This is a genomic window from Spirillospora sp. NPDC048911, from assembly GCF_043198015.1.
GTDB lineage: Bacteria > Actinomycetota > Actinomycetes > Streptosporangiales > Streptosporangiaceae > Spirillospora.
In genome coordinates this window covers 1-56,910 of sequence record NZ_JBICUD010000007.1, presented here as the reverse complement: position 1 = coordinate 56,910, position 56,910 = coordinate 1, and the positions used below count along the sequence as shown (strand labels likewise).

Annotated in this window: 50 protein-coding genes, 2 tRNA genes and 1 rRNA gene (1 of these 53 only partly in view); 38 read left to right on the top strand and 15 right to left on the bottom strand. The window is 70.9% G+C overall.

Translation table 11 applies throughout. The features are described 5' to 3' along the window. The 5 genes from ACGFNU_RS29860 to ACGFNU_RS29840 all read left to right on the top strand — a co-directional run. Positions 1 to 2,439: the 3' portion of a valine--tRNA ligase gene (locus ACGFNU_RS29860; protein WP_392598918.1), read on the top strand. 177 nt of this gene lie to the left of the window's left edge; 2,439 of the gene's 2,616 nt are visible here — the last part of the coding sequence; its start codon lies beyond the left edge, outside the window; it ends in the stop codon at positions 2,437 to 2,439. A 141-nt stretch (positions 2,440 to 2,580) separates the two neighbouring features. Beyond that, positions 2,581 to 3,711 (top strand): hypothetical protein, encoded by a 1,131-nt coding sequence (locus ACGFNU_RS29855; RefSeq protein ID WP_392598916.1) that lies wholly within the window; start codon positions 2,581 to 2,583, stop codon positions 3,709 to 3,711. Positions 3,712 to 3,756: 45 nt separating this feature from the next. Continuing rightward, positions 3,757 to 4,434: an RNA polymerase sigma factor gene (locus ACGFNU_RS29850; protein WP_392598914.1), complete on the top strand. Its 678-nt coding sequence runs from the start codon at positions 3,757 to 3,759 to the stop codon at positions 4,432 to 4,434. After that, on the top strand, positions 4,407 to 4,628 hold the full coding sequence (locus ACGFNU_RS29845; protein WP_392598912.1) for a hypothetical protein: 222 nt from the start codon (positions 4,407 to 4,409) through the stop codon (positions 4,626 to 4,628). Before ACGFNU_RS29850 ends, ACGFNU_RS29845 begins: the two co-directional genes overlap by 28 nt. A 133-nt stretch (positions 4,629 to 4,761) precedes the next feature. Next, the gene (locus tag ACGFNU_RS29840; protein ID WP_392598910.1) at positions 4,762 to 5,247 is read left to right on the top strand and encodes a hypothetical protein; all 486 of its coding nucleotides are present in this window, start codon (positions 4,762 to 4,764) and stop codon (positions 5,245 to 5,247) included. Between the two features lie 87 nt (positions 5,248 to 5,334). Here ACGFNU_RS29840 and ACGFNU_RS29835 read toward each other — a convergent pair whose 3' ends face one another. Continuing rightward, positions 5,335 to 6,567: a hypothetical protein gene (locus ACGFNU_RS29835; protein WP_392598908.1), complete on the bottom strand. Its 1,233-nt coding sequence runs from the start codon at positions 6,565 to 6,567 to the stop codon at positions 5,335 to 5,337. A 167-nt stretch (positions 6,568 to 6,734) separates the two neighbouring features. Between ACGFNU_RS29835 and ACGFNU_RS29830 the strand changes: the two genes are divergently transcribed. From ACGFNU_RS29830 to ACGFNU_RS29775, 12 genes are all read left to right on the top strand, one after another. Further along, positions 6,735 to 8,105, top strand: coding sequence for a bifunctional folylpolyglutamate synthase/dihydrofolate synthase (locus ACGFNU_RS29830; protein ID WP_392599742.1), 1,371 nt, complete (start codon positions 6,735 to 6,737; stop codon positions 8,103 to 8,105). Next, entirely contained in the window at positions 8,102 to 8,428 is a 327-nt protein-coding gene (locus tag ACGFNU_RS29825) for a DUF4233 domain-containing protein (RefSeq protein WP_392598907.1), read from the top strand. Before ACGFNU_RS29830 ends, ACGFNU_RS29825 begins: the two co-directional genes overlap by 4 nt. A gap of 125 nt (positions 8,429 to 8,553) precedes the next feature. Next, positions 8,554 to 10,500: a hypothetical protein gene (locus ACGFNU_RS29820; RefSeq protein ID WP_392598906.1), complete on the top strand. Its 1,947-nt coding sequence runs from the start codon at positions 8,554 to 8,556 to the stop codon at positions 10,498 to 10,500. A 39-nt stretch (positions 10,501 to 10,539) separates the two neighbouring features. Continuing rightward, positions 10,540 to 10,950, top strand: coding sequence for a nucleoside-diphosphate kinase (gene ndk, locus ACGFNU_RS29815; RefSeq protein ID WP_392598904.1), 411 nt, complete (start codon positions 10,540 to 10,542; stop codon positions 10,948 to 10,950). Positions 10,951 to 11,309: 359 nt separating this feature from the next. Next, on the top strand, positions 11,310 to 12,344 hold the full coding sequence (locus tag ACGFNU_RS29810) for a rod shape-determining protein (RefSeq protein WP_392598902.1): 1,035 nt from the start codon (positions 11,310 to 11,312) through the stop codon (positions 12,342 to 12,344). A 43-nt stretch (positions 12,345 to 12,387) separates the two neighbouring features. Continuing rightward, a complete protein-coding gene (gene mreC, locus ACGFNU_RS29805; protein ID WP_392598900.1) occupies positions 12,388 to 13,425 on the top strand; it encodes a rod shape-determining protein MreC in 1,038 nt (345 codons plus the stop codon). Between the two features lies 1 nt (position 13,426). Continuing rightward, the gene (gene mreD / locus ACGFNU_RS29800) at positions 13,427 to 14,020 is read left to right on the top strand and encodes a rod shape-determining protein MreD (protein WP_392598898.1); all 594 of its coding nucleotides are present in this window, start codon (positions 13,427 to 13,429) and stop codon (positions 14,018 to 14,020) included. Further along, positions 14,017 to 16,095: a penicillin-binding protein 2 gene (gene mrdA, locus ACGFNU_RS29795; RefSeq protein WP_392598896.1), complete on the top strand. Its 2,079-nt coding sequence runs from the start codon at positions 14,017 to 14,019 to the stop codon at positions 16,093 to 16,095. Before mreD ends, mrdA begins: the two co-directional genes overlap by 4 nt. A gap of 97 nt (positions 16,096 to 16,192) precedes the next feature. Beyond that, positions 16,193 to 17,377 carry a rod shape-determining protein RodA gene (gene rodA, locus ACGFNU_RS29790; RefSeq protein WP_392598894.1) on the top strand — a complete coding sequence of 395 codons (1,185 nt, stop codon included), beginning with the start codon at positions 16,193 to 16,195 and terminating at the stop codon, positions 17,375 to 17,377. A 57-nt stretch (positions 17,378 to 17,434) separates the two neighbouring features. Further along, positions 17,435 to 19,357 carry a TIGR03960 family B12-binding radical SAM protein gene (locus ACGFNU_RS29785; protein ID WP_392598892.1) on the top strand — a complete coding sequence of 641 codons (1,923 nt, stop codon included), beginning with the start codon at positions 17,435 to 17,437 and terminating at the stop codon, positions 19,355 to 19,357. A 242-nt stretch (positions 19,358 to 19,599) separates the two neighbouring features. After that, the gene (locus ACGFNU_RS29780) at positions 19,600 to 20,460 is read left to right on the top strand and encodes a TIGR03936 family radical SAM-associated protein (protein ID WP_392598890.1); all 861 of its coding nucleotides are present in this window, start codon (positions 19,600 to 19,602) and stop codon (positions 20,458 to 20,460) included. 208 nt (positions 20,461 to 20,668) lie between these two features. Further along, positions 20,669 to 23,572: a ribonuclease E/G gene (locus ACGFNU_RS29775; RefSeq protein ID WP_392598888.1), complete on the top strand. Its 2,904-nt coding sequence runs from the start codon at positions 20,669 to 20,671 to the stop codon at positions 23,570 to 23,572. A gap of 170 nt (positions 23,573 to 23,742) precedes the next feature. Here ACGFNU_RS29775 and ACGFNU_RS29770 read toward each other — a convergent pair whose 3' ends face one another. After that, positions 23,743 to 24,810, bottom strand: a complete 1,068-nt coding sequence (locus ACGFNU_RS29770; protein WP_392598886.1) for an SDR family oxidoreductase — start codon at positions 24,808 to 24,810, stop codon at positions 23,743 to 23,745. 69 nt (positions 24,811 to 24,879) lie between these two features. Then, positions 24,880 to 25,452: a TetR/AcrR family transcriptional regulator gene (locus ACGFNU_RS29765; RefSeq protein WP_392598884.1), complete on the bottom strand. Its 573-nt coding sequence runs from the start codon at positions 25,450 to 25,452 to the stop codon at positions 24,880 to 24,882. 63 nt (positions 25,453 to 25,515) lie between these two features. On the opposite strand from ACGFNU_RS29765, the gene ACGFNU_RS29760 reads away from it, so the two are divergent. Beyond that, a complete protein-coding gene (locus ACGFNU_RS29760; protein ID WP_392598883.1) occupies positions 25,516 to 25,734 on the top strand; it encodes a hypothetical protein in 219 nt (72 codons plus the stop codon). A 45-nt stretch (positions 25,735 to 25,779) separates the two neighbouring features. Here ACGFNU_RS29760 and ACGFNU_RS29755 read toward each other — a convergent pair whose 3' ends face one another. Continuing rightward, positions 25,780 to 26,277, bottom strand: coding sequence for a MarR family winged helix-turn-helix transcriptional regulator (locus ACGFNU_RS29755; RefSeq protein ID WP_392598881.1), 498 nt, complete (start codon positions 26,275 to 26,277; stop codon positions 25,780 to 25,782). A 92-nt stretch (positions 26,278 to 26,369) separates the two neighbouring features. Here ACGFNU_RS29755 and ACGFNU_RS29750 point away from each other — a divergent pair, with 92 nt between their 5' ends. The 3 genes from ACGFNU_RS29750 (at position 26,370) to ACGFNU_RS29740 (ending at position 31,124) form a co-directional block, all read left to right on the top strand. Continuing rightward, on the top strand, positions 26,370 to 26,879 hold the full coding sequence (locus ACGFNU_RS29750; RefSeq protein ID WP_392598879.1) for a cupin domain-containing protein: 510 nt from the start codon (positions 26,370 to 26,372) through the stop codon (positions 26,877 to 26,879). Positions 26,880 to 26,971: 92 nt separating this feature from the next. Then, positions 26,972 to 30,352 (top strand): S8 family serine peptidase, encoded by a 3,381-nt coding sequence (locus ACGFNU_RS29745; protein ID WP_392598877.1) that lies wholly within the window; start codon positions 26,972 to 26,974, stop codon positions 30,350 to 30,352. A 364-nt stretch (positions 30,353 to 30,716) separates the two neighbouring features. Further along, entirely contained in the window at positions 30,717 to 31,124 is a 408-nt protein-coding gene (locus tag ACGFNU_RS29740; protein ID WP_392598876.1) for a DUF2809 domain-containing protein, read from the top strand. A gap of 53 nt (positions 31,125 to 31,177) precedes the next feature. On the opposite strand, the gene ACGFNU_RS29735 is transcribed toward ACGFNU_RS29740, so the two are convergent. Beyond that, entirely contained in the window at positions 31,178 to 31,573 is a 396-nt protein-coding gene (locus ACGFNU_RS29735) for a hypothetical protein (RefSeq protein WP_392599759.1), read from the bottom strand. Here ACGFNU_RS29735 and ACGFNU_RS29730 point away from each other — a divergent pair. Next, complete coding sequence (locus ACGFNU_RS29730; protein ID WP_392599741.1) at positions 31,539 to 31,865, top strand: Scr1 family TA system antitoxin-like transcriptional regulator; 327 nt, start codon at positions 31,539 to 31,541, stop codon at positions 31,863 to 31,865. The genes ACGFNU_RS29735 and ACGFNU_RS29730 overlap by 35 nt on opposite strands. 67 nt (positions 31,866 to 31,932) lie before the next feature. Here the strand turns inward: ACGFNU_RS29730 and ACGFNU_RS29725 are convergent, their stop codons facing one another. Beyond that, complete coding sequence (locus tag ACGFNU_RS29725; protein ID WP_392598874.1) at positions 31,933 to 33,195, bottom strand: NADH:flavin oxidoreductase/NADH oxidase family protein; 1,263 nt, start codon at positions 33,193 to 33,195, stop codon at positions 31,933 to 31,935. A gap of 179 nt (positions 33,196 to 33,374) precedes the next feature. Between ACGFNU_RS29725 and ACGFNU_RS29720 the strand changes: the two genes are divergently transcribed. Next, positions 33,375 to 33,893, top strand: a complete 519-nt coding sequence (locus ACGFNU_RS29720) for a hypothetical protein (RefSeq protein WP_392598872.1) — start codon at positions 33,375 to 33,377, stop codon at positions 33,891 to 33,893. Positions 33,894 to 33,979: 86 nt separating this feature from the next. Here the strand turns inward: ACGFNU_RS29720 and ACGFNU_RS29715 are convergent, their stop codons facing one another. Continuing rightward, positions 33,980 to 34,606 carry a TetR/AcrR family transcriptional regulator gene (locus tag ACGFNU_RS29715; protein WP_392598871.1) on the bottom strand — a complete coding sequence of 209 codons (627 nt, stop codon included), beginning with the start codon at positions 34,604 to 34,606 and terminating at the stop codon, positions 33,980 to 33,982. Between the two features lie 479 nt (positions 34,607 to 35,085). Between ACGFNU_RS29715 and rplU the strand changes: the two genes are divergently transcribed. From rplU to ACGFNU_RS29685, 6 genes are all read left to right on the top strand, one after another. Continuing rightward, positions 35,086 to 35,400 (top strand): 50S ribosomal protein L21, encoded by a 315-nt coding sequence (rplU, locus tag ACGFNU_RS29710; protein ID WP_392598869.1) that lies wholly within the window; start codon positions 35,086 to 35,088, stop codon positions 35,398 to 35,400. 14 nt (positions 35,401 to 35,414) lie between these two features. Beyond that, positions 35,415 to 35,672: a 50S ribosomal protein L27 gene (gene rpmA, locus ACGFNU_RS29705; RefSeq protein ID WP_208253116.1), complete on the top strand. Its 258-nt coding sequence runs from the start codon at positions 35,415 to 35,417 to the stop codon at positions 35,670 to 35,672. A gap of 84 nt (positions 35,673 to 35,756) precedes the next feature. After that, positions 35,757 to 37,151 carry a GTPase ObgE gene (gene obgE, locus ACGFNU_RS29700; protein WP_392598866.1) on the top strand — a complete coding sequence of 465 codons (1,395 nt, stop codon included), beginning with the start codon at positions 35,757 to 35,759 and terminating at the stop codon, positions 37,149 to 37,151. Between the two features lie 67 nt (positions 37,152 to 37,218). Further along, positions 37,219 to 38,343 (top strand): glutamate 5-kinase, encoded by a 1,125-nt coding sequence (gene proB / locus ACGFNU_RS29695; protein WP_392598864.1) that lies wholly within the window; start codon positions 37,219 to 37,221, stop codon positions 38,341 to 38,343. Between the two features lie 21 nt (positions 38,344 to 38,364). Next, a complete protein-coding gene (locus ACGFNU_RS29690) occupies positions 38,365 to 39,666 on the top strand; it encodes a glutamate-5-semialdehyde dehydrogenase (protein WP_392598862.1) in 1,302 nt (433 codons plus the stop codon). 94 nt (positions 39,667 to 39,760) lie between these two features. After that, positions 39,761 to 41,530 carry a TIGR03767 family metallophosphoesterase gene (locus ACGFNU_RS29685; protein WP_392598860.1) on the top strand — a complete coding sequence of 590 codons (1,770 nt, stop codon included), beginning with the start codon at positions 39,761 to 39,763 and terminating at the stop codon, positions 41,528 to 41,530. A 106-nt stretch (positions 41,531 to 41,636) separates the two neighbouring features. Here ACGFNU_RS29685 and ACGFNU_RS29680 read toward each other — a convergent pair whose 3' ends face one another. Continuing rightward, entirely contained in the window at positions 41,637 to 42,686 is a 1,050-nt protein-coding gene (locus ACGFNU_RS29680; protein WP_392598859.1) for a M48 family metallopeptidase, read from the bottom strand. 208 nt (positions 42,687 to 42,894) lie between these two features. On the opposite strand from ACGFNU_RS29680, the gene ACGFNU_RS29675 reads away from it, so the two are divergent. The 7 genes from ACGFNU_RS29675 to ACGFNU_RS29645 all read left to right on the top strand — a co-directional run bounded on the left by ACGFNU_RS29675 (position 42,895) and on the right by ACGFNU_RS29645 (position 47,140). Then, entirely contained in the window at positions 42,895 to 44,187 is a 1,293-nt protein-coding gene (locus tag ACGFNU_RS29675; protein WP_392598857.1) for a phenylacetate--CoA ligase family protein, read from the top strand. Positions 44,188 to 44,318: 131 nt separating this feature from the next. Continuing rightward, positions 44,319 to 44,921 carry a nicotinate-nucleotide adenylyltransferase gene (nadD, locus tag ACGFNU_RS29670; protein ID WP_392598855.1) on the top strand — a complete coding sequence of 201 codons (603 nt, stop codon included), beginning with the start codon at positions 44,319 to 44,321 and terminating at the stop codon, positions 44,919 to 44,921. A gap of 174 nt (positions 44,922 to 45,095) precedes the next feature. Continuing rightward, positions 45,096 to 45,509 carry a ribosome silencing factor gene (rsfS, locus tag ACGFNU_RS29665; protein WP_392598853.1) on the top strand — a complete coding sequence of 138 codons (414 nt, stop codon included), beginning with the start codon at positions 45,096 to 45,098 and terminating at the stop codon, positions 45,507 to 45,509. Then, entirely contained in the window at positions 45,502 to 46,161 is a 660-nt protein-coding gene (locus ACGFNU_RS29660) for a histidine phosphatase family protein (protein ID WP_392598851.1), read from the top strand. Before rsfS ends, ACGFNU_RS29660 begins: the two co-directional genes overlap by 8 nt. Positions 46,162 to 46,263: 102 nt before the next feature. Then, positions 46,264 to 46,336 (top strand) — tRNA-Ala (locus tag ACGFNU_RS29655). A gap of 477 nt (positions 46,337 to 46,813) precedes the next feature. Then, the gene (locus tag ACGFNU_RS29650) at positions 46,814 to 47,005 is read left to right on the top strand and encodes a hypothetical protein (protein WP_392598849.1); all 192 of its coding nucleotides are present in this window, start codon (positions 46,814 to 46,816) and stop codon (positions 47,003 to 47,005) included. A gap of 62 nt (positions 47,006 to 47,067) precedes the next feature. Then, positions 47,068 to 47,140, top strand: a tRNA-Ala gene (locus ACGFNU_RS29645). 38 nt (positions 47,141 to 47,178) lie between these two features. On the opposite strand, the gene ACGFNU_RS29640 is transcribed toward ACGFNU_RS29645, so the two are convergent. The 5 genes from ACGFNU_RS29640 to ACGFNU_RS29620 all read right to left on the bottom strand — a co-directional run bounded on the left by ACGFNU_RS29640 (position 47,179) and on the right by ACGFNU_RS29620 (position 50,503). Continuing rightward, the gene (locus ACGFNU_RS29640; protein WP_392598847.1) at positions 47,179 to 47,550 is read right to left on the bottom strand and encodes a VOC family protein; all 372 of its coding nucleotides are present in this window, start codon (positions 47,548 to 47,550) and stop codon (positions 47,179 to 47,181) included. 108 nt (positions 47,551 to 47,658) lie between these two features. After that, positions 47,659 to 48,708 (bottom strand): Vms1/Ankzf1 family peptidyl-tRNA hydrolase, encoded by a 1,050-nt coding sequence (locus tag ACGFNU_RS29635; RefSeq protein WP_392598845.1) that lies wholly within the window; start codon positions 48,706 to 48,708, stop codon positions 47,659 to 47,661. Positions 48,709 to 48,742: 34 nt separating this feature from the next. Continuing rightward, the gene (locus ACGFNU_RS29630) at positions 48,743 to 49,237 is read right to left on the bottom strand and encodes a DUF1360 domain-containing protein (RefSeq protein WP_392598843.1); all 495 of its coding nucleotides are present in this window, start codon (positions 49,235 to 49,237) and stop codon (positions 48,743 to 48,745) included. A 150-nt stretch (positions 49,238 to 49,387) separates the two neighbouring features. Then, entirely contained in the window at positions 49,388 to 49,645 is a 258-nt protein-coding gene (locus tag ACGFNU_RS29625; RefSeq protein WP_392598841.1) for a Rho termination factor, read from the bottom strand. 45 nt (positions 49,646 to 49,690) lie between these two features. Next, positions 49,691 to 50,503, bottom strand: coding sequence for an MBL fold metallo-hydrolase (locus ACGFNU_RS29620; RefSeq protein WP_392598839.1), 813 nt, complete (start codon positions 50,501 to 50,503; stop codon positions 49,691 to 49,693). A 45-nt stretch (positions 50,504 to 50,548) separates the two neighbouring features. Here ACGFNU_RS29620 and ACGFNU_RS29615 point away from each other — a divergent pair, with 45 nt between their 5' ends. Then, complete coding sequence (locus ACGFNU_RS29615) at positions 50,549 to 53,884, top strand: BTAD domain-containing putative transcriptional regulator (protein WP_392598837.1); 3,336 nt, start codon at positions 50,549 to 50,551, stop codon at positions 53,882 to 53,884. 42 nt (positions 53,885 to 53,926) lie between these two features. Here ACGFNU_RS29615 and ACGFNU_RS29610 read toward each other — a convergent pair whose 3' ends face one another. After that, the gene (locus ACGFNU_RS29610) at positions 53,927 to 54,724 is read right to left on the bottom strand and encodes an ABC transporter permease (protein WP_392598835.1); all 798 of its coding nucleotides are present in this window, start codon (positions 54,722 to 54,724) and stop codon (positions 53,927 to 53,929) included. Continuing rightward, complete coding sequence (locus tag ACGFNU_RS29605) at positions 54,721 to 55,701, bottom strand: ATP-binding cassette domain-containing protein (RefSeq protein ID WP_392598833.1); 981 nt, start codon at positions 55,699 to 55,701, stop codon at positions 54,721 to 54,723. The genes ACGFNU_RS29610 and ACGFNU_RS29605 overlap by 4 nt, the downstream gene beginning before the upstream one ends. Positions 55,702 to 56,617: 916 nt before the next feature. On the opposite strand from ACGFNU_RS29605, the gene ACGFNU_RS29600 reads away from it, so the two are divergent. Then, positions 56,618 to 56,910: ribosomal RNA gene (locus ACGFNU_RS29600) — 16S ribosomal RNA — on the top strand; the annotation flags it as partial.

The window sequence follows — 56,910 nt, the reverse complement described above, 5'->3', positions numbered from 1 at the left end:
CCCAACGTGACCGGTTCGCTCCACATGGGGCACGCCCTTGATCACTCGATCCAGGACACCTTGATCCGCCGGCGCCGCATGCAGGGGTACGAGACGGCCTGGATCCCGGGCATGGACCACGCGGGGATCGCCACGCAGAACGTCGTCGAGCGTGAGCTGGCCAAGGAGGGCAAGTCCCGGCACGACCTGGGCCGTGAGGCGTTCGTCGAGCGCGTCTGGCAGTGGAAGGCCGAGTCCGGCGGCCGCATCCTGGGCCAGATGAAGCGGCTCGGCGACAGCGTCGACTGGTCGCGCGAGGCGTTCACGATGGACGACGACCGCGCCCGCGCCGTCCGGACGATCTTCAAACGGCTGTTCGACGACGGCCTGATCTACCGCGCCGAGCGGATCATCAACTGGTGCCCGCGCTGCCTGACCGCCCTCTCGGACATCGAGGTGGAGCACGCCGACCGCGAGGGCGAGCTCGTCTCGATCCGCTATTCCGACGACATCGTGGTGGCGACGACCCGCGCCGAGACGATGCTCGGCGACACCGCCGTGGCCGTCCACCCCGAGGACGAGCGTTACAGGCACCTGGTCGGCACCGAGGTCGAGCTGCCGCTCACCGGCCGCCGCATCCCGATCGTGGCCGACGAGCACGTCGATCCCGCGTTCGGCACCGGCTGCGTCAAGGTCACCCCGGCGCACGACCCCAACGACTTCGAGATCGGCCGCCAGCACTCGCTGCCGTCGATCACGATCATGGACGAGCGCGGCGTCATCACCGCGCACGGCCCGTTCGAGGGGCTCGACCGCTTCGAGGCGCGCCCGGCGGTCGTCGCGGCGCTCCGCGAGGAGGGCCGGATCGTCAAGGAGGTCCGCCCGTACGAGCACGCGGTCGGCCACTGCCAGCGCTGCTCCACGGTCGTCGAGCCGCGCGTGTCGCTCCAGTGGTTCGTCAAGGTCGAGCCGCTGGCCAAGGCCGCCGGCGACGCCGTCCGCGACGGCCGCGTCGCGATCCACCCGCCGGAGATGGCCGCGCGCTACTTCGCCTGGGTCGACAACATGCACGACTGGTGCATCAGCCGCCAGCTGTGGTGGGGCCACCGCATCCCCGTCTGGTACGGGCCGGACGGCGAGACGCTCTGCGCGGGCCCCGATGAGGAGCCGCCCGCCGGCTGGACGCAGGACACCGACGTCCTCGACACGTGGTTCTCGTCGGCGCTCTGGCCGTTCTCCACGCTCGGCTGGCCGGACGAGACGCCCGACCTCAAGCGCTTCTACCCGACGTCCGTGCTGGTCACCGGCTACGACATCCTGTTCTTCTGGGTCGCCCGGATGATGATGTTCGGGTTGTACGCGATGGACGGCGTCGAGCCCTTCAAGACCATCGCCCTGCACGGCATGGTCCGCGACCAGCACGGCAAGAAAATGTCCAAATCGTTCGGCAATGTCGTCGACCCGCTCGACTGGATCGAGCGCTACGGCGCCGACGCCACCCGCTTCACCCTCCTGCGCGGCGCCAACCCGGGCGGAGACGTTCCGGTCGCCGAAGACTGGGCGCAGGGCTCGCGCAACTTCTGCAACAAGCTGTGGAACGCCACGCGTTTCGCCCTCCTGAACGGCGCCCACGTCCGCGGCCCGCTGCCCGCGCCCGCCGAGCTGACGACCGTCGACCGCTGGATCCTGTCGCGGCTCCAGACGGTCGTCGCCGAGGTGGACGACCAGCTGGAGCACTACGAGTTCGCCAAGGCCTGCGAGACGCTCTACCACTTCGCGTGGGACGAGGTCTGCGACTGGTACGTGGAGCTCTCCAAGGTCCAGTTCGACGACGAGCGGGCCGAGCCGACCCGCCGCGTCCTGGGCGAGGTGCTCGATACGCTCCTGCGCCTCCTCCACCCGGTGACCCCGTTCGTCACCGAGGAGCTGTGGACGTCGCTCACCGGCGCCGAGACCCTCGTCAGGGCCGCGTGGCCGATCGCCGACGACGACCTGCTCGACAAGGACGCCACCGAGGTCGTCGAGTCGCTCCAGCGGCTGGTCACAGAGGTCAGGCGGTTCCGCTCCGACCAGGGCCTCAAGCCCGGCCAGAAGGTCGCCACGGCGCTCGACTTCGGCGGTTCGCCGCTCGCGGGCCATGAGGAGGCCATCCGCTCGCTGGCGCGCCTCACCGCGCCGGGCGACGCCTTCGCCGCGACCGCGTCGCTCCCGGTCGAGGGCGTGACGGTCCAACTCGACACCGCGGGGGCCATCGACGTGGCCGCCGAACGCAAGCGCCTGGAGAAGGACCTGGCGGCCGCCCGCAAGGAGGTCGACCAGACCACCAAGAAGCTCGGGAACGAGGCGTTCATGGCCAAGGCCCCCGAGACCGTCGTGGCGAAGAACCGCGAGCGCCTCGCCCAGGCCGAGACCGACATCCAGCGCCTGGAGGCACAGCTGGCGGCGCTGCCCGCCGGCTGACGACATCGAGGCCCGTCCGGGCGTTGGGGCCCTTCCGTTGGCGTCATTTCGGCCACTCCGCCCGGAACGGGACAGGCGTACGCGCGCGCCAGGCTACGATCTCTGGGGTCGCTGCGCTTTGGTGGGATTGAGGGGGGTGTGATGGCGGATTCGGTCACCGAACCCGGCCTGCCGGATGCTCCGGAGGACATCGATCGTGATGATGACCTGGACGCTCCGCGGGTCCTGCCGCAGATGATCGATGACGTCGAGGGCCCCGACGTGCCGCCGGACCTCGAGCTCCTCCACGACGACATGCCGGACGACCTGCGCGACGAGTTTCCCGACGACCCGCGCGGCTTTGCCGATGACCCGCGCGGCGATTTCCGGGACGGCCTGCGCGACGACCTGCGGGACGAGCTGGGCGACGACGGTTACGACGGCGAGCCGTGGTGGATGTCGGCGCCCGACGTGCGCGCGGCCGAGGGGCCCGTCTCCGGGCCGCCCGGGACCCTGATGGACGGGGGACAAGTGTCCGGCCCGCTGCCGATCCTCCCCGTCCAGGCCCAGCCGCCCCGGCCCGATCAGCGCGCCGGGGACGCGCGGACGTCGGGCGGCTGGCAGGTCGTGCCCGACGGTCCGGTCGACGGGCCCGCGCCACCGCTGCCCGTGCCGTACCAGCCCAAGCAGGGCAAATCGGTCAAGAGTAGCGGCCGTGGCGGCCTGCTGATCGGCACCGTCCTGACCGCAGGGATCGGCCTGCTGGTCCTCGTCGCCGCGGGCGTCCTCTACGGCGGGCTCGACGACGGTGCCCCGGCCCCGCCCAAGCTGACGCGCGCCATCGTGATCGCGCCCGTCGCGGGCGGCCTGACCAAGAGCCCCGAGTCCGCCGCGATGACCGCCGCCTACCCGTTCATCCAGGCGGGTGTGCGCGGCGCCGGTGCCGAACGCCCGCGCAACGTCGCGGCTGTCTACGCCGGCACCCCGATGGCCCCGCAGAACGTCGTCTTCTACGGCGGTACGGGTGACCTCGGAGACCCCGACGCCTTCCTCAAGAAGTCCCGGCCCAACACCACCATCGCCACCGTCAAGGCCAACCCGGGCCGGGGCGGAGGTCAGGCTGTCTGTGGCACGTTCGCGGTCCTGAGCGACGTGCACGTCTACTGCGCCTGGGCGACCCGGGTCTCGTTCGGCGTCATCGCCGACAACGCGCCGACCGCGGCCCCCGACACCGCCGCCATGGCCGCGTTGATGGCCAGGATGCGCCCGGAACTGGAGAAGAAGGCCCCTTAAGACGGCCCTGGGGAACTCGCCTCCGGCAGCGGACACGGACAACATGTGACCCCTTTGCCGTCTGGACCACCACCCGATCCCCGCGAGCACCCGCGTCCGATCCCGGAGCCGCCCCCGCGCGTCCGATCCGGCGGTGGGCCGACGGACGCCGAGCTCTGGCGGCAGGCCGCCTCGGACGGCGGCGCGGAGGCGTTCGGAACCGTCTTCGACCGGCATGCCCGCGCCGTCTACAACCACTGTTTCCGGGGGACGGCCGACTGGGCCACGGCCGAGGACCTGACGTCGATCGTCTTTCTGGAAGCATGGCGGCGACGGGCCGACGTCCGGCTCGAACGGGACTCGGCTCTGCCCTGGTTGCTCGGCGTCGCCAACAACGTCGTGCGCAACCAGCACCGGGCCCGGAGGCGGCACCGGGCGGCGCTGGACCGGCTGCCACCGCCGCCCGCGGAACCGGATCACTCCGATGACGTCGCCGGGCGCCTGGACGACGAGAAGGCGATGCGGCGCGTGCTGGAGCTCGTCCACCGCCTTCCAAGGGCCGACCAGGACGTGCTCGCGCTGTGCGTCTGGGATGGGCTCAGCTACGCCGAGGCCGCCGTGGCCCTCGGCGTCGCCGTGGGCACCGTCCGATCGCGGCTGGCGCGGGCACGCGGGCGGCTCCGGGAACCCCGGCCGAGCGCGCTCAGGCGATCGCCGTGCGCAAGCTCCGCGACGATCTGGTGAAACGTCTGAACGCCAGGTGCATCCCCAAGGACGAGGCGATCCCCTTGATCGAGGGCCGTATCAAGGCCTACGGCCTCACCGGCTGGGGCGTGCGCGTGCCGCCGGACTTCGACCGGCACGGCCGTTGCACTTCGTTCGGCCTGGACGAGCCGCAGAAGAAGGTCTTCATCATCGGTATGTCTTCGGTGAACTGAGACCCACAGTGGTCAGGGCACTGCGTTCAGGCATTTTTCAGATTCCCTGCATGGATTTCTCAGGCTCGAAAGGCACGGTTCGAATGCGGCCATAAAGCCGCGAATGCCGATGCCGGTAAACGAACGGGGGACCATGAGCGAGGAGAAGAAGGTCGCACCTGGACCTGCGGAACCGCAGGCCCAGGCGCAGCCAAAGGCAATGGAGCAGCCGCCTGCTCAAGGGCAGGCCCAAGCCCAGACGCCGCAGGCACAGCCGATGCCGCAGGGGCCGCCGCCCCAGCAGCAGGCCGCCTCCGTGACCGCCGCCCCTGAGGCGGCCACGGGGACGGTTCGCAAGGACGGCAGGTTCGGCAAGTTCGCCCAGAACCGGGCGGTCCAGTTGGCCGGGGCCGGGCTGATCGGCATCTTCATCGGCGGCGGGGCCGTGGCCACGGGAGTCGCGGTCGCAGGTGACGATCATGACCGGTCCGGGTTCTCGCGCCAGTGGCAGGTTCCGGACAGGCAGCAGGGTGGTTTTCAGGGCGGTCCTCGGCGAGGCTTTGGCAACGGTGACGGCGTCGTCCCGCAATTCCCTGGGAGCCCGAACGGGACGCAGGGGGGCTCCGGATCCGGGTACTGAAGGGAGGTCATGGGGGCCCGCGCCATCCATGACCTCCCATGACCGCCATGGCCTCCCCACGGCGGCCAATGACGCTCAGCAGCGCGCCTAAGGCGTCGTGAAGAGGCGTTCGGTATCGGCGTCGACCAGATCGAGGATCTGGCCGATGAAGTAGACGGTTCCGAGGGCGACGACGCGGCGTCCCAGGTCGGCCAGGCGATCGGGGGAGAGTTCGGCGGCGTCGATCACGTCCCATTTCGGGGGGAGTGGCCGGGTGAAGCGCAGCCGTTCGTACGGCAGCCGCACGAACGTCACCGGCAGCGCGCCGAGCGAGGCCACGGCACCGTCCAGGTCTTTATGATCGGGCAGGCACAGCACGACGTGATCGATGCCACCCCACCGCCGCCGGGCCGTGTCGAGCGCCATGGACACACCGGCGCCATTGATCGCGCAGTCGGCCAGCACCTCGGTGTCCGCGCCCGGCAGCCGATGCCAGGAAAGGCGACCCGGCAGAACGACCGTCGACAGCACGGCCTTCAGCCGCTCCGCGTCCGGAAGAGCGAATCCCTCGCCCTCAAGCAGCCGCAACGCGGCGGCGCAGCCGACTTCGGCGGCCTTGATCCCCAGGCCTGACGGCAGCTGCTCTTGCGGGACGTCGGCGATCTCGACGTACTCCACCACCCCGCGCCCGCCCGTACGCGCCTCGACTGTCCGTTCCAGAGCCTCGGCGACGGCAGGATCCTGCCTGGCCGACACGACACGCCGGGTCTGCGGCGCAGCCACTCCGGCCTTCTCGACGGCGATGGCGGCGGGGGTGTCGCCGAGGACCCCGAGGTGCTCACCGAAGATCGGCGTGACCGCCACGACCTCCGGCTCGAACAGCGAGACCTCGTCGCCGCGGCCACCCATCCCCGCCTCCAGAACGAGGACGTCGGCACCGCGCTCCCGGGCCTGGACGACTCCTGACAGCGTGAAGAGACCCGTCGGCGCGAGATAGCCGTCGGTCTGCGCGGGCAGAGCGCCGATCGCCCGATCCAGCCGTTCGCTCAATGACGCGAACTCCGCCTCGCTGACGGCCTTCCCGTTCACACGGATGCGATCGCGGTTGCCGCGCAGGCCCGGGCTGGTGACCGTGCCGACGCGCAACCCCGCCGCGGCCAGGCAGGCGGACGCGTACGTCGCCGCCGTGCCCTTGCCCTTGGAGCCGACGACCACGAGTACCGGAACGTCCACCGGAAGGATCTTCAGCTCCGCCGCCAGGGCGCGGGCGCGGGTCAGGCTGCGGGTCTCACCGGCCTTCCGCGCCTGCCACTCGCGGAAGAACACCTCGTCGGCCGTCACCCCGCCATCGTTCCAGGCGCCCGAGCGGACGCCGCGGCCGGGCCGCCGACCCGCGACCGACCCGCGGACCCGCGGCAGTAGGCTGCAAAGGTCACTTTCCGCAGGCATGGAGCAACGTGAGCCAGGTAACCGAGCCGCTCGACTATCGCGGCGCCGTAAGCGAGATCATGAGCCGCGGGGTCGAGTGGGACATCGATCCGACCCTCGACCGGATCCGCGATCTGATCGACCTGCTGGGCGAGCCGCAGCGGTCGTACCCGGTCATCCACGTCGCGGGCACCAACGGCAAGACCAGCACCGCGCGGCTGATCGAGGCGCTGCTGCGCGAGCGCGGCCTGCGCACCGGCCTCTACACCAGCCCGGAGCTGACCACCCTCCGCGAGCGGATCGCGATCGACGGCGAGCCGATCTCCGAGGAACGCTTCGTGGAGACCTTGCAGGACGTGCTCCCGTACGTCGGCCTGATCGATGACAAGCACGGCGTCAAGCTGTCGTTCTTCGAGGTGCTGACCGCGATGGCGTACGCCGCGTTCGCCGACGCGCCGGTGGACGTCGCGGTGGTCGAGACCGGCATGGGCGGCGCCTGGGACGCGACCAACGTCGCCGACGGGACCGTGGCCGTGATCACGCCGATCGGCCTCGACCACACCCGCTATCTCGGCGACACGATCGAGGAGATCGCGGCCGAGAAGGCCGGGATCGTCAAGCCCGGCGCGATCGCGATCCTGGCCCAGCAGCCGGTGGCGGCGGCCGAGGTGCTGCTGCGCCGCATCGCCGAGGTGGGCGCGGTGGCGGCGCGCGAGGGCATCGAGTTCGGCGCGGTGCACCGCGACATCGCGTTCGGCGGCCAGCTGGTGCGCATCCAGGGCCTGCACGCCACCTACGACGAGATCTTCCTGCCGCTGTTCGGTGACCACCAGGCGAGCAACGCCGCGTGCGCGCTGGCCGCCGTGGAGGCGTTCGCCAGCGGCGCGCCGACCAGGGGAGAGGCCAACCTGGAGGCGACCACCAGGATCGCCGCCGGGGAGTCCTACACGGGCGGCGACGAGGGGCAGCTCGACCCGGCGCTGGTCCGCAGCGGCTTCGCCAAGTCGGGTTCGCCCGGCCGCCTGGAGGTCGTGCGCACCGGGCCGACGGTCCTGCTGGACGCGGCGCACAACCCGGCGGGCATGGAGGCGAGCGTCGCCACCGTGACCGAGGCGTTCGACTTCACCCGGCTCGTCGGGGTCTTCGCCGCGTTCGCCGACAAGGACGTCGCGGGGATGCTGGAGCAGCTCGAACCCGTCCTGGCCGAGCTTGTTGTGACGCGCAACTCCTCGGCCCGGTCCCTGCCGGCCGAAGAGCTGGCCGAGATCGCCGAGAGCATCTTCGGCGCCGACCGGGTGCACGTGTCCGCGCGCCTCGACGACGCCATCGACCAGGCGATCGGGCTGGCCGAGGAGACCGGTGAGTTCCAGGGCGCGGGCGTACTGATCACCGGCTCGGTCGTCACCGCCGGCGACGCCCGGACCCTCCTGCGGGTCGAGGGAACGAAATGAACGCCGCGCGGAGGTTGCTGGCCACGGTGCTGACCTGCGAGGCGATCGTGATCGCGCTCGCGATCCCGGTGGCGATCTCGGTGCTGGACGTGGACGGCGCCGTCGCGGGCGGGCTCTGCGGCGGGCTCGCGGTCGCCTGCCTCCTGCTGGCCGGGTCGCTGCGCTTCCCGTGGGCGGTCGCGGCGGGCAGCGGGCTCCAGGTCCTGATCATCGCCACCGGCTTCATGGTGCCGACCATGTTCTTCCTTGGTGCCCTTTTCGGGCTGCTTTGGGGAACGGCCATTTGGCTCGGACGCAAGGCGGATAATGCCCAAGCACGCTAAATTCGCGGGAACGGCGTCCCCACTCATCCGCCGAAATTCGCGATTCTAATTAATCGCGCAAATCCGACATCGCACCCTTTCTGGGAAAGTGCCTCGGTGGATGACGCCCTCGTGAAGGAGAAGGCGTGTCCCCCCACGACGATCCCGGTGAATTCCCGGCCGACGACCCCGCCGACCGCACCGTCACCCTCGACCTGCCCAACGGCTTCACCATCCCCGTCGAGGTCCCCGTCCGCGACACGGCGGCCCTCCCGGCGGCCCAGCCGGACGATCGATACCTCGACCACCCCATCGACGAGCCCATCGACCGCTACACCGACCAGCCCACTAGCGAGCGGACAGGCCAGCCCGCCGGGCAGTTCGCCGGTGAGTCTGTCGAGCCGCTTACCGACAGCCCGCTCGGCGGGCTGCTCGACCGGCCGGAAGGCCAGCCCGCCGCCGCACCAGACAAATCCGCCGCACCCACCGCGCCTGCCGGGTCCACCGCAGCTGCAGCACCCGCCGGATCCACCGCACCTGTCGGATCTGCCGGACCTGCCGCACCAGGCGCGTCCGGCGAGCCCGGCAAGCGCGGCCGGGTTCGGGAAGTGTTCGCGTCGACGGGCGCCCTTCTGCTGACGCTCACCGCGCTGCCCGCGATCGCGCTGGCGCTCCCCAACACCAGCCTGAACGTGCTGGTGCCCGCCCGTGACGCCCTCGGCCTCGCCGACGCTGGCCTGCCCAACCTGATCCGCGCCGCCGGGCTCACGCTGCCCGCGCTCCTGTTCGCCGTCCCGCTCGCGGCGGTGGCGGCTCGGCGGTTCTCGCCGCGCCTCGTCCTGCTGATCGGCCTGATGCTCCTGCTGGGCGGCCTCGGCGCGGCCCGGCTCGCCGCGACGGTTCCGATGGTCGCGGGCGGCCGCGTGGCGCAGGGCCTCGGCGCGGGCATCGCGCTGCCCGCCGTCCTCGTCCTGGTCTGGGAACGCCAGAACCGCGCCCTCGCGGCGATCTGGGCCGGCACGCTGGCCGCCGCGCTCATCGTCGCGATGCCGCTGGCACTCCGGGCGACCCCGCTTCCCGGCGGCGGTGCCCCGCCCGGTGACTGGCGCGTCGCGTTCGGCCCGTACCCGGGCGTCGCCGCCGCCGCGCTCGCCGCCGCCTTCCTCTGCGTCATCGCCGCGAGCCGCCGGCTGCCGGCGGCGCGGCGGTCCGAGCGCGGCCAGCTGCTGCTGCCCGCCATCCCCACCACCGGGTTCGCGTTCCTCGGCGTCGTCACCACCTACGGCTGGTCGCCGGGCGCGCAGCTCGTCGTGGGCGGCATCGCGATGATCGCGCTGCTCGGCCTCGCGATGGCGGGCGGCCATGACGCGACCATCGGCAGCCCGCTCGGCTGCGCGGTCGTGATGGTGACCACCGGCCTGATCAGCTACCCCCTCGCAGGGCCGATGGCCGGGCTGGCGAACGCGTCCGCAGCAATGAGGGACGCGACCAGCGATGTGACAGGCGTGACCGGCGACCCTCGCCTCTATCTCGTCCCGTTCGCCGCCGCCGCGGCCGCCGCACTGCTGGGAGCCCTCGGCACCGTGCGGATGTCCCGCGACACGGCGCGCGGCGCGGTGCTGTGCGGGCACGGCCTGGCCATCGTGGCGGTACTGGTATGCCTCGCCACGGACGTCACCTCCGATCCCTGGCTGCTGCTGGCGCCGCTCGTCCCCCTGGGCGCCGGGCTCGGCATGGCGCTCGCCGCCTCCCTCCGGGACGCCGGGGTGGGCGCGGCGCTGTTCGGCCTGACGCTGAGCTTCCCGGCGGTCCTGGTCGGCCAGCTCCTGGTGCTCTCCCTCCAGGCCGGCCAGATCCAGCGGCTGCGCCCGCAGACCGGCGAGCAGCAGCTGTACGGGCTCACCGCCGGGTTCCGCGTCTGGCTGATCGCCGCCGGTGTCCTGACGGTCGTCCTGGTCGCCGTCTGCCTCCGCGTCACCGCCGCACGCGACCGGGGACCGCGCGCCGAGGGCCGCCGCCGCGCACGCGGACGGCTGCGGGCGGGAGCCGCGGGCCACGTCCATGAGGACGAAAAGGAGCCCTCAGCCGGGTAACCTTCTCGCGTCATCCCACCTGTACGAGGAGATCTATCCGTGTCCGAGCGCACTCTTGTTCTGGTCAAGCCCGACGGCGTCCGCCGTGCCGTGGTCGGTGAGGTCATCTCCCGCATCGAGCGCAAGGGACTGAAGATCGTCGCGCTGGAGCTGCGCACGCTGTCCCGGGACACCGCCGAGGACCACTACGGCGAGCACCGCGAGCGCCCGTTCTTCGGCGAGCTGGTCGAGTTCATCACCGGCGGCCCGCTGGTCGCGATGGTGGTCGAGGGGCCGCGGGCCATCGAGTCCTTCCGCACGCTGGCCGGCGCCACCGACCCGGTCAAGGCCACGCCCGGCACCATCCGCGGCGACCACGCCCTGGAGATCGGCGAGAACATCGTGCACGGCTCCGACTCGCCCGAGTCCGCCGCGCGCGAGATCAAGCTGTTCTTCCCCGAGCTGGGCTGAACCTCCCGCGTCGCCCGCGGCCCGTCGACCGGCGAGCACCTCGCCGCCCGACGGGCCGCACGCCGCGCGGCGCGCCCACGCCACGACGCATCGCGGCGCGGCCATCGCACGGCGCGGCCATCGCACGGCGCGGCCATCGCGCGGGGCGGGTGGGCAAAGTGGGTGTAGGGCCGTGCCTGTAGGCGATATCGCGGGTCTGGGGCGGGCCGCGGGCATCGGGTTTTAATGAAAACTGACCTGGTAGGTCACTGATTTTTAGGTGAGACGCTCCGGTGGGGTGTCTGCCTCGCACCGCTTCAGCGCGTTACGATGGGTACGCCGCTCTGCACGCCCGCCAACATGAAGGGCTCCCTTTCTTCATGGGTAACAAGCTGTCTTTTCTTGGCCGTGACATGGCGGTCGATCTCGGTACCGCTAACACGTTGGTGTACGTGCGCGGGCGCGGCATCGTCCTGAACGAGCCCTCTGTGGTAGCGATCAACACCAACACCGGCAAGATCGTCGCGGTGGGCATCGAGGCGAAGCGCATGATCGGCCGCACTCCCGGCAACATCGTCGCCGTGCGTCCACTCAAGGACGGCGTCATCGCCGACTTCGACGTGACCGAACGCATGCTGCGCTATTTCATCCAGAAGGTGCACAAGCGGCGGCATTTCGCCAAGCCGCGCATCGTGGTCGCCGTGCCCAGCGGCATCACCGGGGTCGAGCAGCGCGCCGTCAAGGAGGCCGGCTACCAGGCCGGCGCCCGCCGGGTCTACATCATCGAGGAGCCCATGGCCGCCGCGATCGGCGCCGGGCTGCCCGTCTACGAGCCCACCGGCAACATGGTCGTCGACATCGGCGGCGGCACCACCGAGGTCGCCATCATCTCGCTCGGCGGCATCGTGACCAGCCAGTCCGTGCGTGTCGGTGGTGACGAACTCGACCAGGCCGTGATCTCGTTCTCCAAGAAGGAGTACTCCCTGATGCTCGGGGAGCGCACCGCGGAGGAGATCAAGATGGCGATCGGGTCCGCCTATCCCGGCGGCGAGGACGAACCGCACGCGGAGATCCGCGGCCGCGACCTGGTCAGCGGGCTGCCCAAGACGGTGGTGATCTCCGCCGAGGAGGTGCGCCGCGCGATCGAGGAGCCGGTCAACGCCATCGTCGACGCGGTCAAGACCACCCTCGACAAGTGCCCGCCCGAGCTGTCCGGCGACATCATGGACCGCGGGATCGCCCTCACCGGGGGCGGTGCCCTGCTCACCAACCTCGACGAGCGGCTGCGCGAGGAGACCGGCATGCCGATCCACCTCGTCGACAACCCGCTCGACTCGGTCGTCCTCGGCACCGGCAAGTGCGTCGAGGACTTCGAGTCGCTGCGGCAGGTGCTCGTCCCCGAGCCGCGACACTGACCGCCCAAGCCCCCTTCGCGCACGGAAAACGGGAGGTCAGTGGGTGAAGGACACCCGGCGGACCCGCACGGTCCTCGGCCTGCTCCTCATCGTGGCGCTCGCGCTGATCACGATCGACTACCGCGGCGGGGACGGCTCTCCGCTGCGCGGTCTGCGCGGTGTCGGCGCCACGGTGTTCGGCCCGGTGGAACGGGCGTCGGCGGCGGTGGTGCGGCCGATCGGCAACACCTTCGACGCGGTCACCGACGCGCCGGGCGAGCGGCGCCGCGCCGACCGGCTCGAACGTGAGAACCAGCGGCTCCGCGAGCAACTGCGCGCGAGCCGGCTCGACCAGGGCCGCGCCGCGCAGCTCGACCGGCTGCTGGGCTCGGCCGGCATGGGCGGCTACAAGATCGCGGCGGCGAAGGTGATCTCCGCCGGCCAGGGGTTCGAGGACACCGTCACCATCGACGTCGGCTCGCGCAGCGGCGTCCGCACGGAGATGACCGTGATGAGCGCCGACGGCCTGGTCGGACGCGTCGTCCGGGTGGGCCCGGCCACCGCCACCGTGCTGCTCGCCACCGACGTGACCTCGTCGGTCGGCAGCCGCCTCGAAGACTCGCAAGAGATCGGCATCGTGCAGGGCCGCGGCCGCCGCGGTCTCGGCGACGGGGGCGACACTCCGCTGCGTTTCCAGCTGCTCAACGCCAACGCCCCGATGCGGGTGGGCCAGCGGCTGGTGACGCTGGGGTCGCAGGCCGAGCGGCCGTACGTGCCGGGCGTGCCGATCGGCGTCATCGCACGGATCGACCAGCCGGTGGGGGGCCTCACCCGCACCGCCTACGTCCGGCCGTTCGTGCGGTTCACCAGCCTCGACGTGGTCGCCGTGGTGGTCGCCCCGCCCCGGACCGACCCGCGCGACGCGCTGCTGCCGCCCAAGCCCAAGCCGGCGCCGTCCGTCACACCGTCCGCGACGCCGAGCCGCAAGCCCGGCGACGACAAGCCGGGCGATCGCAGCAAGAAGCCCGAGGGCGACGGCAAGCCGGAGGGTGACGCCGAGCCGGACTCCAAGCCGACCACGAAGCCGTCATCGGGGGACTGATGTGCTGAACGCACCGGAGGCATCGCCGACAGGCCGCAATTTCCTGACCGCGGTCGTGATCGTCGTAGCGCTGATCCTGCAAGTGTCGGTGGCCAACCGGCTGCCGCTGCCCGGCGGCGTGACCCCCGACCTGGTGCTGCTGACCGTGGTGGCGCTGGCGCTGGTCAACGGCCCGCTCGCCGGCCTGGTCGCCGGGTTCTGCGCGGGCCTGGCCGCCGACATCATCCCGCCCGCCGACCACACGATCGGCCGGTACGCGCTGGCCTACTGCCTGATCGGCTACATCTGCGGCCAGGCCTCCGACGAGATGGACCGGCAGTCGCTCGTGCCGTTCTTCGCCGTCGCGGCGGGCGCGCTGGCCGCCACCGTGCTGTACGCGGGGACGGGGATGCTCCTCGGCGACCCGCGCGCGAGCTGGACGATCGTGCGGCGGGTCGTGCCGCTGCAGGTGCTCTACGACGTGATCGCGAGTCCGTTCGTGGTGTGGGCCGTGTTGCGCGTGACCCGCCGCTACGAACGCGGCGAACGCCCGTCCCGTGACCGTGCCGCGGCGACCGCCGCCCGCTACCGGAGCGGAGTGGGGTCGCGCCTGTGAACTCGAGGACCCATTTCCGGCTCGTCGTGCTGTACGTGCTCGTCGGGGCGATGCTCCTGGTCCTGATGGGACGGCTGTGGTCGATGCAGGTGCTCAGCGGCGCGCACTACCGTGAGGTCGCCGCCGAGAACCGCACGCGCGACATCGTGGTGCCCGCCGTCCGCGGCATGATCCTCGACGGCATGGGCCGGCCGCTGGTCCGCAACCGCACCGCGCTGGTCGTCTCGGTCGACCGCACCTCCCTCTCCCGCCAGAAGGACAAGGGCAGGGGCGTCCTCGCCCGGCTCGCCGCCACGCTCGGCACCACCACCGCCGAGCTGGAGAAGAAGATCCGGCTCTGCAGCCCGACGGTCAAGCGGCCGTGCTGGCCCGGTTCCCCCTACCAGCCGATCCCCGTCGAGGACCGGGTCGACCCCAAGCGCGCACTCCAGATCATGGAGCGGCAGGAGGAGTACCCCGGCGTGACGGCGGCGGTCCAGGCCGTCCGCGAGTATCCCGAGCCCGAGGGCGCCGGGGCCGCCCAGGCCCTCGGTTACCTCCAGCCGATCACGCAGGACGAGCTCGACAAGCGCAAGGGCCTCAAGGTCACCGGCTACAGCGGCGTCGACCTGATCGGCAGGGACGGCCTGGAGGCCGTCTACGACGGTGACCTGCGCGGCGTCCCCGGCTTCCGCAAGGTCCTGGTCGACAGCCAGGGCCGGGTGACGGGCACCGCCCAGGAGAAGGCGCCGGTCGCGGGCGGCAACCTGGTCACCAGCATCGACGCCAAGGTGCAGGAGGCGGCCGAGAAGGCGCTGGAGAACGGGGTCAAGGCCGCCCACAGCCGGGGGAACAAGGCCGACTCCGCCGCCGCGGTCGTGATGGACGTGCAGAACGGCCGCGTCGTGGCGCTGGCCAGCTACCCCACGTACAACCCGACGATCTGGACCGGCGGGATCTCCGAGGACGAGTACGAGGGGCTCCTCGGCAAGAAGAAGGGCGAGCCGCTGATCTCGCGGGCCACCCAGGGCCAGTTCGCCCCCGGCTCCACGTTCAAGATCGCCACACTCACCGGCGCGCTCTCCGACGGCTACGACCTGCACGGCACCTACGACTGCCCCGGCTCGTTCATGGTCGGCAGCCGCGCGTTCCGCAACTTCGAGGGCCAGGGCCACGGCAGCATGAACCTGCACCGCGCGCTGGTGGTCTCCTGCGACACGATCTTCTACAAGTTCGCGTACGAGGCGTGGCTCCGCGACGGCGCCATGAAGCCCAAGAAGAACCCGTCCGATCCGATGGTCAAGATGATCCGCAAGTGGGGCTTCGGCTCCCGCACCGGGATCGACGTGCCGGGGGAGGCAACGGGCCGGATCCCCGACCGGACATGGAAGCGCGACTACTGGAACGCCACCAAGAAGGCCGACTGCAAGGCGGCCAAGGAGGGCTATCCCGACCTCGAACGCAAGGACCCGTCACGCGCGGCCTACGTCAAGTCGATCGCCAAGGAGAACTGCCTCGAGGGTTTCGCCTGGCGGGCCGGCGACGCGGCCAACCTCGCCATCGGCCAGGGCGACATGCTGATCACGCCGTTGCAGCTGGCCAGGGCGTACGCGACGGTGGCCAACGGCGGGCGGATGGTCGTGCCGAGGATCGCGCAGGCGGTCGTGCGGCCGGACGGCTCGGTCGCGCGCCGCGTCGAGACGCCCAAGGCGCCGCGGCTCCCGGTCGATCCCAAGGTGCTCAAGTACATCCGCGACGCCCTGGCCGAGGTGCCCACGAAGGGCACCGCGCGAGGCGCGTTCACCGGCTTCGACTTCAAGAAGCTCGCGCTGGCGGGCAAGACCGGTACCGCCGAGGTCTACGGCAAGGACGACACCTCGTGGTTCGCGTCCTACGGCCCGGCCAAGAAGCCGCGCTTCGCGGTGGTCGTGATGTTCTCGCAGGGCGGTACCGGCGGCGGGCTCGCGGCACCGGCCGTCCGGGAGATCTGGGAGTCGATGTACGGCCTGGCCGGCAAGAAGCCCGCGCTCAAGGACGGCAAGCTCCCCGCCACCCTGCCCAAGCTGCGCTACGGCGGCATCGGAGCCCCCTCATGACCGGCGCCAGCATCGTGCTTGGCGGCACGGGAGCGACTGGCGGCGGCGTCGTGCCTGGCGGCGGCGTCGTGGCCGGCGGCGGTAGGGAGGTGGCGGTGTGATCGGGGGGATCAGTGGCGCCGGATCGGTCGGCGGCTACGGCGAGCGCGGTGTCTGGCAGCGGCGCCTGGCGGCGGTGCGCGGGCTCGACTGGACGCTGATCCTCGCCGTGGTGGCGCTCTCGGTGATGGGCGCGCTGCTGGTGCGGGCCGCCACGTTCCCCCTGCTGACCGAGCAGGGAAAGGACCCGGAGGGCTTCCTCAAGCGGCACATCCTCAACCTGGTCATCGGGTTCGTGCTGGGCGGCGTCGTGACCGTGCTCGACTACCGGCTGCTGCGCGCGTACGTGCCGATCCTCTACGGGCTGGCGTGCGTCGGGCTGGTGCTCGTGCTGACGCCGCTCGGCTCGACGATCAACGGCTCGCACTCGTGGATCGTGATCGGCGGCGGGTTCCAGCTCCAGCCGTCGGAGTTCGCCAAGGTCGGCCTGGTGGTGCTGCTCGCCATGATCCTCGGCGAGCCGCGCGACGGCGAGGTCGGCCCGGGGCGGCGCGACATCCTGCTGGCGCTGGGCCTGGCGGGGGTCCCGGCCGCCATGATCCTGGCGCAGCCCGACCTGGGCACGACCCTGGTCTTCGCCGCCGTGGTGCTCGGCATGCTGGCCATCTCGGGCGTGGGCAAGCGCTGGCTGATCGGGCTGGTCGGCGGCGCGGTCGCGATCGGCTTCACGGCGTGGTCCTCGGGCCTGCTCAAGCCCTACCAGCTCGCCCGTTTCACGGCGTTCCTCGATCCGTCGGCCGACCCGCGCGGCGCGGGCTACAACGCCCAGCAGGCCCGGATCGCCATCGGCTCGGGCGGCGTGACCGGCAAGGGGCTCTTCAACGGCGAGCAGACCGGTGGCCACTTCGTCCCCGAGCAGCAGACCGACTTCATCTTCACCGTGGCGGGGGAGGAGCTGGGGTTCATCGGGGCCGCGGCGATCATCATCCTGCTGAGCATCGTGCTGTGGCGCGGGCTGCGCATCGCCACGCAGGCCGCCGACTTCTTCGGCACCCTGGTCGCCACCGGCGTGGTCTGCTGGCTGGCGTTCCAGACGTTCGAGAACGTCGGCATGACGCTGGGCATCATGCCGATCACCGGGTTGCCGCTGCCGTTCGTCTCCTACGGCGGCTCGGCCACGTTCGCCAACATGATCGCGCTGGGCCTCCTCCAGGCCGTCCATGTCCGCCGCCGCTTCGATTGACCCGCTCGGGCCGGTACGCTGGTCCGATCCCGCAAAATCCTTCCTGGAGGACTCCCCATGCCTGTTGAGTCGATCTTCCCGCGCCTGGAGCCGGTGCTCCCACGCGTGCAGAAGCCGATTCAGTACGTCGGCGGTGAGCTCAACTCCCAGGTCAAGGACTGGGACGAGGCGCAGGTCCGCTGGGCCCTGATGTACCCCGACGCCTACGAGGTCGGGCTGCCCAACCAGGGCGTGCAGATCCTCTACGAGATCCTCAACGAGCGTGAGGGCGTCCTCGCCGAGCGCACCTACAGCGTCTGGCCGGACCTCGAGGCGATCATGCGGGAGCAGGACATCCCGCAGTTCACGGTCGACGCGCACCGGCCGGTCGCGGCGTTCGACGTCTTCGGCGTCTCGTTCTCCACCGAGCTCGGCTACACCAACATGCTGACCGCGCTCGATCTGGCGGGCATCCCGCTGGTGGCCGCCGACCGCGGCGACGAGCACCCGATCGTGCTGGCCGGCGGGCACGCCGCGTTCAACCCCGAGCCGATCGCCGACTTCCTCGACGCGGCGGTGCTCGGCGACGGCGAGGAGATCGCGCTGGCGATCACCGAGGTCGTCCGCGAGTGGAAGGCCGAGGGCTCGCCGGGCGGGCGCGACGAGCTGCTGATGCGGCTGGCGGCGTCCGGCGGCGTGTACGTGCCGAAGTTCTACGACGTGACCTACCTGCCGGACGGGCGCATCCAGCGCGTCGCGCCCAACCGGCCCGGCGTGCCGTGGCGGGTCGAGAAGCACACCGTCATGGACCTGGACGAGTGGCCCTACCCCAAGAAGCCCCTGGTCCCGCTGGCCGAGACCGTCCACGAACGGTTCAGCGTGGAGATCTTCCGCGGCTGCACGCGCGGCTGCCGGTTCTGCCAGGCCGGCATGATCACCCGGCCGGTGCGGGAACGGTCGATCACCACGATCGGCGCCATGGTCGACGAGGGCCTCAAGCAGAGCGGCTTCCAGGAGGTCGGCCTGCTCAGCCTGTCCAGCGCCGACCACAGCGAGATCGGCGAGGTCGCGAAAGACCTGGCCGACCGCTATGAGGGCACCAACACCTCGCTGTCGCTGCCGTCCACCCGGGTCGACGCGTTCAACATCACGCTGGCCAACGAGTTCTCGCGCGGCGGGCGCCGGTCCGGGCTGACGTTCGCGCCCGAGGGCGGCTCCGAGCGCATGCGCAAGGTGATCAACAAGATGGTCACCGAGGACGACCTGATCAGGACCGTGACCACCGCGTACGAGAACGGCTGGCGCCAGGTCAAGCTCTACTTCATGTGCGGGCTGCCCACCGAGGAGGACGCGGACGTCCTCGCCATCGCCGACATGGCCAAGCGCGTGATCAAGGCGGGCCGCGAGGCCACCGGCCGCCGCGACATCCGCTGCACGGTCTCCATCGGCGGCTTCGTGCCCAAGCCGCACACCCCGTTCCAGTGGGCCGCCCAGTGCGACCACGAGACCGTCGACCGGCGGCTCAAGGCACTCAAGGACGCCCTGCGCGGCGACAAGGAGTACGGCCGCGCCATCGGCCTGCGCTACCACGACGGCCAGCCCTCGATCGTCGAGGGCCTGCTGTCCCGCGGTGACCGCCGGGTCGGCCAGGTGATCCGCGCGGTCTGGGAGGACGGCGGCCGCTTCGACGGCTGGAGCGAGCACTTCTCGTTCGAGCGCTGGCTGGGAAGCGCCGACAAGGTCCTGGCCGGGCACGGCGTCGACGTCGACTGGTACACCACCCGCGAGCGCGACGAGGTCGAGGTGCTCCCGTGGGACCACCTCGACGCCGGTCTCGACCGCGAATGGCTCTGGCAGGACTGGCAGGACGCGGTCGACGAGACCGAGGTCGAGGACTGCCGCTGGACCCCCTGCTACGACTGCGGCGTCTGCCCCACCATGGGCACCGAGATCCAGATCGGCCCCACCGGCAAGCGCCTCCTCCCCCTCTCCGTCGTCTGACCGGGGGTCGTCCGACCCGCCTCATCCGGCGGGCGTCGTCCGGCCGGTGTCGGCCGATCGGGGTCGTCCGGCCAGGGAATCGAGGCTGTCGAGGCGTTCGCCACAACGAGTCATGCGCTGCCTGTAAGGGGATACGGGAGTTCCGGCGGAGGCGCCGGGCGCAACGGGGCCCCGGGCCCCGTACTCTATAGGGAGACGTTTTCGACTCGACGCGAGTAGGAAGGACGAGTGCCCTGGCTCCCATGCCGGAGGGCCCTGCGCCGGCCCCCGTGGTCCAGCGCCTGCGCGTTCGCTATGCCAAGCGCGGCAGGCTGCGGTTCACGAGCCATCGCGACATTTCCCGGGCCGTGGAACGCGCCGTGCGGCGTGCCGGGATTCCTGTCGCGTTCAGCGCGGGATTCACTCCGCACCCCAAGATCTCGTATGCGGGTGCGGCGGCGACAGGGGTGGCCAGTGAGGCCGAGTACCTCGAGATCGGGCTCATCGAGCCCCGCGACCCTGCGCGGGTAAGGGCCGATCTCGACGCCGCGCTGCCCGACGGTCTCGACATCGTGGATGTCGTGACGGTCCGGCCGGTGCGCACCGGCGACGCCCAGGCCAAGCCCGGCGCGCTGGCGGATCGGCTCGAGGCTTCCGAGTGGCGGATCCGGCTGGACGGTGTCGCCTCCGACGACGCCGCCGCGGCCGTGGCCGCCTTCTTGGCCGCCGCCGAGATCGAGGTGGAACGCCTCACGAAGAAGGGACGACGCCGTTTCGACGTCCGTGCCGCCGTGTCCGCTCTCGAGCTGGACCGGCGTGCCGAGGAGACGGCCGATGCCCCTTGTGCGATACTTCGAATGGTTGTTCGGCATACCACACCTGCCGTACGACCCGACGACATCCTCACCGGACTGCGCCAGGTCGCCGACCTCGCGCCGCCGTCACCGCCATTGGTGACCAGGCTGGCGCAGGGGCCCCTCGACGCGGGCACCGGTGGCCTCGCGGATCCGCTGGATTCCGACCGGGAGAACGACCAGCCGTCCGGCGATGATGCCGGAGCGGCGCCTGGGTCTGCTCTCCCGATCTCCGGCGAAGCCATGAGCGCGGGTGGCGTCAGCGCCTGATCGAACGGGCCGAAGCCGTGGCGCCGCCACGGAACCGGCCTTCAGGGACGATCGGCGCACCCCCGACGACTTTGTCGTCGCTGCCGGGCCACCGCCCGGACGCGACGGCGCCGACGACTGACGGAGTGTTCCCGTGCGGCGCACCGCACCGATCCGCCCGAGGCGGAACGGCCGGTCGCGCCCGGGAGCCTGACGGGAGATTGCCCGCATGCTTGATAACGAAGCCGATTCGGCGAACGCCGAAGGCACCGATAACGCGACCGACGCGACTAACGCGACGACCGGCGTGAAGACCACGAGGACGCGCCGCCGGGCGGCCAGCCGCCCGGCCGGTCCACCGCCCGAGATCGACGACACCCCGCCGCCGACCGCGACCACCGCGGCCGCGGCGGCGGCCGCCGCGTCGGAGACGCCGCCTCCGCCACCGGCCGCCGAGGCACCGGAGGAGGCCGCGTCCGGCGAGGCCGCGCCGGCCAGGAAGACCACCCGCACCCGGACGAGCCGCGCGAAGACCACCCGGTCCAAGGCCGCCGAGACACCCGCCGAGGCCTCCGCGGATCAGCCGGACGAGTCAGCCGGGCCGGGCCGAGCCGGCCGGGCAGCGAAAGCCTCAGCCGCTGGTTCCGCCGGGTCCACTGGCGCCGCCGGTTCCGGCGCCGCGACTGCTGACTCCGGCACCGCGGCCACCGACGCCGCAGCCGCTGACTCTGCTGCCTCCGCCGCCGACTCCGGCGCCCCGGTCAAGGCCACCCGGACGCGCACGCGCCGCAAGAGCGCCGCGGCCGCCGAGGCGACGGCCGTTCCCGCGATCCCCGCCGTTCCTCCCGTCCAGCCGGCGGACGAGGACGAGGACGAGGCCGCCGCCGGGGGAGTGCCCTCGGTGAGCTTCCAGCCGCCCATGGTCGTCTTCCAGGCGCCGGAGCCCGCCGCCGCGCCGACCAAGGCCAAGGCCAAGGCCAAGCCCAAGGACGAGCCGCCGAAGGACGCCGACCGCGACGCCGCCCAGGCCGAGGACGAGACCGACGAGGCCGCGTCCGAGCAGGACGAGGACGACGAGTCGGGCGACAAGCCGTCGCGCCGCCGCCGGCGCAGGGGCGGCCGCGGCCGTGGCCGCACCGGCAAGGAGGGCGAGGACGAGGGCGGTCCCGCCGACGAGGCCGAGACCGAGGACGCCGAGCCGGCCAAGAGCCCGAAGGCCTCCCGGTCCCGCAAGGCCCAGGAGACCAAGGACGAGCAGGCCGCCGAGAGCGACCAGGCCGACGACGGAGACGACTCCGACGAGGACGACGACTCGGCCGGCGGTTCGAGCCGCCGGCGTCGCCGCCGTCGCCGCCGTACCGGAACGTCCGACGCCGACGGCTCCGACGACCCGCCCAACACCGTCACCCACGTCCGCGCCGCGCGAAGCGCCGAGTCCCGCGCCGCCGAGGACGAGGTGCAGTCGGTCCGCGGTTCGACCCGCCTGGAGGCCAAGAAGCAGCGCCGCCGCGAGGGCCGCGAGCAGGGCCGCCGCCGCCCGCCGGTGATCACCGAGGCCGAGTTCCTGGCCCGCCGCGAGGCCGTCGAGCGCGTCATGGTCGTCCGCCAGGAGGGCGAGCGCACCCAGATCGCCGTTCTTGAGGACGACGTGCTCGTCGAGCACTACGTCAACCGCGCGACGCACCAGTCGTACGTGGGCAACGTCTACCTCGGCAAGGTCCAGAACGTGCTGCCCTCGATGGAGGCGGCGTTCGTCGACGTCGGCAAGGGCCGCAACGCCGTTCTGTACGCGGGCGAGGTCAACTGGGACGTCGCCGGCCTGGAGGGCCAGCCGCGCCGCATCGAGTCCGCGCTCAAGTCCGGCCAGTCCGTCCTGGTGCAGGTCACCAAGGACCCGCTCGGCCACAAGGGCGCCCGCCTGACCAGCCAGGTGTCCCTGCCGGGCCGCTACCTGGTCTACGTGCCCGACGGCTCGATGACCGGCATCAGCCGCAAGCTGCCCGACAAGGAGCGCAGCCGGCTCAAGTCGATCCTCAAGAAGGTCATGCCGGAGAACGCCGGTGTGATCGTCCGGACCGCCGCCGAGGGCGCGACCGAGGAAGAGCTCTCGCGCGACGTCTCGCGCCTGGCCGCCCAGTGGGACAACATCCAGAAGCAGGTCAAGACCGCTTCCGCGCCGTCCCTCCTCTACGGCGAGCCGGACCTGACCATCCGCGTCGTCCGCGACATCTTCAACGAGGACTTCACCAAGCTCGTCGTCTCCGGCGCCGACGCGTGGGACACGGTCGCCGACTACGTCCAGTACGTGGCGCCGCACCTGGCCGACCGCGTCGAGCGCTGGGAGGGCGACCAGGACGTCCTGGGCGCCTACCGCATCGACGAGCAGATCGCCAAGGCCCTCGACCGCAAGGTCTGGCTGCCGTCCGGCGGTTCCCTGGTCATCGACCGCACCGAGGCCATGACGGTCATCGACGTCAACACCGGCAAGTTCACCGGCCAGGGCGGCAACCTCGAGGAGACGGTCACCCGCAACAACCTCGAGGCCGCCGAAGAGATCGTCCGCCAGCTCCGGCTGCGCGACATCGGCGGCATCGTCGTGATCGACTTCATCGACATGGTCCTGGAGAGCAACCGCGACCTGGTCCTGCGCCGCATGGTCGAGTGCCTCTCGCGGGACCGTACCAAGCACCAGGTCGCCGAGGTCACGTCCCTCGGCCTGGTGCAGATGACCCGCAAGCGCGTCGGCCAGGGTCTCCTGGAGGCCTTCTCCGAGACCTGCGAGTCCTGCAACGGCCGCGGCATCCACGTTCACCTGACGCCTGTCGAGCCCAAGCCGGACGGCAAGGCCACCAAGGAGAGCGGCCGCCGCCGCAAGCGCAAGGGCGACGTCGAAAGGGCCGTCGAGGAGAAGCTCGCCAAGGCCGAGGAGCCCGCCGAAGAGGCCGCCGCCGACGCCGCCGAAGCCGCGGTCGAGGCCACCGAGACCGTCCCCGGCACCCTGGAGCCGGGCTCGGCCGAGGCCGACCTCAACGGCACCGCCCCCTCCGACGAGGAGGCCGCCGCGAGCAACGGCCGCCGCCGCAGCCGCACCCGCCGCCCGCGCGCCAAGGCCGAGACCACGACCGAAGACTGACGCACCACCCCGAGCGATGGCCTCGGCTGCCCAAAGCAGCCGAGGCCATCGCCATTCCACCCCACAAGGCACAGAACGCGAGTCGCTGAACACACGTACGGAAATGCGCTTGTGCGGCCTGCGGCCTGCGTGATGCGTGGCCGGCGGCCCCGTTCGGCCGACAGGCGAGATCACCTCGCGATGGTGTGGAAGCCGCCTTTCAGCGGTGGTTCGGCGTGGCCGAATCGTTCCGCGACGAGCCGGTCGGCCCAGCGGTGTAGTGCGTCCCGCACCGGCGGGTGGCTCAGACCGGCGGCGGCCGCCAACGTGTCGGCGGAGGACGTGTCGTAGCGATCCTCGGAGAGAAAGGTCAGCGTCTCCGGGTCGGCCCGGGTCACCGCGCGGGGGAGCCGCCGTACGAGGCCGAGCGGCAGGATCATGCGCGGCGCGCGGACGCCGAGGTGCTCGGCTAGGAGCGCGATCAGGTCGGGTAGGAGTGGAGTGGCGTCGTCCAGGAGCCAGTGCGCGCTGTAGGGCTCATGGTCATGCTCGGGGACGGCGGCCATGAAGCGGGCGAGATGGTCGACGGTGACGACGGGCACGAACGTCCGGCGGGTGCCTGCGAGCGCCGGGAGTTTTCCGTTCCACAGGCTTTCGACCATGTTCGCCAGGCCGATGTACTGTCCCGCTTCTCCGGTGAGCGAGTGCCCGATCACCGTGGCGGGGTTGACGATGGTCAGCGGAATCTTCTCTTGCGCGGCGATGAGCCGTACCGCCGAGTCTCCCTCGCGCTTTGACGCCTCGTACGCGCCATGGCGCCGGTAGAGGTCGGTCAGCGCGTCGGGGTGGGGGAGCGTGTCCGCGACGCGGTATCCGGACACGTGGATCAGCCGTCGCAGGCGCGGGCGTGTGGCAGCCCAGCGGACGACGTTCACGGCGCCGTCGACATTGGCTCGCCGGGCTTCGTCGCGGCCCATGCCGAAGCGGTACGCACCAGCGGCGTTGTAGACGTCCCGCACCGAACTCAGCCGGTCCTGATCCTCTGGATCGAAGCCGAGTCCCGGCCGGGTGATGTCGCCGGTGACGACGGTGAGCGCGCGTTCGTCGATGTCGTGGTCACGTAGCCATTTGCGCAGTTCGGCGCCCCCGGTCCGGACGGTCACGGCGACCGATCGTCCTTGGGCGAGCAATTCCGCCGTCAGCCACCGGCCGATGAGACCGGTCGCGCCGACGACCAGGGTGTCGGGTTCGTTGAGCATGAGCCTCTCCTATTAGACCGATCTACATATTTTGCCGATGGCTGTGGACGATCTCGGGCTCGCGTCGTATCAGGCGTTGAGCAGGATGACGGCGGTACGCCGTGCCCGTTCGATGGGCGTTCGGCTGCGCTGGGCGCGGGCCAGTACCAGCGCTCCCTCGATCAGCGACAGCAGGGACGAGGCCAGGTCGCCGGCCTCGTCGGGGGTGCGGCCGTCGGCGGCCAGCCGGTCGGCGAGCGCCCGCTGCCAGCCGGTATAGGCGTCCGCGCAGACCTTCTGCAGCGAGTCGTTGGTGGCCGCCACCTCCAGGGCGACCGTGGCGATCGGGCAGCCCTTGGTGTAACCGGCCTCCTCCATCCGGTCGGCGAGGGCGTCCATCACCGCCTCGATCAACTCCCTCGTGCCGGGAAGGGCGTCCGCGAGGCCGCGGATCAAGTCGTCGATCTCCTTGCCGGAGGCGGCCAGGGCCTCAGCGGCCAGCTGGTCCTTGCCGCCGGGGAAGTGGTGATACAGCGAGCCTCGCGGGGCCTTTCCGGCCTCGAGCACCTCGTTGAGCCCCACGCCGAAGTAGCCCCGCGCCTCGATCAGCGTGCGCGCCGCTGCGATCAGCCGAGCCCGTGTCTCATCACCCTTGACCGCCATACCGGCAAATTAGACCGATCTACATAATCTGTCCAATCGTGCTGGTCCGCTACGGTCGTACGTATGGCTGGAGACGACACCTCCCGGGCCGACGCTGAATTCAAGCTCGCCGCCACTCGCTACCAGGACGCCCGCCGGCAGGAGGAGGACGCCAGGGTCGCGCTCTTCGACGCCGCGGCCGAAGCCGTCCGTTCCGGCACGAGCGTCGAGGAGCTGGCCGCCGAGACGCCGTTCAGCGCCGCCGAGCTCCGCCGTCAGCTCCATGACCGGGGCGTTGACTGACCGGCCGCGTTCGTCGGAGGCGGTAACGCGACGGCCGGGACGTCCCTAGTCGCTCAGATCTCCGTAGGACTCGAGCAGGCGGCTCAGCATCGACGCGAGCTGCTGGTCCTCTCCATCGGCCAGTGCCTCCAGGAGGCGCGCCTCGTTCGCCAGATGGAGCGGCAGCACCCGGTCGATCACCTCCAGGCCGCGCGGGGTGAGCCGGATCTTCACCGAACGCCGGTCGCCCTCGTCGCGTACCCGGGTGACCAGGCCCTTGGCGTCCATCCGGTCGACCCGCAGGGTGATCGCCCCCGTGGTCACCAATGAGGCCTTGAGGAACGCGCCGGCGGTCAGCTCGTAGGGCTCGCCCGATCGCCGCAGCGTCGACAGCATGTCGAACTCCCCGGGTTCGAGGTCGTGCCGCGCCAGGAAGTCCTTGATCTCCTTGTCCCACAACCGGGAGATCCGCATGACCCGGGCCACCACGGCGAGCGGCGAGACGTCCACGTCGGGGCGTTGCCGCCGCCACTGCTCGATCACCTTTGACACCGCGTCGGCCATGGAACCCCCAATAGGTGAGCGCTCATCTACTTGACAGTCATATAAGTGATAATTATCTTAGCGCTCATCTTATCAGTGCTTGAGGAGTTGTCATGTCCTACCCAGATCCGCGCTACTTCGGAGAGAAAGGCGAGGTCAACGCGACCTTCCGGGCCGCCACCACCGAACCGGACTTCATCTCGACGCCGGTGACCTCGGCCGGCCCCACCGTCGGCCAGGGCACTGCGTACCACTACCTCTCCACCACGGTCTCCACGAACGGCGAGTACGGCTTGTACCGGGTGGAGATGGGCCCCGAGGTGGGCGGCCCGGCCACCCACTTCCACAAGGCGATGTCGGAGTCGTTCTTCATCCTGTCCGGCACCATGCGCCTCTTCGACGGCGAGCGCTGGGTCGACGCGACGTCCGGCGACTACCTGTACGTGCCGGTCGGCGGCCTGCACGCCTTCCGCAACGAGTCGGGAGAGCCCGCCTCGATGTTGATGTTGTTCGCCCCCGGCGCCCCGCGCGAAGAGTACTTCGAGGGCATCACCGGACTCGCCGGCATGACCGACGAGGAGCGAGCGGAGTTCTTCGTACGCCACGACAGCTTCTTCGTCTAGGAATCGAGGGGCGCAGGCAAGGCCCGTCCTGTGGGGCGGCTGGGGGAAAGTGATCCATCGCTCCGGGTGATACCGGAGCGAAAGGAGATCAAATGCCCCCCAGACATACCGCCCGCGCCGCACTCGGCGCGGGCCTCATCGGAGCTCTCGTCCTGCCGCTCGGCCCGGCCCTCCCGGCGGGCGCCGCCGCGGCCCCCGCCGCCGCGGCGCCCGCCTTCGCCGGGCCCGCGCGGACCGTGACGCTCCTTACCGGCGACGTGGTGACGGTCCGGCCGGTCAAGGGCCGCCTGCCGCTCGTGTCGGTCACTCCCGGCAACGGCCGGAAGAACCGGATGTTCAGCACGAGCATCCGCCCCGACGGACACGTGACGGTGCTGCCCGCCGACGTGACCGGGCTGGTCGGGAAGGTGATCGACCCCGCGCTGTTCGACGTCACCGGGCTGATCGAGCAGGGGTACGACGACGCGCGCAGCCGCGAGCTGCCGCTGATCGTCCAACGCTCGGGAACGGCCCGCGCCAAGGCCGCCCTCGGCGGGAACCTGCGGGAGACCCGGGCCCTGCCGAGCATCGGCGCGGTCGCCGTCCGCCAGCCGCGGGCCAAGGCGCCCGACCTGGGCAACGCGCTCGCCGGGCTCCGCACGTCCCCCCGCGCGCCGACCACCGGCGTCAAGCACATCTGGCTCGACCGCAAGCTCAAGGCCACCGGCCTCCCCGCCGGTGCCCGCCCGGCGACGGCCGCCCGGCCCGGCAGTGCGCGGGCGGCGGCGAAGCTCGACCGCAACCTGACGCAGGTCGGGGCACCGCGGGCATGGGGCGCCGGGGCCACCGGGCGCGGAACCAAGGTCGCCGTGCTCGACACGGGGGTGGACGCGAACCATCCGGATCTCAAGGGACGCGTCGCCGAGACGGCGAACTTCAGCGAGTCGCCCGACACGGTGGACCGGTTCGGGCACGGCACGCACGTCGCCGCGACGATCGCCGGCACCGGCGCCGCGGCCAAGGGCGAGCGCAAGGGCGTCGCCCCGGACGCCGAGCTGCTGATCGGCAAGGTCCTCGACGACGAGGGCAACGGAACGGACTCGGGCGTGCTCGCGGGCATGGAGTGGGCCGCCGCGCGCGCCAAGGTCGTCAACATGAGCCTCGGCGGGGACCCGTCCGACGGCACCGACCCGCTGGCCGAGGCCCTCGACGGCCTGACCCAGAAGCACGGCACGCTGTTCGTCGTGGCGGCGGGCAACGATGGGGCGATCTCCTCGGTCGCCACCCCGGCGACGGCCGACGAGGCCCTCGCGGTCGGCGCCGTCGACGGATCCGACAAGCTCGCCGAGTTCTCCAGCCGCGGCCCGCGCACGGGCCGGTACGCCGCCAAGCCCGAGATCGTCGCGCCCGGCGTCGACATCGTCGCCGCCCGCGCCGAGGGCACCAGGATGGGCAAGGCGCTCGACGCCGAGTACACGTCCTCCTCGGGCACGTCCATGGCGGCGCCGCACGTCGCGGGCGCCGCGGCGCTCGTCCTGCAGAAGCACCCGGACTGGACGCCGCAGCAGATCAAGGCGGCGCTCGTCGGCTCCGCCGACCCGGCCACCGGCGGCGACGCGTTCGAGCGGGGTTCCGGCCGCCTCAGCGCGAGCACGGCGGTGACCGCGCCGGTCGTCGCGGCCATGGCCGCACCGCACCTGGGAACGTCCGCGTACCCCGCGCACCCGGCGCTGTCCGGCAAGATCGGCTGGAGGTCCACGGCGGGCGCGGTCTCGCTCGATCTGTCGGTCAAGGTCACCGATCGCGAGGGCACGACCATCTCCGGCGTGGCGTCCCTGCCCGCGAAGGTGGACGTCCCGGCGGGCGGCAGCAACCATGTCGCGCTGGACGTCACGCCGCCCAAGGCCCCGGGCCTCTACACGGCGGAGGTGACGGCCAAGGGCGCGGGCACGACCGTCCGCACGCCCGTCACGTTCTACGTCGAGCCGCCGAGTCACACCCTCACCATCGTGGCCAAGCCCCTCCCGAACTCGCCCGAGGGGAAGACCACGGCGCAAGCCGAGATCATCAACCTCGCCGACACCGCGATCTACAGCGACTGGACCGAGGTCAGCACCGAGGGGACGACCCAGGTGCGCGTGCCCGCGGGCCGCTACGGCGTGCTCGGCAAGGTGTACGACACGGACGGCAACAGCGAGGTCATGCGCGGCGCCATCGCCGGGACTCCCGAGGTGCTCGTCGACCGGGACCTCACGGTCACCCTGGACGGATCCGCGGCGAAGCCCGTCAAGGCGAGCGTGCAAGGTGTGGAGACCAATGGGAGCACGAAGTCGGCAGCCCTCGTCCGGTCGCTCCGGCAGGGCTCCTGGGCCACTTTGCTCTACAACGGCCTGGCGGAGGGCGATTCGGTGTACGTCCAGCCGATGGGCGGTGTCCAGACCGGCGGCCTCAAGGCGTACGGCGGCCACCGGCTGACCGCGCCCGGGAAGGTGTACGACCTGATCGAGTCCTTCCCGACCGGCAACCCCACGACCGTCATCACCCCGGCCGACCGGTCGCGGATGGCCCAGGTGGAGCAGCGGTTCGCCGCGTTCGACGGCGACACCTCGGTGCCCATGCGCGAACGGCGCACCGGAACCACGCCCGAGGGCCTGCAGCTGGCCGACTCGTCCAGCGAGGTGCCGGCCGGATCCACCCGGACCGACTACCTGCTGGCGCCGGCAGGCACGCTCTGGTTCGGCTATGGAGCTCCCGGCACGATCGAGTGGGCCGACCTCCCACCGGCCTCCGAGTTCAAGCCGGGCAGCAAGACGACCTTCACCTGGGGCCGCCAGCCGCTGCGGCCGGGCCCCGCCAACCAGCCGAACCTCACCGGCAACATGTGCCACCCCGCGCCGACGGCCCGCACGCGGGGCGAGATGACGATCGGGCTCGTCGACGTGCAGGCGCGTCCGGACGGCTGGGACTGCATCCTCGACGGCGTCAAGGGCCAGCACATGGTGCTCAGCGCGGACGGCAAGAAGATCGGCGAATACTCCGGCGACAGCCACGACCGTCCCGCCCGCTTCGCTGTTTCCCCCAGCGCGGCGAAGTACGAGCTGACCTACGAGAACGACGCGTCCGACGTCCTGCCCGTCTCAGTGCGGACCTCCACGAAGTGGACGTTCCGTTCGGCGGCGCCGTCGGGCCAGGAGAGCGCGCCCCTGCCGCTGGTGACCGTGGACTATGACCTGGCGCTCGACCTGCTGGGCAAGCCCACGGGCAAGCCCGCCACGTTCGCCGTCCCGGCGGGCAAGAGCCTGAAGCTGTGGACGTCCCTGGACGACGGTAAGACCTGGCAGCCCGCGCAGGTCACCTCCTTGGGCTCCGGCCGCTTCAGCGCGCCCCTGCCCAAGATGACCTCCGGCCAGGGCATCTCCCTCCGCGTCCACGCCACGGACGCCAAGGGCAACGCCATCGACCAGGACATCATCCGCGCCTACAGAATCCGCTGACGAAAGGGCCCCGCGCGATCACCCGTGTCGCGCGGGGGCTCGGCGAGCCCAAAAGCAAAGCCCTCACTACGCTCGGACAGCCTCAGAGGGGCTCGCGCCCCAAACCCCAGGCCGGGGGGAACCCCCAGACCCCCACCCCCTCAGCGGTACACCCCCTCAACCCCGGAGCTCGCCAGATAGTGAAAATGCGTGCGGTCACACGAGCGCACCCGTACTCGCGCTTTGATCACGACGAGCCCATCCCGGACCGCACTCGCACTGTGCGATTAACAGGCCAGCTCAAGGCTCACTCTGCCGGAGTCCCCCCGGCACTCGCTGCGACCCGTCCATGCTCAGCGGAGCAACTGTCACTTATGATTGCGCGATGTCGCTCACGGCGCGCTGGATTCGGCTGCTGATGGTGGGGTTGGCAGTCGGCTTTGCAGGCGCGGCCTTCGCAATCCGCGCCGCGATGGACGGACCCATCGAACAGTACTCAGGCGCTGCATTTTCCGGTGCCATCGTCTACACGATAGTGGTCTTCATAAGGCCGTCGATCTCCGCGCTGTCGGCTGGCAGCATCACGGTCGCATACTGCTGGTTCATCGAGTTCGCACAGCTCACCCCCGTGCCCGCGGCGCTCTCCCAACGCAGCCGGCTCGCGCGCCAGCTGCTGGGCGCCCAGTTCGACCTCGTCGATGTCGCCTGGTATCCCGTCGGTGTCATCCTGCTGGTCGCCGCGCATCGGATCCTCCGCGCCCGCACAGGCCCCGCACCCGTTCTCACGTCATGACCATGAACGGTGATGGAGAACGGGCGACCCCGCGGGCCGACGATCCGAGGTCCTCATCCAGGGCCGCGCGACGCCTGCTCGATCTCGGACATCTGCCGCTCCAGCTCCGCCTCGGTGCGGGCCTTGAGCATGTGACCGCCTCCGCCGATCCAGACTGGATAGGCGATGAAGCGCGTCTCGTAGACCGACCAGATCACCATCCACCGCCCCCGGTGCTTCAGCCGTAGATCTTCTGCCCGCTCTTGTGGAGTTTGAAGAACATTGTCGTTATTGCCGTTGTTGTATCGCCTATCAAAACTCATCGCGCCCGCCCTTTGTTGCTTCTTCGTCCTTTCCTCATCTGCTGACAGCGTGCGCTTTCGCGGGCTGGCTTGGCTACGCGAGCCGGGCAAACTAAACAATGCTGGAGCGAAGATGCAGATGCGGCCAGGGTTTGTCACCGTCCGCATCGTTCCTCGCGAGGTCGGTGCCCACGCCGGTCGGGACGGCTCCTTCAAGATCATGACCGCGAACGGTTCCGATGTCGTCTACGCCGCCGCGCACGGTGGTGGACGCCTTGTCCAGGACTCAACCGAGATAGCCTCGTATCGGGTGTGGTTCGACCTCATCGGGGATGTGGCACTCCCCAAGGCCATCGGTGTCCGGGACTCCAAGGCCGTCGACGCCGGACAGCTGTCCCTGTCGGCTGGGAGCTTCGCTGATCTTGTCGCCCGCGTGAAGCGGGACGAGTTGACCCTCTGATCGACGGCTCTTGAAGATCGTCGACCGCGGCGGTCGGTCCTTGCCTGCGGATTCTCTTTCGAGGGTGTCAGCTTCGCTTGGGGCGTAGTGCGCTGGGGCCTGTACGGATCACCGAGCTGAGGGTTCGCCACCACGGGCGAGCGGGGTCGGGGTCGAGCCCTGCCGCCATGCGGTGGAGCTGATCGGCGTGCCACAGCAGGTTCAGCGCGCTGTCCACCGGCCGGAGGTCGGTGAGGCGTCCGAGCAGGCCGCGGGCGCCGACACGGATGTCCGGGGCGTCCAGCCGTTCCTGGCCGCGTTCGAGGAGGGCTCTGGGGGCGTCCGGGGTGATGCAGGCGGGGCGTCCGATGCCGACGATGTCGCAGTCCTGAGCGGCGAGGGCCTGTTCCATCGCGGTGCGGGTGCGGAAGCCCCCGGTGACGGCGATCGGCACCTGGCCGGCGATGTCACGGACGGTCCGGGCGTAGTCCAGGAAGTAGGCCTCGCGTGCGCGGGTGGACTCGGCCAGCACGCCCATCATGGCCGGAGCCTCGTAGGAGCCGCCGCTGATCTCGATGAGGTCGATGCCCTCGGCGATCAGGGCACGGACGACCTCGCGGGACTCCTCCTCGGTGAACCCGCCGCGCTGGAAGTCGGCGGAGTTGAGCTTGATGCCGACGGAGAATCCGGGGCCGACGTTCGCGCGGATGGTGCGCAGGATTTCGACCACGAAGGCGCGGCGGCGTTCGGGATCGCCGCCCCAGGCGTCGTCGCGCCGGTTGGACGCGGGGGACAGGAACTGGGTGACGAGGTAGCCGTGCGCCCCGTGGATCTGTACTCCGTCGAATCCGGCGGCCTCGACGACGGCGGCGGCGCCGCCGAACCGCGTGACGATCTCGCGGATCTCCTGGTCGGTGAGAGCGCGGGGTCTGGCGGCGCCGGGGACGCGGGCGGCGATCGCGCTGGGCGCGACCGGACGGTGCCGTCCGGTGCGCTGGTTGGCCTGGCGGCCCGGGTGGTTGAGCTGCACCCAGATCGGCCCGCCGCGTTCGTGGTAGATCTCGGCCCACCGGGCCAGTGCGGCCAGGTGGCGGTCGTCTTCGACGATGACCTGGCCGGGCTCGCTCAGGTGCCGGTGATCGACCATGACGTTCCCGGTGATCAGCAGGCCGTATCCGCCGCCGCCCCATCTGCGGTAGAGGTTGGCGAGGCGGGTGCCGGGGGCGCCACCGGACTCGGCGAGGCCCTCGCTCAACGCCGACTTCAGCATCCGGTTGGGCAGGGTCGGTCCCGAGCGCAACGACAGGGGAGAGCCCAGGCGTCCGCCGCGGCCGGTCGGGGCGAGAGTCATGGCTTTCTCCTTGCGGCCGGTGCCGCTGCGCCGGCCTGCGTCCGGTCGTGGCGCAGCCCGGCTCCACGGCATCGATTCGGCCTTGGCATCACTTGACATCGTCAAGTGATGCTTGATGATGTCAAGTAGCAGGCAAGGTTGTGACACTGTCAAGTCGGACGATCCACGAGAGGTTGCCGATGAAGATCCTCAAGCGGGGCGCCATCCCGGCCGTGGTCGCACTGGCGGCCTTCGCCGGGCCGACGCCCGCCGCGTCCCCGTCGGTCTCGCCGCCCGCTCGCCACAGCACATTCGAGGGCACCGGCAGCTTCACGGGCGACTCCATCGTCGGACCATCCACCTGCACCCTGTCGCATGTGACCGCGAAGGCACATCGCACGAGGCATGGAGCGAAAGTACGGGTCCGGGGGTTCGACGCCTCTTGTGCCGGCGTTATCACGTCAGCGAGATACGCCCCGCCGATCCACTTCCAGATCAAGAGGGGCGCGGTGACCGGCACGATCTCGATCGTGATCACCAACGCCCTCGGCGGGGAGTGCCGCTACCGGGGGCCGGTGACCGGGGCGATCGCCAACGGCGCCGACACGCTGTCGGCGGCGGGCACCGTGACCTTGAGAAAGACCCTGAAGGCCCCGTGCGCACCGGATTCGAAAGCGACCCTGAAGCTCACCTTCCCGGGCGCCGGCTTCAGTTGGTGATCCAACCGGCTCGGGCCCGGCGGCCACGACAGCGGACACGACAAGGGCGGCGCTCCCAGGAGCGTCGCCCCTGCCGTCACGCCTGGTCAGTCGACCGCCTCGGCGGCGAGCGCGTTGTTGAGCGTCTCGGTCACCAGCCGGGCCGCGGCCTCGACGCCGCCGAGGCCGGGAAAGAAGGTGTCCAGGGTGCCGTCGCGCCAGAGCATCACGGCACCGTGAACAGCCGACCAGCACGTCAGCGCCAGCGCGGTCGCCGAGTGGTTCTTGCCCCAGCCCGTCGCACGAGCGTCGTTGATCTCGTCGAGGAGGATCCCGAACGCGCTCGCGCGCGCCTCGGTGAGATCCGGATCGTCGGCATTGAGCAACTCGGGCCGGTACATCACCACGAACAGTGCGGGGTGCTGCTTGGCGAAGGCCATGTAGCCGATGCCGAGCGTGGCGACGCGCTCGGCGGGCGTCGCGTCGTCGGGAATTCGCCGGCGCGCCGTGCGCATCCGCCTCGCCAGTGTGCGGAAGCCCTTCGCCGCCAGTGCCGTGAACAACCCGCGGCGGTCGCCGAAGTGATGTCCGGGAGCCTGGTGCGAGACGCCGACTCGCCGGGCGATCGCACGCATGCCGACGGGACCGATGCCGTGCTCGTCGATCGCCTGCTCGGCGGCGCGCAGGAGCGCCGCGCGCAGATCCGTCCGGGACGTGGTCGATGAGGCCGGCATGGCGCCTGATTGTCTCGCCGCCGACCGCCGGCGGCAACCACCCTCGTCGGGCTCGGCCGCCAGAACCGGCGCACGACGCGTCGCGTCGGCGCATCGCCCGTTCGCTCGACGACCCCATGATCGAAGAAGACCGGATCCGCGACCACCCGCGTAGGGGCGACGTGCGGCCGGAGTCCCGGTTGGGTGTGTCCGAGCGCTAGTCAGGGCCTTGCTCTTGGGGCTTGGTTGGCTTTGGGGTCTGGGGATCCGGTATTCTTGGCAGTCGGCGCGTGTGAGCGCGCCGTTTGACTTGCCATCGAGGCCCCGGCGGGCATCACTCGGTGAGCATCTCTCGCTGTGGCGAGAATCAAAGCAGAGAGCGCCGAGACTTCGGCGTGCCGCTCTTGGCGCCGGCCGGGGGTAGGCCCTCATCCGGGGGCTGGTAGACCACGCGCGAGGCCGGGTCGGACCGGAAGCGCGCGCAGACGAAGGGTTTCGCGGTGTACGCGATTGTCCGCGCAGGCGGCAGGCAGGAAAAGGTGGCCGTCGACGACGTGCTCACCGTCGACAAGCTGACCGGTGACGTCGGTTCCACGGTCAAGCTCCAGGCTTTGCTCTACGTCGACGGCGACAACGTCGTGACCAAGCCCGCCGACCTGGCCAAGGTCGAGGTGACCGCCGAGATCCTCGGCGCGGTCAAGGGCCCGAAGATCAACATCATGCACTACCGGAACAAGACCGGGTACAAGCGGCGGATGGGTCACCGTCAGCCGTACACCGAGGTCAAGATCACCGGTATCAAGGCTGCGAAGTAAAGGAGGCGTAGGAGATGGCACACAAGAAGGGTGCATCGTCCAGCCGTAACGGTCGCGACTCCAATGCCCAGCGCCTTGGTGTCAAGCGGTTCGGCGGCCAGGCCGTCAACGCCGGCGAGATCATCGTTCGCCAGCGGGGCACGCACTTCCACCCCGGTCTCAACGTGGGCCGCGGTGGCGACGACACGCTGTTCGCGCTGGTCGCGGGCAAGGTCGAGTTCGGCCGCTACCGTGGCCGCAACGCGGTGAGCATCGTCCCGCCGGCGGAGTAATCCGCCTGAGAGAGACGTTTGCAGAGGGGCGGACCGGTCTGGTCCGCCCCTTTGTTTTTTGGTTGAGGCTATTTGGAGGAAACCGTGGCAGCAGGAGCACAGGGCGCCCAGTTCGTGGACCGGGTGGTGCTGCATGTCGCCGCGGGCAACGGGGGCAATGGCTGCGCGTCGGTCCACCGGGAGAAGTTCAAGCCGCTGGGCGGGCCAGACGGGGCCAACGGGGGACGCGGCGGCGATGTGACACTGGTCGTGGATTCCAATGCCGCGAGCCTGCTGGAGTATCACCGGCGTCCGCACCGCAAGGCGGCGAACGGCAGGCCCGGGCAGGGCGGTCACCGGACGGGGGCCAACGGCGACGACGTCGTCCTGCCGGTGCCCGACGGGACCGTGGTGAAGGGCCCCGACGGGGAGATCCTGGCCGACCTGGTCGGCGAGGGCACCCGATTCGTGATCGCCAAGGGCGGCGCGGGCGGGCTGGGCAATGCGGCGCTGGCTTCGGCCAAGCGCAAGGCCCCCGGGTTCGCGCTGCTGGGCGAGCCCGGTGACGAGACCGATGTCGTGCTGGAGCTCAAGAGCGTCGCGGACGTGGCGCTGGTGGGCTTTCCGAGCGCGGGCAAGTCGTCGCTCATCGCGGCCCTGTCGGCGGCCAAGCCCAAGATCGCCGACTATCCGTTCACGACCTTGATCCCTAACTTGGGTGTGGTCAGCGCGGGTGAGACGACCTTCACGGTCGCCGATGTGCCTGGGCTGATCGAGGGTGCCAGCGAGGGCAAGGGCCTCGGGCTGGAGTTCCTGCGGCACATCGAGCGATCGTCCACGCTCGCCCACGTCCTCGACTGCGCGACGCTGGAGCCGGGCCGTGACCCGATCAGCGACTTCGAGGTCATCGAGCAGGAGCTCCAGGCCTACGACCAGGTGCTGGGCGACCGGCCGCTGTCGGATCGGCCGCGCATCGTGGTCCTCAACAAGATCGACGTGCCGGACGCGCGGGAGCTCGCCGAGATGGTGCGGCCCGAGTTCGAGAAGCGCGGCCTGCGGGTCTTCGAGGTCTCGGCCGCCGCCCACGAGGGCCTGCGCGAGCTCTCGTTCGCCATGGCCGAGATGGTTCAGGACTACCGGGCCTCGCTGCCCACGCCCGAGCCGACGCGGCTGGTCATCCGGCCCAAGGAACTCGGCGGCGCGGACTTCGAGATCAAGAGCACCGGCGACAACACCTACCTGATCACCGGCGCGAAGCCGGTCCGCTGGCTGCGGCAGACCGACTTCACCAACGAGGAGGCCGTGGGTTACCTCGCCGACCGGCTGGCCAGGCTCGGTGTCGAGGCGGCGCTCGCGGAGGCGGGCGCGGAGCCGGGCGCCACCGTCCTCATCGGCACCCATGAAGAGTCGATCGTCTTCGACTGGGAGCCCGAGATCGCCGCGGGCGACGCCGCGCCCGGTCCGCGCGGCACCGACCGGCGGCTGGACGGGCTCCGCTAGACGGCCAAGCCGCAGGCAGACCGGTGAGCACCGGGTCCCGGTGCCGCCTCACCCCCCGAGGGAGAGCATGAACGCGCGAAAGTCGATCGCCACCGCCCGGCGCATCGTGGTGAAGGCGGGTTCCTCGTCGCTCACCACCGCGCAGGGCACGATCGACGCCGACCGCATCGACGCGCTGGTGGACGTGCTGGCCGCGCGCCGCGCCGCCGGCACCGAGATCGTCTTCGTCTCGTCCGGCGCGATCGCCGCCGGGCTCGGCCCGCTCGGGCTGACCCGGCGGCCGCCCGACCTGGCGACGCAGCAGGCGGCGGCGAGCGTCGGGCAGGGCCTGCTGGTGGCGCGCTACACGTCGTCGTTCGCGCGGTACGGGGTGGGCGTCGCGCAGGTGCTGCTCACCGCCGACGACATGATCCGCCGCGTTCACCACCGCAACGCGCAGCGCTGCATGGCACAGTTGCTCAACCTGGGCGTCCTGCCGATCGTGAACGAGAACGACGCGGTCGCGACCGACGAGATCCGGTTCGGCGACAACGACCGGCTGGCCGCCCTCGTCGCGCACCTCACCCGGGCCGACGCGCTGATCCTGCTGTCGGACGTCGACGCGCTCTACACCGGCGACCCGCGGCAGCCGGGCGCGCGCCGCATCGAGGAGGTCCGCACGCCCGCCGACCTGGGCGGCATCAAGCTGGGCGGCTCCGGCCGTGTCGGCACCGGCGGCATGGTCACCAAGGTCGAGGCGGCTCGCATCGCGGGCATTCCGGTCGTGCTGACGAACGCCGCGTCCGCCTCCGCCGCGATCGCCGGCGAACCGGTGGGCACCTACTTCCACCCGGACGCGCGGCGCCGGTCGACCCGGCACCTGTGGCTGGCCCACGCCACCACCGGCCAGGGACGCATCGTGCTCGACCCGGGCGCGGTGGAGGCCGTCGTGCAGCGCCGCAAGTCCCTCCTTCCCGCCGGCGTCACCGGTGTGGAGGGCGACTTCGCCGCCGGCGACCCCGTCGACCTCTGCGGGACGGACGGCCGCGTGGTCGCGCGCGGCCTGGTGAACTACGACGCGGGGGAGATCCCGGACCTGATGGGCCGCTCCACCCGCTGGCTGGCCCGCGAGCTGGGCCCCGAGTACGAGCGCGAGATCATCCACCGCGATGACCTCGTGGTCCTGACGACCGACGAAGAGGCACGTGCCTGACGGCCTGGATGGGAGCCGGTGATGAGTGAGTCGGAAGCTCGAGCGGTGAACGACGACGGCGAGCGCGAGGAGCGCGAGGCCTTCCTGCGCGTGGCCGGCAAGGCCAAGGAGGCCGCGGCCGGGCTGGCGCCGCTGCCGCGTGCCACCAAGGACGCCGCCCTGCACGCGATCGCCGACGCGCTGATCGCCCGCGCGGACGAGATCGTCAAGGCGAACGAGGGTGACGTCGCGCGGGCCCGCGAGGCCGGCACGTCCGAGTACATGATCGACCGGCTGAGCCTGTCGGTGGACCGGATCGGCGCGATCGCCGCGGCCGTCCGCCAGGTCGCGGCGCTGCCCGACCCGGTCGGCGAGACCGTGCGGGGCAACGTCCTGCCCAACGGCCTCGAACTCCGGCAGATCCGGGTGCCCCTCGGCGTCGTCGGCATCATCTACGAGGGCCGCCCCAACGTGACGGTCGACGCCGCCGCGCTGTGCCTCAAGAGCGGCAACGTGGCGATGCTGCGCGGTTCGTCGTCCGCGTTCGACTCCAACACCGCCCTCGTCGGCATCATGCAGGACACGCTCCGGTCCACCGGCGTCCCCGCCGACGCGATCCAGCTCGTGCCGGGCACCAGCCGCGAGTCGGTCAAGCACCTCATGCGCGCCCGCGGCCTGGTGGACGTGCTCATCCCGCGCGGCGGCGCCTCGCTGATCAACTCGGTGGTCGAGGAGTCGACCGTGCCGGTGATCGAGACCGGGGTCGGCAACTGCGCGGTGTACGTCGACGCCGCCGCCGACGTCGAGCTCGCGGTCGACATCCTCGTCAACTCCAAGACGCAGCGGCCCTCGGTCTGCAACGCCGCCGAGACGTTCCTCGTGCACGCCGGCATCGCCGAAGCCTTCGTCCCGCGCGCTCTGGAGGCCCTCCGCGCGAAGGGCGTCACCGTCCACGGCGACGACCGCGTCCGCTCGTACGGTGAGGACGTCGTGGCCGCCACCGAGGACGACTGGTACGCCGAATACCTCTCGCTCGACATCGCCGCCCGCGTGGTCGACAGTCTCGAAGACGCCGTCACGCACATCCGCACGTACGGCTCCGGGCACACCGAGGCGATCGTCACCACGTCCCAGCCGGCCGCCAAGCGCTTCGTTGCCCTGGTCGACTCGGCCGCGGTCATGGTGAACGCGTCGACGCGCTTCACCGACGGCGAGGAGTTCGGCTTCGGCGCAGAGATCGGCATCTCCACCCAGAAGCTGCACGCCCGTGGGCCGATGGGGCTTCCGGAGCTGACGTCCACCAAGTACGTGGTCGTCGGCGAAGGCCACCTGCGAGGCGTCTGACCAGGGCGGCGTCTGACGGCGACGACCTGGCGGTACTCATCATGTGACAAATTGTCTATTGATGTCACCTGACGGGTGTGGTCTGATCTCGGCTGTGACAGCTGAGATCAGCCGCCGCCGCGTTCTCAGGAACGCCGCCCTCGGCGCGGGGATCGCCTCCGCAGGATTGACCGCTTTCCCGGCCCGCCCTGCCACCGCGGCCGCCGCCCCCCGGCTGCGCGGCCCGATCGCGGGCACCACGCTCGAACGCACCCTCCTCCTCGGCCGTGCCGGTACCGGCGGCTACCGCAAGGTCGTCGCCGGACCCGGTGAGCCGCACCTGCTCCGCCGTGATCTCGGCGGGACGGCCGCTCCCGCGCGGGCGGCCACGCGCCGCGGCATCGTGGCGTTCGGGCACCTGACCGACGTTCACATCATCGACGCGCAGTCCCCGGCGCGGCTCGAGTTCCTCGACCGGTTCAAGGACGCGCTGAGCGTGCTTCCCGTCGAGGGCGCCTGGCGGCCGCAGGAGATCCTGACCACGCACGTCGCCGAGGCGATGGTCCGCGCGATCAACCGCGTCGGGCGGGGCCCGGCGACCGGGCTCGGCCTCGCGTTCACCATCAACACCGGCGACGCCGCCGACAACGTGCAGTACAACGAGCTGCGCTGGATCATCGACCTGCTCGACGGCGGCCGGATCCACCCCGACTCCGGCGATCTCCGGCGCTTCGAGGGCGTGCAGGACTGGATCGCCTACGACACCCGCTACTGGCACCCGGACGGGCCGCCGCCCGGCGCCAAGCCCGACCAGGCCCTGGCCCAGTACGGCTTCCCGCGCGTGAAGGGTCTGCTGGACGCGGCGCGCCGCCCGTTCCAGGCGACCGGGCTCAACTCGCCGTGGCTGGCGGTGTTCGGCAACCATGACGGGCTCATGCAGGGCAATCTGCCGCCCAGCCCGCTCCTGTCCGGGCTCGCCACCGGCGGCATCAAGATCGGCGCCCCGGCGAGCGACGCCCAGGCTGAGCAGCTCGCGCGGATGCTCCGTACCGGCGACGGCCGCGAGCTCGTGCGGCTCAGCACGCAGCGCGGCAGCGGCGGCGCCGGGCTCTTCCGCCAGGTCACGCCCGATCCCAAGCGCCGCATGGTGTCGCGCGCGGAGGTCGTCCGGGAACACTTCAAGACGAGCGCGTCGCTACGCGGACACGGCTTCACCCAGGCCAACCTGCGCGACGGCACGGCCTACTACGCGTTCGACAAGGGTCTGGTGCGCGGGCTGGTGCTCGACACGGTCAACCCGAACGGCTACGCGGAGGGCTCGCTCGACCGCAGCCAGTTCGCCTGGCTGGAGGCCCAGCTCCAGGCCGGCAGCAGCCGCTACTTCGACGCCAAGGGCAACGTCGTGCGGCGGCCGGCCGTCAAGGACCGCCTGTTCGTGCTCTTCAGCCACCACACGACGGGCTCGATGGCCAACCCGCTCGGCGGCGGCCGGGTGCTCGGCGACGAGGTGACGGCGCTGCTCCTGCGTTACCCCAACGTCGTGCTGTGGGTGAACGGGCACACGCACCGCAACGAGGTCATCCCGCACGCCCGCACGTCCGGCGGTGGCGGGTTCTGGGAGGTCAACACGGCGGCGCACGTCGACTTCCCGCAGCAGAGCCGCATCGTGGAGCTGGCCGACAACCGCGACGGCACGCTGTCGATCTTCGCGACGGTGCTCGACTCCGCGGGCCCCGAGTCGTTCGGCGGCAAGACCGGCGACCCGGTGCGCCTGGCGTCGCTGTCGCGCGAGCTGGCGGGGAACGACTGGCAGGACGAGCCGGAGGAGCGGCGCGGCGAACGCAAGGACCGCAACGTCGAACTCCTGCTGCCCGCCCCGTTCTGACCCGCCGCGCGGCGGGCGCATGACGAAGGGATCAAGCGTGGGGCTGCACGCTTGATCCCTCAGACCTGCCGGTGATCCTCAGCGGATCCCCGGACCTGCCGGCGGCTCAGTTGGAGCTGTCGGTGGGGCCGTTGTCGCGGCGGCCGCGGTTGGAGGAGACACGGTCGAAGAGGCCACCGGCCGCCGAGGCGGCGGCGTCGGCCACGTCGCGGACCTTGCCGATGAACGGGTCGGCCGTCTGCTCCCACGACTCGCGGTAGGACTTGGCGGCGTTGCGGATCTCGTCGGTGACCGAGGCGCTGCCGTCGTCGTCGCGGCGCGGGTAGTCGCCCGCCAGGATGCGCTCGTACTCGCCGCCGTGCGCCCACTTGTCGATCTCGGCGAACCGTATCACCGCGTACGGGTGCGTCTGCGGCAGCAGGTTGAGGAACTTCAGCAGCCCGTCGCGCACGTCGCCCGCCGCGTCGTACTCGCGCGCCTGCTCCAGGAACGCCTCGCTGCTCATCTCCTGCAGGCGCGTGCCACCGGCCAGCTTCATCATCGTGCGCTTGGCGGCGTCGAGGTCCTGCCCGGCGAGCAGCCCGGCCCGGTCGGACGACAGCTCGGCCTTCCGGAACCACTCCTTCAGCCCGATGATGATCGCCGCGATGCCCAGGTTGCCGAGCGGCAGCCAGGCCAGCCGGCTCCCGAGCGAGATCAGGATCTGCATCATCGTCTGGTAGACGGCGTGCCCCGACAGGATGTGGCCGACCTCGTGCGCGATGACGAACCGCAGTTCCTCGTCGTCGAGCAGGTCGATCAGGCCCGTGTTGATGACGATGAACGGGCGGTCGGAGCCGAGGGCCATCGCGTTCGGCTCCGGGCTCTGCCGTACGTACACCTCGGGGACCTCGGGCAGGTCGAGGATGTAGCAGGCGTCCCGGACCATGTCGTTCAGCTGGCGGAACTGGTTGTCGCCGACCCGCACGGTGCCGCCCAGGAACATCAGACGGAACGCCCGCTCGTTGAAGAGGCCGGACATCTTGCGGAGGACTGTGTCGAACCCCGTCAGCGACCGGAGCGCCACCAGCGCCGAGCGGTCCGCCGGGTGTTCGTAGGCCCGGGAGCTGATCCCCGGGAAGCGCGTGCGTGCTCGATCCGGTGTGTTCGTCGTCATGTCCGGCATGGTAAGTCCGACGAACCACCTGTCCCCAGGGTTCCCACGGTGGCCGCGCCGACCGGCTCCGGCCCGCGCGTTCGCCCGTGCGAGTCCCGTTCGGGCGGGGGCTTGCGCCGTAGCGTGACACACGCTCTACTTCGGGCAACCGGGGCGGGCCCCGGCGAAGCGGGGCGCGATGGGGCGCGCCGGGGCGCGAGGAGGGGCGATGTTCGATCCGAAGGCCGAGGCCATGTCGCTGGACGAGCGGGCGGCGTTGCAGCGCCACCGGCTCTGGGGTCTGGTCGACCGGCTGATCGCGGCGGGCGGGGTGCAGGGGAACCGCCTCAAGGACGCGGGAGTCACCGGCGGCGCGGACGTCCATCTCGCCGATCTGCACAGGCTGCCCTTCACGGTCAAGCAGGACCTCTGGGACAACTATCCCTTCGGCATGCTCGCCGTCCCGCAGGAGCAGGTCGTGGCCGTCCACGGATCCAGCGGCACGCGGGGCAGGCCCACGCTCGTCGCTTACACCCGGGCAGATCTCGACCTGTGGGCGGCGATGTGCGCCCGGTCGCTCTCGTGCGCGGGCGCGAGCGCCGACAGCATCGTCCACAATGCCTACGGGTACGGGCTCTTCACGGGCGGGATCGGCATCCACCAGGGCGCGGTGGCCCTCGGCGCGACCGTGGTGCCCATGTCGGGCGGGATGACCGAACGGCAGGTGCGGATGCTCGCCGACCTGCGTCCCGACATCCTGACCTGCACTCCCGCGTACGCCCTTCGGCTGGGCGAGGCGGCGGCCGAGGCGGGGGCGGACATCTCCTCCCTCAAGGCCGGGATCTTCGGGGCCGAGCCGTGGTCGGAGGAGCTGCGCGTCCACATCGAGAAGGCGCTCCCGATCAAGGCGATCGACATCTACGGCCTCTCGGAGATCATCGGGCCGGGCGTGGCGACCGAGTGCCTGGAGCAGAACGGGCTGCACGTCAACGAGGACCACTTCATCGTCGAGACGATCGATCCCGCGACCGGCGCTCCCACGGCCGAAGGAGATCCGGGCGAGCTGGTCTTCACGACCCCGACCAAGCAGGCCCTGCCGCTGCTGCGCTACCGGACCGGCGACATCGCGTCCCTGACGCGCGGCGAGTGCCCCTGCGGCCGGACCCTCGTCCGGATGAGCAAGATCCGTGGCCGGGCCGACGACATGCTCGTGATCAGGGGGGTCAACGTCTATCCCAGCGAGGTCGAGCGGGTGCTCCTCGGCTCCGGCCTCGTCGCGCCGCACTACCAGCTCGTCGTCGACCGGCGGCGGGAGGCGGCCGTACGGCTGATCGTCGCCTGCGAGGCCCTCGGCGCCGGCGACCCCGAGGCCCGGCTGGTCGTCGCCCTCCGGGCCGACCTGGGCCTGCACGCCGACGTGAAGGTCCTGCCCGCCGGCACCGTCCCGAGGGTGGAGATCGGCAAGGCCGTGCGCGTCGTCACGTGGGAACAAGGAGAACCCCCGCTCCCCGGCCTCACCTGACGGCCGGCTGTCCTGGCTGGGCGGCGTCGGTGGCTTCGTGAAGCTGCGCGGCGCCGCTGAGGTGGTGACCTCGGACACAACGGGCGGGGCACCCCGCGGCGGGGCACGGAGTGCTGGTTATTCTCGTCGGCATGACGCAAAAGCGGCGGTTGGGGATCATGGGCGGCACGTTCGACCCGATCCACCACGGCCACCTTGTGGCCGCCAGCGAGGTCGCCCACGTCTTCTCGCTGGACGAGGTCGTCTTCGTCCCCACCGGGATCTCCTCCCACAAGGGGGACCAGAAGATCGCGGCCGCCGAGGACCGCTACCTGATGGCGGTGATCGCCACCGCGTCCAACCCCCGGTTCTCCGTCAGCCGCATCGACATCGACCGGGGCGGCCGCACCTACACCGTCGACACCCTGCGCGACATGCGGGCCCTGCACGGGCCCGGCACCGAGCTCTTCTTCATCACCGGCGCCGACGCGCTCGCGAAGATGCTGACCTGGCACGACACCGACGAGCTCTTCGAGCTGTCGCACTTCGTCGGGGTCACCCGGCCCGGCCACCGGCTCGCCGACCCCGGGCTGCCGAACGGCCGGGTCAGCCTCATGGAGGTGCCCGCGCTGTCGATCTCGTCCACCGAGTGCCGCGACCGCGTCGGCGCCGGCGAGCCCATCTGGTACCTGGTCCCGGACGGCATCGTGCAGTACATCAACAAACGCGGTCTCTACCACGACAGCGCCGCCTGAACGGCGCCCAAAACGATTACCAGGCTTTACCTTCCGCCCATACCCTGGATATTGGCGCAGTTACGGCCGAACCCGGACCGCAACGCTCAAGTGCCGACAAAGCAGGGCCCCCTCCGGGAGCCGTGAGAAGGTAGAACCGGGACCGTCCCCGACAGGGAGGATCGCGAACACATCGTGACCGCATCCGACAGGGCCGCACAGCTGGTCCGGATCGCCGCCGAGGCGGCGGGCGACAAGCTGGCCGACGACATTCTTGCCTACGACGTGAGCGAGCAGCTCGTCATCACCGACGCGTTCGTGCTCTGCTCGGCGTCCAACGACCGCCAGGTCCGCGCGATCGTCGACGAGATCGAGAAGCGCCTCCGCGAGGAGGCCGACGCCAAGCCCATCCGCCGCGAGGGCGAGCGCGAGGGCCGCTGGATCCTCCTCGACTACGCCGACGTCATCGTGCACGTCCAGCACGAGGAGGACCGCCTCTTCTACGCCCTCGAACGGCTGTGGAAGGACTGCCCCCTCCTCGAGCTTCCGGAGAGCGTCAACGCCCACTCCGAGCAGCGCGTCCGCAAGGTCGGGAGCGCGAGTGAGTGACGTGCCCCGGCGCGAACCCGGCAAGCGCAGGCTGGTCCTCTGGCGGCACGGCCAGACCGCCTGGAACGTCGAACGCCGGTTCCAGGGCAAGACCGACATCCCGCTGGACGAGACCGGCGTCGAGCAGGCCCATCGCGCGGCCCGCCTCCTCGCCGCCCTCCGCCCCACCGCGATCCTGGCCTCGCCGCTCCAGCGCGCCGCCGACACCGGTCAGGCCCTCGCCGACGTGACCGGCCTGCCGGTCACCTTCGACAAGGACCTCATCGAACGCGACGGCGGCCAATGGGAAGGCCTCACCGCCCGCGAGATCCGGGAGCGCTTCCCCGAGGAGCACGCCCGCTGGCAGCCGCCCGGCGGCGAGACCAGCGCCCAGGTCGCCGAACGCGTCGGCACGGCCCTCGACCGCGCCCTCGACGAGCTTCCGCCCACCGGCCTCCTCGTCGTCGCCTCCCACGGCGCCGCGCTCCGCCTCGGCATGTCGCACCTCCTCGGCTTCCCCGAAGAGATCTGGGAACGCCTCGGCGGCCTCTCCAACTGCTGCTGGTCCGTCCTCGCCGAAATGCGCGACGGAGGCTGGCGGCTCGTCGAACACAACGCGGGCACCCTGCCGGAGCCCGTCATGTCCGACGACCGCCCCGACAGCGGCACCTAATCGCCCAGAGTCGCCTGCGGGGGCCAGGGAATCGATTCGAGTCCCACCCCCGCCTTCCTATACACTGGCGAAGCGCTGCGGGATGCACGTCCACGCAGCTGCGGGGCTATGGCGCAGTTGGTAGCGCGCCTCCATGGCATGGAGGAGGTCTGGGGTTCGAATCCCCATAGCTCCACGAGTCGGGCCATCGTGGTCGGCGCAGCTGCGCCTTCCCGGTGGCCCGCAGTGTTTACCCGGGGGCGACCCCCGGACCCCCGAGGTGCTCGCGCGCCAGCGCGCACTGCGCCGTTCGGGCGGGGCTTGGAGTACCACCTCAGCACCTCTATTCGGAGTTGGGAGAGGTGTGCCTGCGGAAGGCGCAGGCCGTTACTCTCTCGCCATGTTCATCTGGGGGGCGACCCCAGACCCCCGATGTGGGCTTCGCCCCTTGCCCCTGACGGTTCAGTCCGTGGGTCCCTCTTGACGGGGTTGCCCCTGAGGGCGCTGGTTCTTGCTCCCTCTTTGGGGGGATCGGGGCCCTTTGGGGCTTTTGATACTGCTCTTGTGGGTGGGGGTTTGGTTCTTTAAAGATCAAATGGCCTGGTCATCGGTGGGTGGATGGTTTCATGGCGGTATGGGCAGACATCGCAGGGGGGCGCGGCGGGAGGTCACGGTGGCGGACCTCATCGATGAGCTGAGCCGATACGAGCCTCACCTGGAGGTTCGGCTGGCCATCCAGCCCCGGATGCCGCAGGAGCACACGGTCGGGACGGTCGCGGAGGCCGACGGGATGGTGTGGATCGGCGAGGGCGGCCAGCAGGGATACGCGCCGGACGAGGTGGGCGAACAGCTCGGCTGGCGATAGCGCGCGTACCGACCAGGGGTCGGTGTGCACTAAGCTTTTCCTGGTCGGCCGGAAGGCCGTGCGGGGCTATGGCGCAGTTGGTAGCGCGCCTCCATGGCATGGAGGAGGTCTGGGGTTCGAATCCCCATAGCTCCACAGGTGAGAGCCGCTCTTCGGAGCGGCTCTCGTGCTTTCTAGGCGTACGGCGAGGTGAGGGCCTCCAGGCTGTGGCCGTTGGGGCTGTCGAAGTAGACGCCGCGGCCGCCGTAGTTGCGGTTGATCTCGCCTTGTTTGTTGTGGTCCGGGTCGGCCCAGTACGTGATGCCGGCCGCTTGGACGCGGGCGAAGATCTGGTCGAACTCCTCGTCGGTGACCAGGAAGGCGTAGTGCTGGCCCTGGATCTCGGTCGAGTCCATGAAGTCGAACGTGACGCCGTTGTCGGCTTCGACCGGGACGAACGGGCCCCAGGGGGCGCCGACCTTCAGGCCCAGGATCCGCGCGAAGAACTCGGCCTCGGCGTGCTTGTCGCGGGCGTGGACGATCGTGTGGTTGAGGTCGATGGACATGGCTGCCTCCTCAACGCCAAGTCCACTACGGCCGCGACGGCGACGCCAGGGTGATTTCTCCGAGCCGCCCGGGGAGCGGGTCCGCCCGGGCGGCTCGCAAGACGTCCTCTATTGGTGGCGGGTGGCGTTGTCCGAGTAGCGGAGGATGGCGCCGATCCTGGGTTGGTGGAGGAGGGCCAGGTCCCCGTCCGTGGCGGCGACCGCTCTGATGAGGGCGGTGTCGGCGCGTTCCTCGACCGGGTCGGAGACGCCCATGCGGTGCAGTTCGCCCAGCTCGGCGGAGATCTCGGTGGGATTCGGGCCGACCCAGACGCGGGCCGGCGAGTCGTCGGGGAGGAGCAGGGTCTCGATCTGGCCGCGTCTCGCGGCCTCCACGGTGGCGCTCAGGCCCTTGACCGCGCGCTCACCGTGGGCGAACTCCCGTTCATAGCGTTCGGCGATGGCCATGAGGCGTTCGGTCTCTTTCAGCTCCAGGAGCTCGTCGACGTCCTTGGCCTCGACCGTGCGCTCCAGGAGCGGGTCCGAGATCTCCTCCATCAGCGTGCTGCGGGCTTGTGGTTCGCCGGAGAGGAGGATCAGCTCGGCCCCGCATTGCTTGGCGGACACATCCACTTCCCGGCCGACCTTCTTGGCGTTGGCCTTCCAGGTGTTCTCGGCGGCGCGCTGGAACCGGGACTGGTTCCAGTCGCCGGCCTTGACCTTGCGGATCGGGTAGTCCTCGTCACCCTCGACGTGGGTGGTGGTGCGGGTTCCGTCGGGTGCGACGCAGGTGATCTCGCCGCCCCGGCGGTCCACGCTGACCAGGAGGTACGAGAAGCGTTCGCCGCGTTCGGCCAGGAGCGGGAGGACGTGCGGCAGGGGCGAGACGCGGGCCAGTTCGGCGGCGGGCGGGTCGGGCAGGCGGGTGATGTGCGCGATCTCGCCGCCGGCGGCGAAGACGATCAGGCCCTCGGACCGTTTTTCGGCCAGTTCCCGCCGGATGGTCTCGTCGATCGCGCGCAGCGTCCCCTCGGGAGCCCCCTCGGTATGCAGCGCCTCACGGAGCGCCCGCCACCGCAGCTCGGGCGCCTTGGGCGCTTCCTCGGTCGTCCGGGTCAGGTCGGCGTACACCGATGCGAACGGTCCCGGTCGGTTGTAGAGCGATTTGAGGAAGGACAAATCCATAAATCTGGCCCTACCCGCCCCGATTGCCTCAAACCTCCCTTTGTAGCCGTGCGTATGCGAGCTGCAGCCAGTCGGAACCCGCGACCGCCGTCATGGTCGTTCCCACCAGGCGGGTGGCGTCGGGCGCGAAGACCATGCCGGCCGTGTAGGCCGTGGCGACCCACTGCGACAGGCAGAACGGGCAGGTCATGAGCTCGCCGACGGCGTGCCGCGCGCCGTGGCCGCGTACCTCCTCGCGCAGTTCGGCGGGCCCGGACGTCCCCTCGAACCTGGTGAACGGGGCGCGCAGCGGGCTCGTCACCGGGTCCTTGGCGATCAGCCGCGCGAGCTTGTGCGTCGTGATCGTCATCAGCGCCAGATCGCTGAGCGTGACGCGGGGCGTCCGGCCGCGCGCGAGGAACGCCAGCCCGGCGGCGCTGAGGCCGTAGACGGCGAGCGTGCCCAGGTACGAGCCGAGCGGACGGTCCGCGCCGCCGGTGTACTCGTCCTTCTGCTTGCGCGCCGTGTCGACGACGGAGGTCATGGATCAGTCCCTGGATCGACGATCGGACAGAACTCGTTGCCCGCGGGAGCTCGGGGCGTTCGTACCGCGCCGGTACCCGAGGGCTCCGGCCCAGGAATCGGCCAGGCCGTCGGGGTCGGCGCGGTCCAGCACGGAGACCGGCTCCACGGCTCAGTGGTCGCGCAGGGCCTTGACCAGCTGGGACTTGTTCATCGACGAACGTCCGCTGATGCCGATCTCACGGGCCTTCTTGAGCAGGTCCTCCTTGGACCAGTCGTCGTACGAGGGGCTCTTGCCGCCCTTGCGCCCGACCTTGCTGCTGCCCTGGCCGGCCTGGGCGTTGGAGATGCGAGCGGCCTTTTCCTTGCTCTCGCCCTTGTCACGGAGCTTCTGGTATTTCTTCTCGTCCTTGATCTGTCCCTTGGGCATTGTCGTCTACCTCCTTCCCCATGCCACCTACCCGCTCTAGGGAACTCACACATTGAAGGGGGAGGGGAGGTGCGGGGTGGCCAGCGTGCCGCCGCGTTCGCGGATCCTGGCCAGCAGGGCGGTACGGGTGGCGAGCGCGGCCGCGGGGTCGTCGTCGTACAGGTAGCTGATCGACGGGTCGGCGAGCTGGATCGGATGGTGCAGGATGTCGCCGGTGACCAGCAGCTCGTCGTCGCCGACCAGGATCGACTGATGTCCGGGCGTGTGGCCGGGGGTTCGGATCAGCCGGACGCCGGGGGCCAGCGGGACGTCGCCGCTGATCGTGTCGACCAGATCGGCCGCGCGGAGGGGTTCGAGGATCGCGGCGAGGATGGGCTCACGCGTGCGTTCCAGCCAGGCGACCTCGTCGTCTTGGAGGACGTGGCGGGCGTTGGGGAAGACGGGCTCGCCGTCGACGACGGCGCCGCTCGCGTGGTCGCTGTGCAGGTGGGTGATCACGACGCTGTCGATCTCGGCGGGCGCGACGCCGGCCGTGCCGAGAGCGTTCACCAGATCGCCGGGGACCGGAGCCCAGGTCGCGGCGGGGGAGCCGAGCGGGCCGAGCCCGGTGTCCACGAGGATGTTCGGCCCGCCCGGAACGCGCAGCAGATAGCAGTAGAAGTGCAGGACCCACTCGTCCTCGGGACCGAAGGCCAGTGGCTCGCCGGCCCTGACGCGGTCCCATCGCTCGGCTGAGCCGCCCGGGAACAGCTCGCCGGGCGGGCGCCGGAGCGTCCCGCCCATGGGCCCGATCGCGTCGAGTAGCGGGATGATCTCGATGCCGGCGACGAGGCGCGGTGTGAGGTTCCTGGCGTCCATGGCCTGATGATCTCAGCCGGCGCCCGGGTCGGGGACAATGACCGGGTGCGCATAGGCATCCTGGGCCCGCTGGAGGTGCGGGCCGAGACCGGCCGGGCCGTCGAGGTCAGCGGCCGCCGGCTGCGCGCGCTGCTGATCCGGCTGGCGATCGAGGCGGGCCGGGCGGTGTCCGCCGAACGGCTGCTGGACGACCTCTGGGAGGGCGCGCCGCCCGCCGGGGGCGCGGGCGCGCTCCAGGCGCTGGTCTCGCGGCTGCGCGGGGCGGCGGGCCGTGACCTGGTGGAATTCGGTCCCGCCGGTTACCGGCTGGCGGTCGAGCCCACAGAGATCGACGCCGTCGCGTTCGAGCGGGCGCTGGCCGCGGCGCGCCGGGAACGCGATCCTGGACGGCGGGCGGAGCGGCTGTGCGACGCGCTCGACCTGTGGCGCGGCCCCGCGCTCGCCGACGTCGCCGACGCTCCGTTCGCGGCGGCGGAGGTGGGCCGGCTGGACGAGCTGCGCCTGTCGGCGATCGAGGAAAGGGCCGACGCGGAACTGCTGCTCGGCCGCCCGGCCGCGCCGCTGGTCCCGGAGATCGAGGCGCTGGCGGAGGCGCATCCGCTGCGCGAACGGCTGCGCGCCCTGCTCATGCGCGCGCTGTACGCGGCGGGACGGCAGGCCGACGCGCTGGAGGTGTACGAGAAGACCCGGCAGGGACTCGCGGACCGCCTCGGCGTGGATCCTTCACCCGAGCTGGCCGCCGTGCACCTCTCCATCCTGCGAGGCGAAGCCGCGCCGCAAGCACCGCGCGTGCCGGAAACGCCCCAAGTGTCCCGCGTGCCTGACGTGCCCGGCGCGTCCGCTTCAACGCGGGCGTGGGCGCAGACGGAGCCGGCGGGCGAGGCCGGGGCGGAGCCGGCGGCGGGGGCGGCGGCCGCGATGCGCCGGGAGCCTCGGCTGACCAACCTGCCCGCCCAGCTCACCAGCTTCGTCGGGCGGGAGGAGGAGTCCGAACGCGTCGGCAAGCTGCTGCGGGACGGCCGGCTGGTGACGCTGACGGGGCCGGGCGGCGCGGGCAAGACGCGGCTGGCGAGCGAGGCGGCGGCGCCGCTCGTCGCCGAGTCGCCGGACGGTGTCTGGTTCGTGCCCCTGGCCTCGCTCAGCGACGGCGGCGACCTCGCACTGGCCGTGCTGACCGCGCTGGGCGTGCCCGACGTGGTCCGGCCGACCGAGAGCCGGACGGCGGTACGGCCCGACGACCGGCTGGCGGACTTCCTCGCCGGCAAGCGGATGATCCTCGTCCTGGACAACTGCGAGCACCTGATCGACGCCGTGGCCGCGCTGGTCGACCGCACGCTCGGCGACGCTCCGGGCGTCCGGGTACTGGCGACGAGCCGCGAACCCCTCGGCATCACCGGCGAGGCGCTGTGCCCCGTTCCGTCCCTCCCTTTGCCGCCCGTCGACGCCGGCGCGGTCGAGGCCATGGGGCACGCGTCGGTGCGGCTGTTCGCCGACCGCGCCGCCGCCGCCCGCCCCGGCTTCGCGGTGGACGACGCGTCGGCGCCGCACGTCGTGGCGATCTGCCGCGAGCTCGACGGCATCCCGCTCGCCATCGAGCTGGCGGCGGCCAGGCTCCGCTCGCTGACCCCGACGCAGATCGCCGACCGGCTCGGCGACCGGTTCCGGCTGCTCACCGGCGGCAGCCGCACGGCGCTGCCGCGGCACCGCACGCTCCGCGCCGTCGTCGACTGGAGCTGGGACCTGCTCGACGACGCCGAACGGACCGTCCTGCGCCGGCTGTCGGTGTTCGCCGGGGGAGCGACGCCGGACGGCGTCGCGCGGGTGTGCGCGCCGGAGCGCCTCGCCGACGACGTCATCGACGTGGTCGCCGCGCTGATCGACAAGTCGCTCGTGATCGCGGACGGGACCGCCGAGGTGCGCTACCGGCTGCTGGAGACCGTGCGCGTGTACGCGGCCGAACGCCTGGAGGAGGCGGGGGAGGGCGACCGGATCCGCTCCGCGCACGCCGCGTACTTCCTCGAACTCGCCGAACGTGCCGAGCCGGAGCTGCGCCGCGCCGAGCAGCTGGTCTGGATGGACCGGCTGACCGCCGAACGCGACAACTGCAACGCCGCGTTCCGCCACGTCATCGACTCCCGTGACGTGACCACGGCGCTGCGCCTGGTCGCCTCGCTGGTCTGGTTCTGGGTCATGCGCGACATGGAGATGGAGGCGGGCGGCTGGGCGGTCGCGGTCACCGACATCGTCGGCGACACCGCGCCGCCCGGCCTGGAGGAGCAGTACGCCATGACGGTGGCCTCGGCGTCGCTCATCAACGAGATGGCGTCCGACCCTGGCCCGACGCCCGAGCGCCTGCGTCACGTCCTGGACGTCGTGCTGGCCGTCGTGCCCGGGGAGCCCCGGCACCCGGCCCTGATCCTGGCGCGCGGCGCGGGGTCGGTCTTCGTCGGTGATCGTGTGGGCGCCCAGCACGCGATGCGCGACGTCCGCGACCACCCGGATCCGTGGATCCGTGCGATCGCCCGCGTGGTTCTCGGCTACCTCGCGGCGGACGACGGCGACATCGACCGGGCGGCGGCCGACATCGGCGCGGGCCTGGCCGGCTTCCGCGAGATCGGCGACCGGTGGGGAATGATCACCGCGCTGAGCGGGGCGATGCAGGTGGCACTCGCGCGCGGTGACGCCGAGGAGGCGGTACGGCTCGGCGAGGAGGCGTACGGTTACGCCGCCGAAGGGGTCAGCCCGGAACAGGGCGGCACCGTGCTCATCCACGTGGCACGAGCGCGCGCCGAGACCGGCGATGTCGCCCGCGCACGTGCGGATCTCCAACGTGCCATCGCCGACATGGAGCGGATCGGCGAATACGCGGACGCTGCCAATGGCTATCTCAGTTTGAGCGACCTGGCCCGCCGTGACGGCGATCTGGCGGCTGCCCGCCCGCCCCTGGAACGGGCCCGCGAACTGGTCGAGCCACGCTCCGCACGAGCCGACGTCCGCACAGTGTGCGCCCGTACGTTCAGTCACCTGGGTTGCCTGGCCGAGCAGGAAGGCGATCTGGAAGCGGCAGCGCGCTTGCACAGCCGCGCTTCCCGCGACATCGCCGGAAGCGTGCTCGTCGGCAACCCGACGCTCGCCGAACTGGTCGAAGGTGTGGCCGCCTTGGAGGCGGCCCGAGGCCACCACGAACGTGCCGCCGAACTGCTGGGGGCCGCCCACGGGCTCCGCGGCTACCGGGACCGCTGGAGCATCGAGGCCGGCCGGGTCACGGTGGCCGCCACGAACGCGCTTGGCCAGGACGCCTTCGCGGGGGCGTACGACCGAGGCCGTGCCATCCCCCGCGAAGAAGTCCTCGCCCTGATGACCCAAGTGCGCCGTGCCTGAGTACGCTGCGCGCCCAGGTGTGCTGCGCCCAGGTGTGGCGCCCTAGGTGCGCCGCGAGTACAGCCGCAGAGCCAGCGGGAACGTCACGACGACGATCCCGGCCGCCCAGCCGAGGGTGTACCAAGCGTGATCGCCGATGGGTCCGCCGATCATCAGCGAGCGCATCGACTCCGCCAGATGCGTCACCGGATTGACCTTGACCCAGGCCTGCAGCCAGCCCGGCATCGTCCCGATGTTCGGCATCAGGACGCTGCTGCCGAACGTCAGCGGCATCACCAGGATGAACCCGATGCCCTGCACGCTGCCCGGCGTCGGCGCCAGTAGCCCGACCAGCACGAAGATCCAGCAGACGGCCAGGTAGAACACGTACGCCAGCGCCAGCGCCGCCACGACCGACAACGGGTCGCTGCCGAACCGGAACCCGAGGATCATGCCGAAGCCGACCAGCACCGTCATCGTCACGCAGAACCGGACCGTCTCGCCCAGCACTGAACCGATCAACGGTGCCGAACGGGCGATCGGCAGACTCCGGAAACGGTCGAAGACGCCCTTGTGCATGTCCTCGTTCAATGCGGTGCCCAAGCCCATCGAGGCCATGAACGTCATCTGCGCGATGAGACCCGGCAGGAGCGTCTGCAGGTACGAATGCGTATCACCCGCCACCGCCCCGCCGAAGACGTACAGGAACAACAACAGGAACACCACCGGCATCAGCGTGGTGTCGAGCAGCTTCTCCGGAGAGTGCTTCAACTGTGCGACGTTGCGCCAGGCCAGCGTCAGCCCGTGCCGCAACGTCCGCCTCGGACTGATCCGCCGAGGCGGCATGGCGATGGTCGTCATACCGGGCTCCCTTCGAGCTCGCCGGCCTCCGTCGGGGCCGTGTCGGTCGTGTGGCCGGTCAAGGTGAGGAAGACCTCGTCCAGACTCGGCATGCGCAGCGCGAGCTCGGCGGCCACGAGCTGCGCCTCGTCCAGCCGCCGCACCAGCGCCGACACGACGGCCGGATCGCTCGTCGGCGCCGTCACCAGACCGGTCCCCTCATGCACGTCGGGCCGTTCTCCGGTGAGTTCCGCGATGATCTCGGCGAGCTGGGCGGTCCGGAAGGTCTCCGCCGCCCGCACCGCCAGCGTCTGCAGGCCGATCCGCGACTTGAGCCCGGACGGCGTGCCCTCCGCCACCACCCGGCCGTGGTCGAACACCGCGATCCGGTCGGCGAGCGCGTCCGCCTCCTCCAGGTACTGGGTGGTCAGCAGCACCGTGGCGCCGTCGGCCACCAGATCGCGGACCGTCTCCCACACCTCGTTGCGGGCCCGCGGGTCCAGCCCGGTCGTCGGCTCGTCGAGGTAGATGACCGCCGGCCGGTTGATCAGGCTCGCCGCCAGATCGAGCCGGCGCCGCATACCGCCCGAGTACGTCTTGACCGCGCGCCCGCCCGCGTCGGTGAGCCGGAACGTCTCCAGCAGCTCGCGCGCCCGGGCCCGCGCCGCACCGCGGCTCAGATCCAGCAACCGCCCGATCATGATGAGGTTCTCGGTCCCGGTCAGCTCCTCGTCCAACGACGCGTACTGCCCGGTCAGCCCGATCATCGCGCGGACCCGCACGGGGTCCTTCAGGACGTCGTAACCGCACACCTCGGCGTGCCCGGCATCGGGCCTGAGCAGCGTGGCCAGGACCCGGACGGCGGTGGTCTTGCCCGCCCCGTTGGGCCCCAGCACTCCAAGGACCGTCCCTTGCCGCACCGCGAGGTCGACGCCGTCGAGCGCCTGTGTGTCGCCGAACCTCTTCCGCAACCCTTCGGCCTGGATCACATCGTTCATATCCCGCCTCCCACTGGATCTCCGTTCGTTCGCGACTCACGTTCGACCGCCCCGCTGACGCCGCACCGACGCGCCACTTACACGCGCTGACATTCCGCTGGGGTGCTTGGCTGTCGGGTACGGCGGTGGTCGCTCCAGGGCGACCGACCGCGTGGTCATGGGCTCAGCCGGGAGAAAGGGGATGAAGCCGGGATGGAATATGTGGTGAGGGACACGGGTTGGAAGGAGAGCGAGCGCGATGCGGACGCGATGAGCCCGAGTGCGACGATTCGGTCTGCTGATCGCACCTGGACTGCTGACCAGCGAGTTTGCTGATCATTGGTGCGGGGCAGATCTCCTGATTTGACGAGTGCCTCGGGATTACCTAGTGTTCTCAGTGCCCCGAGGGGATGCAGAACGCCGAGAGGCGGTCGGCCCCGGCGGGGAAGCCACTCAGAGAAAACGGTTCGAAGCTTGCTCCGAGTCGATGTACTCTGAAGTGGTCAGCCCAGACGGGATGCAGGACGCCGCAAGGTGGCCGGCCCGAGGGACTCCCTTCAAGATCGATGACGGGTGGTTCTTGCCGCCCGTGATGATGCACGGCGGGGTGGGCTGCGTTCCGATCAGACCGATTCAAGCGGACCGGTTGACAGGAGCGAAGATTCCGGTAAGTTAGAAGGGTTGCCCCGGAGCTGGGCGCCGCAGATGCGGTGGTTCGGCGCGGTGGGTGTCCGTTTCTTGAGAACTCAACAGCGTGTTAAAAGCCAGTGCCTTTATCGGTCAGGCAGATTGATGTCTGGCCGCCCCGTGGCTGTGGATCTTTGGGTTCATGGTCGGGGATTTCTTTGAGGCAAAGCAATCTTTGGATTGCGTTGCTGGGATTCACTCTGAGGTTTGGCTCGCTCGGCTCTTTAGGGGTTGGGTGGGTCGTTGGACCTTGATGGAGAGTTTGATCCTGGCTCAGGACGAACGCTGGCGGCGTGCTTAACACATGCAAGTCGAGCGGAAAGGCCCCTTCGGGGGTACTCGAGCGGCGAACGGGTGAGTAACACGTGAGCAACCTGCCCCTGACTCTGGGATAAGCCTGGGAAACTGGGTCTAATACCGGATACGACCATTCAAGGCATCTTGTGGTGGTGGAAAGTTTTTCGGTTGGGGATGGGCTCGCGGCCTATCAGCTTGTTGGTGGGGTGATGGCCTACCAAGGCGACGACGGGTAACCGGCCTGAG

Bases quoted from the DNA above. Each gene is read 5' to 3' on its own strand.
- ACGFNU_RS29740 (WP_392598876.1), top strand. From the start codon at position 30,717: ATGTCGCTCACGGCGCGCTGGATTCGGCTGCTGATGGTGGGGTTGGCA.
- ACGFNU_RS29640 (WP_392598847.1), bottom strand. From the start codon at position 47,550: ATGTCCATCGACCTCAACCACACGATCGTCCACGCCCGCGACAAGCAC.
- nadD (WP_392598855.1), top strand. From the start codon at position 44,319: ATGACGCAAAAGCGGCGGTTGGGGATCATGGGCGGCACGTTCGACCCG.
- ACGFNU_RS29610 (WP_392598835.1), bottom strand. From the start codon at position 54,724: ATGACGACCATCGCCATGCCGCCTCGGCGGATCAGTCCGAGGCGGACG.
- ACGFNU_RS29785 (WP_392598892.1), top strand. From the start codon at position 17,435: ATGCCTGTTGAGTCGATCTTCCCGCGCCTGGAGCCGGTGCTCCCACGC.
- ACGFNU_RS29780 (WP_392598890.1), top strand. From the start codon at position 19,600: ATGCCGGAGGGCCCTGCGCCGGCCCCCGTGGTCCAGCGCCTGCGCGTT.
- ACGFNU_RS29725 (WP_392598874.1), bottom strand. From the start codon at position 33,195: ATGACTCTCGCCCCGACCGGCCGCGGCGGACGCCTGGGCTCTCCCCTG.
- proB (WP_392598864.1), top strand. From the start codon at position 37,219: ATGAACGCGCGAAAGTCGATCGCCACCGCCCGGCGCATCGTGGTGAAG.
- ACGFNU_RS29745 (WP_392598877.1), top strand. From the start codon at position 26,972: ATGCCCCCCAGACATACCGCCCGCGCCGCACTCGGCGCGGGCCTCATC.
- ACGFNU_RS29770 (WP_392598886.1), bottom strand. From the start codon at position 24,810: ATGCTCAACGAACCCGACACCCTGGTCGTCGGCGCGACCGGTCTCATC.
- ACGFNU_RS29625 (WP_392598841.1), bottom strand. From the start codon at position 49,645: ATGCCCAAGGGACAGATCAAGGACGAGAAGAAATACCAGAAGCTCCGT.
- rpmA (WP_208253116.1), top strand. From the start codon at position 35,415: ATGGCACACAAGAAGGGTGCATCGTCCAGCCGTAACGGTCGCGACTCC.
- ACGFNU_RS29810 (WP_392598902.1), top strand. From the start codon at position 11,310: ATGGGTAACAAGCTGTCTTTTCTTGGCCGTGACATGGCGGTCGATCTC.
- ACGFNU_RS29830 (WP_392599742.1), top strand. From the start codon at position 6,735: ATGAGCCGCGGGGTCGAGTGGGACATCGATCCGACCCTCGACCGGATC.
- ACGFNU_RS29715 (WP_392598871.1), bottom strand. From the start codon at position 34,606: ATGCCGGCCTCATCGACCACGTCCCGGACGGATCTGCGCGCGGCGCTC.
- ACGFNU_RS29680 (WP_392598859.1), bottom strand. From the start codon at position 42,686: ATGACGACGAACACACCGGATCGAGCACGCACGCGCTTCCCGGGGATC.
- ACGFNU_RS29855 (WP_392598916.1), top strand. From the start codon at position 2,581: ATGGCGGATTCGGTCACCGAACCCGGCCTGCCGGATGCTCCGGAGGAC.
- ACGFNU_RS29690 (WP_392598862.1), top strand. From the start codon at position 38,365: ATGAGTGAGTCGGAAGCTCGAGCGGTGAACGACGACGGCGAGCGCGAG.
- ACGFNU_RS29605 (WP_392598833.1), bottom strand. From the start codon at position 55,701: ATGAACGATGTGATCCAGGCCGAAGGGTTGCGGAAGAGGTTCGGCGAC.
- ACGFNU_RS29630 (WP_392598843.1), bottom strand. From the start codon at position 49,237: ATGACCTCCGTCGTCGACACGGCGCGCAAGCAGAAGGACGAGTACACC.
- ACGFNU_RS29720 (WP_392598872.1), top strand. From the start codon at position 33,375: ATGAAGATCCTCAAGCGGGGCGCCATCCCGGCCGTGGTCGCACTGGCG.
- ACGFNU_RS29620 (WP_392598839.1), bottom strand. From the start codon at position 50,503: ATGGACGCCAGGAACCTCACACCGCGCCTCGTCGCCGGCATCGAGATC.
- ACGFNU_RS29735 (WP_392599759.1), bottom strand. From the start codon at position 31,573: ATGCGGACGGTGACAAACCCTGGCCGCATCTGCATCTTCGCTCCAGCA.
- ACGFNU_RS29750 (WP_392598879.1), top strand. From the start codon at position 26,370: ATGTCCTACCCAGATCCGCGCTACTTCGGAGAGAAAGGCGAGGTCAAC.
- ACGFNU_RS29675 (WP_392598857.1), top strand. From the start codon at position 42,895: ATGTTCGATCCGAAGGCCGAGGCCATGTCGCTGGACGAGCGGGCGGCG.
- ACGFNU_RS29765 (WP_392598884.1), bottom strand. From the start codon at position 25,452: ATGGCGGTCAAGGGTGATGAGACACGGGCTCGGCTGATCGCAGCGGCG.
- ACGFNU_RS29840 (WP_392598910.1), top strand. From the start codon at position 4,762: ATGAGCGAGGAGAAGAAGGTCGCACCTGGACCTGCGGAACCGCAGGCC.
- ACGFNU_RS29730 (WP_392599741.1), top strand. From the start codon at position 31,539: ATGCAGATGCGGCCAGGGTTTGTCACCGTCCGCATCGTTCCTCGCGAG.
- ACGFNU_RS29760 (WP_392598883.1), top strand. From the start codon at position 25,516: ATGGCTGGAGACGACACCTCCCGGGCCGACGCTGAATTCAAGCTCGCC.
- ACGFNU_RS29825 (WP_392598907.1), top strand. From the start codon at position 8,102: ATGAACGCCGCGCGGAGGTTGCTGGCCACGGTGCTGACCTGCGAGGCG.
- ACGFNU_RS29775 (WP_392598888.1), top strand. From the start codon at position 20,669: ATGCTTGATAACGAAGCCGATTCGGCGAACGCCGAAGGCACCGATAAC.
- ACGFNU_RS29755 (WP_392598881.1), bottom strand. From the start codon at position 26,277: ATGGCCGACGCGGTGTCAAAGGTGATCGAGCAGTGGCGGCGGCAACGC.